At 67.6% G+C, this 54,649-nt stretch carries 53 protein-coding genes, 1 tRNA gene, 1 pseudogene and 1 riboswitch (1 of these 56 cut by a window edge); of the genes and pseudogenes, 31 read left to right on the forward strand and 24 right to left on the reverse strand.

The features are described 5' to 3' along the window. Window positions 1–258 precede the first annotated feature (258 nt). On the forward strand, window positions 259–759 hold the full coding sequence (locus ACFOM8_RS15605) for a pyridoxamine 5-phosphate oxidase (RefSeq protein WP_377762907.1): 501 nt from the start codon (window positions 259–261) through the stop codon (window positions 757–759). Window positions 760–795: 36 nt separating this feature from the next. Here ACFOM8_RS15605 and ACFOM8_RS15610 read toward each other — a convergent pair whose 3' ends face one another. The 4 genes from ACFOM8_RS15610 to queA all read right to left on the reverse strand — a co-directional run bounded on the left by ACFOM8_RS15610 (window position 796) and on the right by queA (window position 7,049). Then, window positions 796–3,090: a glycosyl hydrolase family 28-related protein gene (locus ACFOM8_RS15610; protein WP_377762909.1), complete on the reverse strand. Its 2,295-nt coding sequence runs from the start codon at window positions 3,088–3,090 to the stop codon at window positions 796–798. 109 nt (window positions 3,091–3,199) lie between these two features. Then, the gene (gene lpdA / locus ACFOM8_RS15615; RefSeq protein ID WP_377762910.1) at window positions 3,200–4,591 is read right to left on the reverse strand and encodes a dihydrolipoyl dehydrogenase; all 1,392 of its coding nucleotides are present in this window, start codon (window positions 4,589–4,591) and stop codon (window positions 3,200–3,202) included. Between the two features lie 68 nt (window positions 4,592–4,659). Continuing rightward, window positions 4,660–5,922: an MFS transporter gene (locus tag ACFOM8_RS15620; RefSeq protein WP_377762912.1), complete on the reverse strand. Its 1,263-nt coding sequence runs from the start codon at window positions 5,920–5,922 to the stop codon at window positions 4,660–4,662. A gap of 80 nt (window positions 5,923–6,002) precedes the next feature. Beyond that, the gene (gene queA, locus ACFOM8_RS15625; RefSeq protein ID WP_377762913.1) at window positions 6,003–7,049 is read right to left on the reverse strand and encodes a tRNA preQ1(34) S-adenosylmethionine ribosyltransferase-isomerase QueA; all 1,047 of its coding nucleotides are present in this window, start codon (window positions 7,047–7,049) and stop codon (window positions 6,003–6,005) included. Window positions 7,050–7,167: 118 nt separating this feature from the next. On the opposite strand from queA, the gene ACFOM8_RS15630 reads away from it, so the two are divergent. Both ACFOM8_RS15630 and bfr read left to right on the forward strand, forming a co-directional pair. Beyond that, the gene (locus ACFOM8_RS15630; RefSeq protein ID WP_377763013.1) at window positions 7,168–7,461 is read left to right on the forward strand and encodes a (2Fe-2S)-binding protein; all 294 of its coding nucleotides are present in this window, start codon (window positions 7,168–7,170) and stop codon (window positions 7,459–7,461) included. Next, on the forward strand, window positions 7,409–7,894 hold the full coding sequence (bfr, locus tag ACFOM8_RS15635) for a bacterioferritin (protein ID WP_377762915.1): 486 nt from the start codon (window positions 7,409–7,411) through the stop codon (window positions 7,892–7,894). The genes ACFOM8_RS15630 and bfr overlap by 53 nt, the downstream gene beginning before the upstream one ends. A 75-nt stretch (window positions 7,895–7,969) precedes the next feature. On the opposite strand, the gene ACFOM8_RS15640 is transcribed toward bfr, so the two are convergent. Further along, complete coding sequence (locus ACFOM8_RS15640; protein WP_377762917.1) at window positions 7,970–8,644, reverse strand: HAD-IA family hydrolase; 675 nt, start codon at window positions 8,642–8,644, stop codon at window positions 7,970–7,972. Window positions 8,645–8,761: 117 nt separating this feature from the next. On the opposite strand from ACFOM8_RS15640, the gene glmU reads away from it, so the two are divergent. Both glmU and glmS read left to right on the forward strand, forming a co-directional pair. Next, complete coding sequence (gene glmU / locus ACFOM8_RS15645) at window positions 8,762–10,105, forward strand: bifunctional UDP-N-acetylglucosamine diphosphorylase/glucosamine-1-phosphate N-acetyltransferase GlmU (RefSeq protein WP_377762918.1); 1,344 nt, start codon at window positions 8,762–8,764, stop codon at window positions 10,103–10,105. Next, the gene (gene glmS, locus ACFOM8_RS15650) at window positions 10,105–11,922 is read left to right on the forward strand and encodes a glutamine--fructose-6-phosphate transaminase (isomerizing) (RefSeq protein ID WP_377762920.1); all 1,818 of its coding nucleotides are present in this window, start codon (window positions 10,105–10,107) and stop codon (window positions 11,920–11,922) included. Before glmU ends, glmS begins: the two co-directional genes overlap by 1 nt. A gap of 273 nt (window positions 11,923–12,195) precedes the next feature. Here the strand turns inward: glmS and ACFOM8_RS15655 are convergent, their stop codons facing one another. From ACFOM8_RS15655 to ACFOM8_RS15680, 6 genes are all read right to left on the reverse strand, one after another. After that, entirely contained in the window at window positions 12,196–12,669 is a 474-nt protein-coding gene (locus tag ACFOM8_RS15655) for a 6,7-dimethyl-8-ribityllumazine synthase (RefSeq protein WP_377762921.1), read from the reverse strand. A gap of 74 nt (window positions 12,670–12,743) precedes the next feature. After that, window positions 12,744–12,875, reverse strand: a riboswitch (FMN riboswitch). A 38-nt stretch (window positions 12,876–12,913) separates the two neighbouring features. Then, window positions 12,914–15,862 (reverse strand): hybrid sensor histidine kinase/response regulator, encoded by a 2,949-nt coding sequence (locus ACFOM8_RS15660; RefSeq protein ID WP_377762923.1) that lies wholly within the window; start codon window positions 15,860–15,862, stop codon window positions 12,914–12,916. Between the two features lie 119 nt (window positions 15,863–15,981). Continuing rightward, window positions 15,982–16,839, reverse strand: a complete 858-nt coding sequence (locus ACFOM8_RS15665; protein ID WP_377762924.1) for an ATP-binding protein — start codon at window positions 16,837–16,839, stop codon at window positions 15,982–15,984. Next, on the reverse strand, window positions 16,836–17,684 hold the full coding sequence (gene tatC, locus ACFOM8_RS15670) for a twin-arginine translocase subunit TatC (RefSeq protein ID WP_377762926.1): 849 nt from the start codon (window positions 17,682–17,684) through the stop codon (window positions 16,836–16,838). Before tatC ends, ACFOM8_RS15665 begins: the two co-directional genes overlap by 4 nt. After that, window positions 17,685–18,158: a Sec-independent protein translocase protein TatB gene (gene tatB / locus ACFOM8_RS15675; protein ID WP_377762927.1), complete on the reverse strand. Its 474-nt coding sequence runs from the start codon at window positions 18,156–18,158 to the stop codon at window positions 17,685–17,687. A gap of 28 nt (window positions 18,159–18,186) precedes the next feature. After that, window positions 18,187–18,450 carry a twin-arginine translocase TatA/TatE family subunit gene (locus ACFOM8_RS15680; protein WP_377762929.1) on the reverse strand — a complete coding sequence of 88 codons (264 nt, stop codon included), beginning with the start codon at window positions 18,448–18,450 and terminating at the stop codon, window positions 18,187–18,189. Window positions 18,451–18,653: 203 nt separating this feature from the next. Between ACFOM8_RS15680 and ACFOM8_RS15685 the strand changes: the two genes are divergently transcribed. Both ACFOM8_RS15685 and ACFOM8_RS15690 read left to right on the forward strand, forming a co-directional pair. After that, window positions 18,654–19,274, forward strand: a complete 621-nt coding sequence (locus ACFOM8_RS15685; protein WP_377762931.1) for a MarC family protein — start codon at window positions 18,654–18,656, stop codon at window positions 19,272–19,274. Next, complete coding sequence (locus tag ACFOM8_RS15690; RefSeq protein ID WP_377762932.1) at window positions 19,271–19,840, forward strand: retropepsin-like aspartic protease family protein; 570 nt, start codon at window positions 19,271–19,273, stop codon at window positions 19,838–19,840. Before ACFOM8_RS15685 ends, ACFOM8_RS15690 begins: the two co-directional genes overlap by 4 nt. Before the next feature lie 176 nt (window positions 19,841–20,016). Here ACFOM8_RS15690 and ACFOM8_RS15695 read toward each other — a convergent pair whose 3' ends face one another. Then, window positions 20,017–21,435: an alkaline phosphatase D family protein gene (locus ACFOM8_RS15695; protein ID WP_377762934.1), complete on the reverse strand. Its 1,419-nt coding sequence runs from the start codon at window positions 21,433–21,435 to the stop codon at window positions 20,017–20,019. A gap of 71 nt (window positions 21,436–21,506) precedes the next feature. Then, window positions 21,507–22,748: an AGE family epimerase/isomerase gene (locus ACFOM8_RS15700; protein WP_377762935.1), complete on the reverse strand. Its 1,242-nt coding sequence runs from the start codon at window positions 22,746–22,748 to the stop codon at window positions 21,507–21,509. Window positions 22,749–22,990: 242 nt separating this feature from the next. Between ACFOM8_RS15700 and ACFOM8_RS15705 the strand changes: the two genes are divergently transcribed. Genes ACFOM8_RS15705 through ACFOM8_RS15715 form a run of 3 tightly spaced genes read left to right on the forward strand, consistent with a single transcriptional unit; the run spans window position 22,991 to window position 25,397 of the window. Next, on the forward strand, window positions 22,991–23,992 hold the full coding sequence (locus ACFOM8_RS15705; protein ID WP_377762937.1) for a TerC family protein: 1,002 nt from the start codon (window positions 22,991–22,993) through the stop codon (window positions 23,990–23,992). Next, window positions 23,989–24,126, forward strand: a complete 138-nt coding sequence (locus ACFOM8_RS15710) for a hypothetical protein (RefSeq protein WP_377762938.1) — start codon at window positions 23,989–23,991, stop codon at window positions 24,124–24,126. The genes ACFOM8_RS15705 and ACFOM8_RS15710 overlap by 4 nt, the downstream gene beginning before the upstream one ends. Further along, window positions 24,126–25,397 (forward strand): hemolysin family protein, encoded by a 1,272-nt coding sequence (locus ACFOM8_RS15715; protein ID WP_377762939.1) that lies wholly within the window; start codon window positions 24,126–24,128, stop codon window positions 25,395–25,397. Before ACFOM8_RS15710 ends, ACFOM8_RS15715 begins: the two co-directional genes overlap by 1 nt. 3 nt (window positions 25,398–25,400) lie before the next feature. Here the strand turns inward: ACFOM8_RS15715 and ACFOM8_RS15720 are convergent, their stop codons facing one another. After that, entirely contained in the window at window positions 25,401–26,684 is a 1,284-nt protein-coding gene (locus tag ACFOM8_RS15720) for a solute carrier family 23 protein (RefSeq protein ID WP_377762941.1), read from the reverse strand. A gap of 129 nt (window positions 26,685–26,813) precedes the next feature. Between ACFOM8_RS15720 and ACFOM8_RS15725 the strand changes: the two genes are divergently transcribed. Both ACFOM8_RS15725 and ACFOM8_RS15730 read left to right on the forward strand, forming a co-directional pair. Then, a complete protein-coding gene (locus tag ACFOM8_RS15725) occupies window positions 26,814–28,013 on the forward strand; it encodes an acyl-CoA dehydrogenase (RefSeq protein ID WP_377762942.1) in 1,200 nt (399 codons plus the stop codon). Then, entirely contained in the window at window positions 28,006–29,151 is a 1,146-nt protein-coding gene (locus ACFOM8_RS15730) for a CaiB/BaiF CoA transferase family protein (protein WP_377762943.1), read from the forward strand. The genes ACFOM8_RS15725 and ACFOM8_RS15730 overlap by 8 nt, the downstream gene beginning before the upstream one ends. A 51-nt stretch (window positions 29,152–29,202) precedes the next feature. Here the strand turns inward: ACFOM8_RS15730 and ACFOM8_RS15735 are convergent, their stop codons facing one another. Beyond that, a complete protein-coding gene (locus tag ACFOM8_RS15735; RefSeq protein WP_377762945.1) occupies window positions 29,203–29,949 on the reverse strand; it encodes a Bax inhibitor-1/YccA family protein in 747 nt (248 codons plus the stop codon). A gap of 114 nt (window positions 29,950–30,063) precedes the next feature. Then, on the reverse strand, window positions 30,064–31,017 hold the full coding sequence (locus tag ACFOM8_RS15740) for an NADPH:quinone oxidoreductase family protein (RefSeq protein WP_377762946.1): 954 nt from the start codon (window positions 31,015–31,017) through the stop codon (window positions 30,064–30,066). A 178-nt stretch (window positions 31,018–31,195) separates the two neighbouring features. Here ACFOM8_RS15740 and ACFOM8_RS15745 point away from each other — a divergent pair, with 178 nt between their 5' ends. The 6 genes and pseudogenes from ACFOM8_RS15745 to ACFOM8_RS15770 all read left to right on the forward strand — a co-directional run. Then, entirely contained in the window at window positions 31,196–31,555 is a 360-nt protein-coding gene (locus ACFOM8_RS15745) for a helix-turn-helix domain-containing protein (protein ID WP_377762948.1), read from the forward strand. Between the two features lie 131 nt (window positions 31,556–31,686). After that, the gene (locus ACFOM8_RS15750; RefSeq protein ID WP_377762949.1) at window positions 31,687–32,475 is read left to right on the forward strand and encodes an inositol monophosphatase family protein; all 789 of its coding nucleotides are present in this window, start codon (window positions 31,687–31,689) and stop codon (window positions 32,473–32,475) included. Further along, on the forward strand, window positions 32,472–33,860 hold the full coding sequence (gene mgtE / locus ACFOM8_RS15755) for a magnesium transporter (RefSeq protein ID WP_377762950.1): 1,389 nt from the start codon (window positions 32,472–32,474) through the stop codon (window positions 33,858–33,860). The genes ACFOM8_RS15750 and mgtE overlap by 4 nt, the downstream gene beginning before the upstream one ends. Then, a complete protein-coding gene (locus ACFOM8_RS15760; RefSeq protein WP_377762951.1) occupies window positions 33,857–34,402 on the forward strand; it encodes a 5-formyltetrahydrofolate cyclo-ligase in 546 nt (181 codons plus the stop codon). Before mgtE ends, ACFOM8_RS15760 begins: the two co-directional genes overlap by 4 nt. Before the next feature lie 453 nt (window positions 34,403–34,855). Further along, the gene (locus ACFOM8_RS15765) at window positions 34,856–38,443 is read left to right on the forward strand and encodes a vitamin B12-dependent ribonucleotide reductase (protein WP_377762953.1); all 3,588 of its coding nucleotides are present in this window, start codon (window positions 34,856–34,858) and stop codon (window positions 38,441–38,443) included. Window positions 38,444–38,704: 261 nt separating this feature from the next. Further along, window positions 38,705–39,061: pseudogene (locus tag ACFOM8_RS15770) on the forward strand (IS3 family transposase); the annotation flags it as partial. A 417-nt stretch (window positions 39,062–39,478) separates the two neighbouring features. On the opposite strand, the gene ACFOM8_RS15775 reads toward ACFOM8_RS15770, so the two are convergent. Further along, a tRNA-Glu gene (locus ACFOM8_RS15775) sits at window positions 39,479–39,553 on the reverse strand. A gap of 197 nt (window positions 39,554–39,750) precedes the next feature. Between ACFOM8_RS15775 and gatC the strand changes: the two genes are divergently transcribed. The 4 genes from gatC to ACFOM8_RS15795 are packed head-to-tail and all read left to right on the forward strand — an operon-like array spanning window position 39,751 to window position 42,581. Beyond that, window positions 39,751–40,038, forward strand: coding sequence for an Asp-tRNA(Asn)/Glu-tRNA(Gln) amidotransferase subunit GatC (gene gatC / locus ACFOM8_RS15780; protein WP_377762954.1), 288 nt, complete (start codon window positions 39,751–39,753; stop codon window positions 40,036–40,038). Next, entirely contained in the window at window positions 40,035–41,516 is a 1,482-nt protein-coding gene (gene gatA, locus ACFOM8_RS15785; protein ID WP_377762955.1) for an Asp-tRNA(Asn)/Glu-tRNA(Gln) amidotransferase subunit GatA, read from the forward strand. The genes gatC and gatA overlap by 4 nt, the downstream gene beginning before the upstream one ends. A gap of 31 nt (window positions 41,517–41,547) precedes the next feature. Beyond that, complete coding sequence (locus ACFOM8_RS15790; RefSeq protein WP_377762956.1) at window positions 41,548–41,931, forward strand: hypothetical protein; 384 nt, start codon at window positions 41,548–41,550, stop codon at window positions 41,929–41,931. After that, window positions 41,928–42,581, forward strand: coding sequence for an N-acetylmuramoyl-L-alanine amidase (locus tag ACFOM8_RS15795; RefSeq protein ID WP_377762958.1), 654 nt, complete (start codon window positions 41,928–41,930; stop codon window positions 42,579–42,581). Before ACFOM8_RS15790 ends, ACFOM8_RS15795 begins: the two co-directional genes overlap by 4 nt. Here the strand turns inward: ACFOM8_RS15795 and ACFOM8_RS15800 are convergent. Beyond that, window positions 42,554–42,973, reverse strand: coding sequence for an acyl-CoA thioesterase (locus ACFOM8_RS15800; protein WP_377762960.1), 420 nt, complete (start codon window positions 42,971–42,973; stop codon window positions 42,554–42,556). The two genes, ACFOM8_RS15795 and ACFOM8_RS15800, sit on opposite strands and share 28 nt — an antisense overlap. A gap of 199 nt (window positions 42,974–43,172) precedes the next feature. Between ACFOM8_RS15800 and ACFOM8_RS15805 the strand changes: the two genes are divergently transcribed. Genes ACFOM8_RS15805 through ACFOM8_RS15835 form a run of 7 tightly spaced genes read left to right on the forward strand, consistent with a single transcriptional unit; the run spans window position 43,173 to window position 49,044 of the window. After that, window positions 43,173–45,449 carry a bifunctional salicylyl-CoA 5-hydroxylase/oxidoreductase gene (locus ACFOM8_RS15805; protein WP_377762961.1) on the forward strand — a complete coding sequence of 759 codons (2,277 nt, stop codon included), beginning with the start codon at window positions 43,173–43,175 and terminating at the stop codon, window positions 45,447–45,449. Next, on the forward strand, window positions 45,446–46,171 hold the full coding sequence (locus ACFOM8_RS15810) for an SDR family NAD(P)-dependent oxidoreductase (protein ID WP_377762963.1): 726 nt from the start codon (window positions 45,446–45,448) through the stop codon (window positions 46,169–46,171). Before ACFOM8_RS15805 ends, ACFOM8_RS15810 begins: the two co-directional genes overlap by 4 nt. Beyond that, entirely contained in the window at window positions 46,168–46,593 is a 426-nt protein-coding gene (locus ACFOM8_RS15815) for a RidA family protein (protein ID WP_377762964.1), read from the forward strand. Before ACFOM8_RS15810 ends, ACFOM8_RS15815 begins: the two co-directional genes overlap by 4 nt. Beyond that, a complete protein-coding gene (locus ACFOM8_RS15820) occupies window positions 46,586–46,960 on the forward strand; it encodes a hotdog domain-containing protein (protein WP_377762965.1) in 375 nt (124 codons plus the stop codon). Before ACFOM8_RS15815 ends, ACFOM8_RS15820 begins: the two co-directional genes overlap by 8 nt. A gap of 26 nt (window positions 46,961–46,986) precedes the next feature. Then, entirely contained in the window at window positions 46,987–47,409 is a 423-nt protein-coding gene (locus tag ACFOM8_RS15825) for a cupin domain-containing protein (protein ID WP_377762967.1), read from the forward strand. Window positions 47,410–47,419: 10 nt separating this feature from the next. After that, window positions 47,420–48,259, forward strand: a complete 840-nt coding sequence (locus ACFOM8_RS15830) for a fumarylacetoacetate hydrolase family protein (RefSeq protein WP_377762968.1) — start codon at window positions 47,420–47,422, stop codon at window positions 48,257–48,259. Then, window positions 48,256–49,044, forward strand: coding sequence for an SDR family NAD(P)-dependent oxidoreductase (locus ACFOM8_RS15835; protein ID WP_377762969.1), 789 nt, complete (start codon window positions 48,256–48,258; stop codon window positions 49,042–49,044). The genes ACFOM8_RS15830 and ACFOM8_RS15835 overlap by 4 nt, the downstream gene beginning before the upstream one ends. 16 nt (window positions 49,045–49,060) lie before the next feature. Here ACFOM8_RS15835 and ACFOM8_RS15840 read toward each other — a convergent pair whose 3' ends face one another. Next, a complete protein-coding gene (locus ACFOM8_RS15840) occupies window positions 49,061–49,543 on the reverse strand; it encodes a MarR family winged helix-turn-helix transcriptional regulator (RefSeq protein ID WP_377762970.1) in 483 nt (160 codons plus the stop codon). A gap of 158 nt (window positions 49,544–49,701) precedes the next feature. Between ACFOM8_RS15840 and ACFOM8_RS15845 the strand changes: the two genes are divergently transcribed. Both ACFOM8_RS15845 and ACFOM8_RS15850 read left to right on the forward strand, forming a co-directional pair. Further along, on the forward strand, window positions 49,702–50,493 hold the full coding sequence (locus ACFOM8_RS15845) for an ABC transporter substrate-binding protein (RefSeq protein ID WP_377762972.1): 792 nt from the start codon (window positions 49,702–49,704) through the stop codon (window positions 50,491–50,493). Window positions 50,494–50,519: 26 nt separating this feature from the next. Further along, window positions 50,520–51,194, forward strand: coding sequence for an amino acid ABC transporter permease (locus tag ACFOM8_RS15850; protein ID WP_377762973.1), 675 nt, complete (start codon window positions 50,520–50,522; stop codon window positions 51,192–51,194). Here ACFOM8_RS15850 and ACFOM8_RS15855 read toward each other — a convergent pair. The 5 genes in view from ACFOM8_RS15855 to ACFOM8_RS15875 are tightly spaced (each overlapping or abutting the next) and all read right to left on the reverse strand, a layout consistent with a single transcriptional unit that may run on beyond the window. Beyond that, window positions 51,191–51,571, reverse strand: coding sequence for an FCD domain-containing protein (locus ACFOM8_RS15855; RefSeq protein WP_377762975.1), 381 nt, complete (start codon window positions 51,569–51,571; stop codon window positions 51,191–51,193). The two genes, ACFOM8_RS15850 and ACFOM8_RS15855, sit on opposite strands and share 4 nt — an antisense overlap. Then, the gene (locus ACFOM8_RS15860; RefSeq protein ID WP_377762976.1) at window positions 51,568–51,762 is read right to left on the reverse strand and encodes a hypothetical protein; all 195 of its coding nucleotides are present in this window, start codon (window positions 51,760–51,762) and stop codon (window positions 51,568–51,570) included. Before ACFOM8_RS15860 ends, ACFOM8_RS15855 begins: the two co-directional genes overlap by 4 nt. After that, window positions 51,762–52,868, reverse strand: coding sequence for an aminotransferase class V-fold PLP-dependent enzyme (locus ACFOM8_RS15865; RefSeq protein ID WP_377762978.1), 1,107 nt, complete (start codon window positions 52,866–52,868; stop codon window positions 51,762–51,764). Before ACFOM8_RS15865 ends, ACFOM8_RS15860 begins: the two co-directional genes overlap by 1 nt. After that, window positions 52,868–54,259, reverse strand: a complete 1,392-nt coding sequence (locus ACFOM8_RS15870) for a M20/M25/M40 family metallo-hydrolase (protein ID WP_377762979.1) — start codon at window positions 54,257–54,259, stop codon at window positions 52,868–52,870. The genes ACFOM8_RS15865 and ACFOM8_RS15870 overlap by 1 nt, the downstream gene beginning before the upstream one ends. Beyond that, window positions 54,256–54,649, reverse strand: the 3' portion of a protein-coding gene (locus tag ACFOM8_RS15875) for an oligopeptide/dipeptide ABC transporter ATP-binding protein (protein WP_377762981.1). The gene runs 209 nt beyond the window's last position; 394 of the gene's 603 nt are visible here — the last part of the coding sequence; its start codon lies off the right edge, out of view; the stop codon is at window positions 54,256–54,258. The genes ACFOM8_RS15870 and ACFOM8_RS15875 overlap by 4 nt, the downstream gene beginning before the upstream one ends.

Consider the following 54,649-nt stretch of genomic DNA (forward strand, 5'->3'; position numbering starts at 1 on the left):
GGCTCATCGTCCCCTCCTGGCCCCGCCGCCGCAACCCGCCCTGACCCGCCCCGCCCGCCACGCCGCCGCCCGGCAGCAGCCCGGCAGCGGCCCGCAGGCGCGCTCGGTCCTCGAAAACGATGTTAATCACATTCCAGATTTTCTGTTAAGTGCTTTTTTAAAAACAATAATCTTGAAAACAAATTCACGATTTTCGATGCGGAAATGTAAATTATTCACAAGCTTGCCAAGACCGCGCCGGAACGGCAGCCTTTGCGCATGAACAGGGATCCGATCCGCGCCGCCGATGACGAGGCCCGCCAGCGCGCGCGCCGGATGCTGGCCGCGATGCGCCATGCGGTGTTGGCGGTCAACGACCCGGACACCGGCCACCCGCATCTGTCGAAGATCGCCTGCCAGATCGGCCCGGACGGCGCGCCCCTGGCGCTGCTGTCGGGGCTGGCGGTCCACAGCCGGGCGCTGGCCGCCGATCCGCGCGGGGCGCTGCTGGTGGAAACGCAGAACGGCCGCGGCGACCCGATGATCTGGCCGCGCCTGTCCCTGCGGATCGTGGCCCGGGCGATCGACGATCCCGGCGGGCTGCGCGACCGCTGGCTTGGCGCGCATCCCAAGGCGGCGGTCTTCATCGACCTGCCCGATTTCCGGTTCTGGCGGCTGACGCCGCAAGCGGCGTTCCTGAACGCAGGGTTCGGCGCGGCGTTCCGGTTGACGCCGGCCGATCTTGGCGCCGATCCTGGCGCCGATCCTGTCCTTACATGAAGAAACGCCGCGACAAGGCCGCGGCGGTTTGGCGCCTTATTGCGGGCGGTCCATCCGGGCATAGACGGACACCTTGCCCTTGACCCCCGAGGGCCAGTTCAGCCGGATCTGACGCCTGGTGGTGCCGATCTCGGTCTGGACCCAGGGGGCGGCATCCACGCGCGTTCCGGCGGCATCGACGATGGCCGATTCCGCGATCACCGACTGGACCGACTTGGCCCATCCCTTGAAGGGCAGCCCCTCGATCACCGGAAGCGTCCAGCTGGCCGCGGCCGAAGCCTGGTTGTGCTGCAACATCAGCGGGTTCGCGACATAGCTGTTGATCCCGTTGAAGGTGTTCCCCTCGAATTGCAGGTTGCGCATGTTGTTGTAGTTCAGATCCGCGATCGAGGTATCGACCCGCTCGATCCGGTCGACATTGCCGTAAAGCGCCTTGAAGACGTTGCTGGTGACCGTCAGCCCGTGGATGAAGTGGCCGGTGCCATGGGGCTTGACCGTCAGCCAGGTGAACCAGGCGGCGGTGTTGGAACACAGGCAGGTGTTGCCGGTGACCGTCAGCCCGCCAAAGCTGAACTCGGACCCGGTGAAGTTCGGCTCGGCGCTGTGTTCGTTGGTCCACTCGATCGAGGCGTTGTCGATGTAGTTGCCGGTCACCGTGGTCTGCACGTTGGGTTGGGTCAGCACCAGTCCGGCATAGCGCAGCCCTTCGCCCGAACCGTCGCCCTGAAACCAGTGGTTGCCCGAGATGATGTGCCCGCCGCCGTCGGCCACCATGAAATGCGCGAACCGGACGAAACGGTTGTCGCGGATCTTCACGTCGTTGGCGTTGACGTTGATGGCGATGGTGGTCCGCTGCTGGGCGGGCAGGTCCATCTCGCTTGACAGGAACTGGCAGCGGTCCACCAGCAGATCCTGGCAGCCCCGGCCGATGGACGTGATGCCGCGGTCCTTGGGCTTGGTCACGTAGCAGTCGCGCAGCGCGATCATCTCGCCCTTGGGGGGCAGCATGATGCCGCTGGCCACCCCCTCGCAGTTCAGGTCCAGATCGACGAAGTTCAGCCGCGAGATCTGCTCGACGCCGGAAAAGTCGAACAGATAGCGATACCGTTCAAAGGTATAGCTGCGCGTTCCGGCCCCGCCGTAAAGGGGCTGCGACAGGGTCAGGGTCTTGGCCGCGACATCCTTGGCGTTCACGTAAACCTCGCGGCCCACCCCGTTGCCGATGACGCGGCTGCCGATCTCGATGGCGGCGACATTGGCGACGCCCGACAGCCGCAGCGGCTGCGCGGGGTCGTAGGTGGCCGTGCTGGTCCATTTGCCGTCGTCCCAGGCGGTGCCCGCCTTGGCGCTGATGCTGCCGTTGCAGATCACGCGGCGGTTGGAGAACCCCGTCAGGTCCGGCGCGAGCCTGCCCACGACCAGCGGCTCCTCCAGATCGACGCGGCGGCCGCACAGGTCCAGCGAAACATGGTCGGTATAGCCGAACAGGGCCTGAAGCGCCTTCTTCATGCCCAGCGTCTCGCTGCCGAAGGCATCGGCGTAGGTGGGAAAGTTGTAGCTTTGCAGAAACGAGACGCTGGTGGCGTCGGGCGTACGGATCGTTCCCTTGAAGCGGACCTTGCTGTTCAGCCCCAGGTCGCCGCTGATGAAGAACGTCCCCTCGGGCACCAAGATCCAGCCGCCCTTGGCCGCCTGGTCGGCCGCGACAAAGGCCGCGCGGTCGTTGGTGACGTTGTCGCCCCTGGCGCCATAGTCGCGCACGTCCACCCAGTCGATCAGCGAGGGGATGAAGGCCGATGTCACGTCCTCGATGCGCACCGATTCTATGCGGAAGGCACCGCCGTTGGCGCCGACCAGATCCAGCCCGAAATGGCCATACACCGGCGCGGTGCCCCAGGCCATGTCCACGCCCGGCCGGGATCCGACGCCGACAATGGCGCTGATTTCCATCGCCTCGCCATAGGCGGTCAGGGGCACGGCGGGGCCGACCTCGACCAGGCCGTCCACATGGGCGCGCGACCCGTTGCCCGCCCAGCCGGCGATGCGCGCGGAACACAGCGCGCCCGCCACCGCCTTGACGCGGGCCGAGACGCGCAGATAGACGCCGGGGATCATCGGCGTCTCGCCCATGAAGCGGATGCTGGTGGTGGTCTGCTGCTTCATCACCTCGAGGCAGGTGCCGAAATCCTGGTCCGCCGGAACCAGCGCGCCATTGTCGGCCGAGGCCCAGGTGGCGCTGCCCGGCGTCCCGTTCGTCATGGACCAGGCGTTCAGCCCGCCCCGGAAAGCGGGCGGCATCAGCAAAAGCCCGTTGGTGATCGCGATGTTCATGACCTATCTCCTTCAGCCGCGGCAGGCGCATGGGTGAAGGGATAGTTACCAGACGGTTAACGCGGCCTTGACGGGGCGGGCGTTGCAGCCCGGCCCCGCGCAACGGCCGTCAGAAATGGATCGCCCGGCCATAGGCGTCCAGAACCGCCTCGTGCATCATCTCGGACAGGGTGGGATGGGGGAACACCGTTTCCATCAGATCCTGTTCGGTGGTTTCCAGCTGCCGCCCGACGACATAGCCCTGGATCAGTTCGGTGACTTCCGCGCCGACCATGTGCGCGCCCAGCAGCTCGCCCGTCTTGGCGTCGAAGACGGTCTTGATCATGCCTTCGGGCTCGCCCAGGGCGATGGCCTTGCCGTTGCCCACGAAGGGGAAGCGGCCCACCTTGACCTCGTGGCCCAGTTCCTTGGCCTTGGCCTCGGTCAGGCCCACGCTTGCCACCTGCGGGTGGCAATAGGTGCAGCCCGCGATGGAGGAAGGCTTGACCGGATGCGGATGCCCGCCCGCGATAAGTTCGGCCACCATCACGCCCTCGTGGCTGGCCTTGTGCGCAAGCCAGGGCGCGCCCGCCACGTCGCCGATGGCATACAGCCCCTCGACCCCCGTGCGGCAGTATTCGTCGGTCAGGACATGGGTGCGGTCCACTTTCACGCCCAGGTCTTCCAGCCCCAGGTTCTCGACATTGCCGACGATACCCACGGCAGAGATCACGGTGTCGAAATCCTGCGTCTCGGTCTTGCCGCCGGTCTCGATATGGGCGGTCACGGTCGCGCCCTTGCGGTCCAGCTTCCTGACCGTGGCCTTTTCCAGGATCTTCATGCCCTGCTTGACGAACTGCTTCTTGGCGAAGGCGCTGATCTCGGCATCCTCGACCGGCAAAACGCGGTCCATCACCTCGACCACGGTGGTATCGGCGCCCAGCGTGTTGAAGAAGCTAGCGAATTCGATGCCGATGGCGCCCGACCCGATCACCAGCAGCTTCTTGGGCATGTGCGGCGGCACCAGCGCGTGCTTGTAGTTCCAGACCAGCTTGCCGTCCGGCTCCAGCCCCGGCAGTTCGCGGGCGCGGGCGCCGGTCGCCAGGACGATGGACTTGGCGGTGACTTCCTCGGTCCCCTTGTCGGTCTTGACGCTGATCTTGCCGGGCGCCACCAGCCGCGCCTCGCCCATGATGGTGGTGACCTTGTTCTTCTTGAACAGATGCCCGATGCCGCCGGTCAGCTGCTTGGCCACGCCGCGCGACCGGGCCACGACCTTTTCCAGGTCGAAGCCGATCCCTTCGGCGGACAGCCCGAAATCCTTGGCGCGGTGCATCAGGTGGAACACCTCGGCCGAACGCAGCAGCGCCTTGGTGGGGATGCAGCCCCAGTTGAGGCAGATGCCGCCCAGGTGCTCGCGCTCGACGCAGGCCACCTTCAGGCCCAGCTGAGCGCCCCGGATCGCGGCGACATAGCCGCCTGGCCCGGCGCCAATCACCACCATGTCGAAATTCTGGGCCATAGGCTTCCCCCGTCAGATCACGATAGTTCAGCGTTAAACCAATCGTGGAGGGGGGACAAGCAGCCCGGTCACGCGGCGCCGGAAGACTGCCGAAGGGCCGGATCGGATTGCTTGTCGTCCAGCGCGGCCTCGACCGCGATGGTTGTGGCATTGGGGGTGATGACGGCGAAATTGCCCTGCTCGTCCGGGGTCAGCGCCCGGCGGCGAGTGGTGCGCCAGGCGGCATAGGCGGTCAGCATCGCCAGCAGCACGGACATGTAGACCCAGAAGCCGTCGGGGCCGACAAGCTCCATCAGCCAGCCGGTGATGACCGGCCCGCCCATGGATCCGATGCCATAGATGAACAACAGCCCGGCCGAGGCCGCCGCCATGTCCGCCTGGTCCAAGTAGTCGTTGGTATAGGCCAGCAGCAGCGCGTAGATCGGGTTGGCGATGCCGCCCATCAGCGCGCCGGCGACCACCAGCCCCAGGGTGCCCGGCTGCACGGCAATGGCGGCGATGCCCGTCAGCGCCCCCACGGCGGCCAGCATCAGCACCAGCTTGCGCCGGTCGTAGCGGTCGGAAATCCAGCCGATCGGATATTGCAGCACCAGCCCGCCCGCATAGCTGGCCGCCACGAACAGCGAGATCTGCGCGACCGACAGCCCGACGGTCGCCCCCCAGACCGACGACATGCCCGACAGCACCGCGAAAACCCCTCCCATCAGGAAGATCCCCACGCAGCCCAGCGGCGAGGCGCGGTAAAGCTGGCGGAAGGTCATGCGCTTGATCGTCTGGAACTGGGGGGCGGGACGCGCGGACAGCAGGATCGGCATAAAGGCGAAGGACACCAGCACGGAGGCCACGATGAACAGCGTGTATCCGCCCGGATCGCTGGTGTTCAGCAGCGCCTGCGCCGCCACGATCCCCAGCAGCTGCACGATCATGTAGGCCGACAGCGTCTGGCCCCGGTTCTCGTTGGTGGATCCCGCGTTCAGCCAGCTTTCGGACGCGATATAGACCCCGCAGAAGCAGAAGCCGATCACGCAGCGCAGGGCCGTCCACCAGATCCAGTTCGGCTCCACCGAATACAGCACCAGCACCGACGAGATCATCGAGCCGAGCGCCGCGAAGACCCGCACATGGCCCACGTTCTTGATCAGGCCGGGCACCGTCAGGCTGCCCAGCAGAAAGCCCGCAAAATAGCCCGACATGACCACCGACATCTGCAAGGTCGGAATGCCTTCCAGCCCGCCCCGGATGCCCAGCAGCGTTCCCTGCATCCCGTTGCCGACCATCAGCAGCAGGATGCCCAGGAACAGCGGCCATGTCGTTCGCAGCACGGAAAGCATCGGAAGTCCCGTTCCAGAGAGTCGCGGTCCGCCGCCATCTGTGGCCCATCTGGCGGAAAGGGGCCACCCGTAAAGCGACCCTACGGGATCAACAGCGACGCATCGCCATAGCTGAAGAAGCGGTATCCCGTCCGAACCGCATGGGCATAGATCTTTCTGATCCTGTCCTGCCCCATCAGCGCCGAAACCAGCATCAGCAGCGTCGATTTCGGCAGGTGGAAATTGGTCATCAGACCGTCCGTCACCCGGAAGCGGTAGCCGGGATAGATGAAGATGTCGGTTGTTCCCTCGAAGGGGCGGACCGTGCCGTCGGCCTCGGCGGCCGATTCGATCAGCCGCAGCGCGGTGGTGCCGACCGGGATCACGCGGCGGCCTTCGGCCTTGGCGCGGTTGAGGGCGGCGGCGGCATCCGCGCCGACCTCGCCCCATTCGGCATGCATCCGGTGGGTTGTCACGTCCTCGACCTTGACCGGAAGAAAGGTGCCCGCGCCGACATGCAGGGTGACATGGACGAACTCGACCCCCTTGGCCGCCAGCCGGTCCAGCAGCGCGGCGTCGAAATGCAGGCTGGCGGTGGGCGCGGCGACGGCGCCCTGGCGGGCGGCCCAGACGGTCTGGTAATCCTGCCGATCCTGGTCGTCGGGCGCGCGCAGGGCGGCGATATAGGGCGGCAGCGGCATCGCGCCCACCTTCTGCAACGCCGCATCGAAGGCGTCGCCCTGGGCGTCGAAGCGCAGGCGCAGTTCGCCGTCCCCGATGTCGGCCACGGCGGCGGACAGGGCCTCGCCGAAGCGGATCACCTCGCCCGCGCGCAGCTTGCGCAAGGGTTTCGCCAGCGCTCGCCAGCCGTCGGCGGCGGGTTCCAGCAGCGTCACCTCGATCCGCGCCACGGCCTCGCCCTGCGGCGTCCGGCGGCTGCGCGTGCCGGTCAGCCGCGCCGGAATGACCTTGGTGTCGTTCAGAACCAGCACATCGCCCGGGCGCAGGATCTCGGGCAGGTCGCCGACGCGCCGGTCGTCCATCCCGGCCCCCTGGGCCAGCAGCAGCCGCGCCGCCGTGCGGGGGCGCGCCGGGCGCGTGGCGATCAGTTCCGGGGGAAGGTCGAAATCGAAATCGGACAGCTTCATGGGCGCCGCTTCTGCGCCCCCCGCGCCCCTGCGTCAAGCCGCAGCGGTCACCAAGCAAAAAAGTCAGCTTTACATTTCCGACAGAATCGCTAACTTTCCTTGGAACAGGAGCTTCGTGATGATTGTCTGCCACTGCACGCAAATCTCGGATCATGAGATCAAGGCGGCCATCGACTGGATGAGAACGGCGGACCCCCAGACGATCATCACGCCGGGAAAGATCTATCACGCGCTCGGCAAGCGCGCCGATTGCGGCGGATGCATGCCGCTCTTTCTGGACACCATGCGTCACTGCGATAATCTGGGTGTGGCCCCGCCGATTTTGCGGGCAAAATCAGATATCGCAAAGGACACCCACCATGAAGGGCGACGCAAAGGTCATCGACTATCTCAACGCGGCGCTGCGGTCTGAACTGACCGCCGTCAGCCAGTACTGGCTGCATTACCGTTTGCAGGAAGATTGGGGCTTCGGCCATATCGCCGAGAAGTCGCGCGCCGAGTCCATCGAGGAGATGCACCACGCCGACCGGCTGATCAAGCGAATCATCTTCCTGGAAGGCCATCCGAACCTTCAGAAGCTGGATCCGCTGCGCATCGGTCAGACCCTGCGCGAAACCCTGGATGCCGACCTGGCCGCCGAATACGACGCCCGCACCCTGTATCTGGAAGCGCGGGAATACTGCTCCAGCATCAACGACCAGGTGTCCAAGGCGCTGTTCGACGATCTGATCGAGGACGAGGAAGGCCATATCGACTTCCTGGAAACCCAGATCCAGCTTTACGAGACGATCGGCGCCCAGAACTATGGCCAGCTGAACGCCAAGCCCGCGGACAAGGCGGAATAAGGCGGACCGGCATTCGGCGGACACGCGCGCGGGGGCATCGGAAACGGCGCAGGCCTGAATGCCGCTTGGCCCCGCTTATCCCAGCCAGCGCCGCGCCAGATCGGGCAGTTCGTCGAAATGCCCGATCAGCGCGTCCGGCGCGAGGCGGGAAATCGCCTCGCCCTCGGGACCGAAGGACACCAGCGCCACCCTGACCCCCGCCGCCGCCGCCGTCTTGCGGTCGGTTTCGGTATCGCCCACCAGAAACGACGCGGGCACGCTGCCCCCCGCCCGTTCGACCGCCGCGCGGTAGGGACGCGGATCGGGCTTTCGGACCGGCAGCGTGTCCGCCGCGATCACCGACGCGAAGCGGTCCCGCACGCCAAGGGCGTGCAGCAGCGTTTCGGCCAGGCCGCCCGGCTTGTTGGTGCAGACGGCCAGGACGTGCCCGTCCGCCCGGAGGCGGTCCAGCACCGCCTCGACCCCGGGATAAAGCTTCGTGTGAACGGCGATGTTGTCGCCGTAATGGTCCAGCAGGCGGGGATAATCCTCGTCCTCGGCCCCCGGCGGCAGCAGCAGGTCCGCGCCCATCCGCCCGTAGCCCGCCCGCAGCATGGCCCGCCCGCCGTGAAACGCCGTCAGCGCGTCGGCGACCGGGTCCAGCGCGACCTCGATCCCGCGCGCCCGGAAGCAGGCGTTCGCCGCCGCGATCAGGTCGGCCGAGGTGTCGGCCAGCGTGCCGTCCAGATCGAAGACCACCGTTCCCGCCATGCGCCGCTTTCCTCCGTAACGATCCGACACCAAAGGTGAATGCGCCGGGCCTTCCCTGCGCGCCTTGTCCCGATTAGAACGCCCGGCAACGAATTGGAACAGATGCTGGGGACAGACATGGCAGAGAAGCCGGTGGCGATCGTGGTTCTGGCGGCCGGTCAGGGCAGCCGCATGCAGTCGGACCTGCCCAAGGTGCTGCACCGGCTGGGCGGGATGCCGCTGGTCGGACATGCGCTGGCCGTCGCTCGCACGCTGGAGCCCGAACAGGTGATCGTGGTCGCGGGCCATGGCGCCGACCTGGTGGCCAAGGCCGTGGGCAGGATCGACCCGGACGCGCGCATCGTGCTGCAACCCGAACAGCTTGGCACCGGCCACGCCGTCCGCCAGGCCCTGCCCGAGCTTGAGGGCTTCGAGGGCAAGGTGGTCGTTCTTTACGGCGACACCCCCTTTATCAGCGAGGACACGCTGGCCGCGCTGGCCGCCCATCCCGCGGATCTGGTTGTTCTGGGCTTCGAGGCCGAGGATCCCGGCCGCTACGGCCGTCTGATCGTCACCGACCGGGGATTAGAGCGGATCGTCGAATACAAGGATGCCGATGCGGCGGTGCGGGGTATCGCCTTGTGCAACAGCGGCGTCATGGCGCTGGACGCGGCGCTGCTGCGGCAGTTGATCGTGCGGCTGACCAACCAGAACGCGTCGGGCGAATACTACCTGACCGACCTCGTGGCGCTGGCCCGCGCCGAAGGCCGCAGCACCGATGTCGTCACCTGCGACGAGGCGGAAACCCTGGGCATCAACACCCGGACCGAACTGGCCGGGGCCGAGGCCGCCTTTCAGGACCGCGCCCGCCGGCGGGCGCTGGAGAACGGCGTGACGCTGAGCGATCCCTCGACCGTCTGGTTCGCGCTGGACACGGCCATCGGGCGCGATGCGGTGATCGGCCCCAACGTCGTTTTCGGCCCCGGCGTCACGGTGGAATCGGGGGCCGAGATCCTGCCCTTCTGCCACCTGGAGGGCTGCCATGTCTCGTCCGGCGCCACCGTCGGGCCGTTCGCCCGCCTGCGCCCCGGCGCGGAACTGGGAGGCGACGTGCATGTCGGCAACTTCGTGGAAATCAAGAACGCCGTGCTGGACGAAGGCGTGAAGGTCGGCCACCTGACCTATCTGGGCGACGCCCATGTGGGCGAACACAGCAACATCGGCGCGGGCACCGTGACCTGCAACTATGACGGCGTGATGAAGCACCGGACCGAGATCGGCGCCCGCGCCTTTATCGGCAGCGACACGATGCTGGTCGCCCCCGTGCGCGTGGGCCATGACGCCATGACCGGATCGGGTTCCGTGATCACCGCCGACGTGCCCGACGGCGCCCTGGCCCTGGGGCGCGCCCGGCAGGCGAACAAGCCCGGCCTCGCCACCCGCCTGATGGCCGCCCTGCGCGCGAAGAAGGAGGCCCGCTGATGTGCGGCATCATCGGAATCCTGGGCTCTCACGAGGTTTCGCCCCAACTGGTCGATGCGCTGCGGCGGCTGGAATACCGCGGCTACGACAGCGCCGGGGTCGCCACCGTTGACGCCCGGGGGCGGCTGGACCGGCGCCGCGCCGTGGGCAAGCTGGTCAACCTGTCCGACCGGCTGGTCCACGACCCCCTGCCCGGCCATATCGGCATCGGCCACACCCGCTGGGCCACCCACGGCGCCGCGACCGAGGCGAACGCCCATCCCCACCAGTCCGGCCCCGTGGCCGTCGTTCACAACGGCATCATCGAGAATTTCCGCGAACTGCGCGACGAGCTGGCGTCCCTCGGCATCCAGCCGCAGTCGCAAACCGACACCGAAACCGTGGCGCTGTGGACCGCCCATCACATGAACGCGGGCGCATCGCCCCTCGAGGCCGCGCGCAGCACGCTGGCGCGCCTGCGGGGCGCCTTTGCCCTGGCCTTTCTGTTCGACGGAGAGCAAGACCTGATGATCGCCGCCCGCAAGGGCAGCCCGCTGGCCATCGGCCATGGCAGCGGCGAAATGTTCCTGGGATCGGACGCCGTGGCGCTGGCGCCCTTTACCGACCGCATCACCTATCTGGAGGACGGCGACCACGCCGTCCTGACCCGCGCGGGGGCGCGGATCTTCGATGCGGCGGGCAACCAGACCAACCGGATCGAGGCCCGCATCGACACGGGCGCCACGGCCATCGACAAAGGCGGCTATCGCCACTTCATGGCCAAGGAGATCGCCGAACAGCCCGTGGTGATCGGCGACGTGCTGACCCACTATGTCAAGGACGGCCGGATCGTGCTGCCCGAGGGGCTGGACTTCCGGGACGTGGACCGCATCAGCCTGGTCGGCTGCGGCACCGCGCATCTGGCGGGCCATGTCGCGAAATACTGGTTCGAGCAACTGGCGGGCCTGCCCTGCGACATCGACGTGGCGTCCGAGTTCCGCTATCGCGAGCCGCCGTTGTCGCCCCGAAGCTGGTTCATCGCCGTCAGCCAGTCCGGCGAGACCGCCGACACGCTGGCCGCGCTGCATTACGCCAAGGATCACGTCGCCCGCACCGTGGGGCTGGTGAATGTCGGCACCTCGGCCATCGCGCGCGATTCCGACATCGCCCTGCCCACCCGCGCGGGAATCGAGGTCAGCGTGGCCTCCTCCAAGGCCTTCACCTGCCAGTTGACGGTTCTGGCGATCCTGGCGCTGAAGGCCGCCCGCGACCGGGGCCGCATCGACGACGCGGTTCTGGCCGCGCATCTGGCGGACCTGCGCAGCGTTCCCGGCCTGATGCAGCAGGTGCTGAATCTGTCCGACGACTGCCGCGCGCTGTCGGAATGGCTGTCGCAGGCCCGCGACGTGCTGTTTCTGGGCCGGGGCGCGCTGTATCCCGTGGCGCTGGAAGGCGCGCTGAAGCTGAAGGAGCTGAGCTATATCCACGCCGAGGGCTATGCCTCGGGGGAACTCAAGCACGGCCCCATCGCGCTGATCGACCGCGACGTGCCGGTGGTCGTGCTGGCGCCCCACGACGCGCTGTTCGAAAAGACCGTGTCGAACATGCAGGAGGTGATGGCCCGCCACGGCCCGATCCTGCTGCTGTCGGACGAGGCCGGGCTTTCGGCGGCCGGCCACGGGGTGCAGGCCACGCTGCGGATGCCCTCGGGCGGGGGGGTGTTCCAGCCGATCCTGTATGCGATCCCGATGCAGTATCTGGCCTATCACACGGCGGTCGCCAAGGGCACCGACGTGGACCAGCCCCGCAACCTGGCGAAATCGGTGACGGTGGAATAACGGATCCGCGCCCTGCCGGGCGGGACCGGATACGGCGCCGCCCGACCCCCGGAAGGCGCGCACCCGCCAGATGGCGGAACGCGCCCTGGAAAAGGTCCGACGGTTCCTTGCCGGCGACAACCGGACAACGGCCCCGGCGTGGCGGCGGGCGCAGGCCGTCCCCGCAAGGCCCGGCGGCAGGAACGGCACCCGGCGCGACGCGTCGCAAGGGCCATGGCCTTCGCCGATCGCATGACGGAAGGCGCGCGGGACAGGCCCGCGCCTTTTTCGCCCTTATGCCACGTCGGCGCGGCCTTCGCCGGCGATGCGGGCCTCAAGCTCCAGCATCTGGTGGACGGCATTCGCGGCCTCGGCGCCCTTTTTGACGAAGTGGTCGCGGTAAAAGCCCGTCAGCAGCTCGGTTTCCTGATAGTTGTGCGGCGTCAGCGAGACCGAGAAGCAGGGCACGCCGGTTTCCAGCCCGACATTCATCAAGCCGGTCACGACGGCGGTGGCGACGAAATCGTGGCGGTAGATGCCGCCGTCCACCACCAGTGCGGCGGCGACCACGGCGTCGAATCGGCCGGTCTGGGCCAGCTTTTTCGCCAGCAGCGGCATCTCGAAGGCGCCAGGCACGTCATAGGCCACGACTTCGGCGCCGGGAATCAGGCGCCGCTGTTCGGCCAGGAAACCATCGTGGGCGCGGTCCACGACATCGGAATGCCAGCGGGCCTTGATGAAGGCGATACGGGGGGTCTTATGGGTCATCTTTCAGGAACCTTACGTTGACTTGCGTATGGTCCCAGGACACGAGCCATGACCGTGCCATGGGACGGCGCGGCCACGGTTCTCTTTCATCCAGACTATACTGTCGGCCCCGGAGTTCCACCGGATCTGCTGACCCCACCGTTGCCGATGGGCGCTCGCGGGCTGTGACCGCCGGTGGGGAATTGCACCCCGCCCTGAGAACGGCCCCTGGATAGCACAGGACACCCCCGCCGCCAAGAGGGCCTCAGCCGATGCGGGCCAGCGCCTCCTGCACCGCGGCGCGCAACTGGTCCTCGCCGTAGGGCTTGCACAACAGGACGGTTTGCGCGGGGCAGCCCGCTGGCAGGTGGCTGTCGCCCGTGGCATAAACCACCGCCAGCCCCGGCTGGACCTCGACCGCGCGCTGCGCCAGGTCGTTGCCGTTCATGTCGGGCAGGCCAAGGTCGGTCAGCAGCAGGTCGAAGCCCTGGCCCTTCAGGCGCTCCAGCGCGGGGGCGGCCTTGCCGGCCTGGGCGACGGAATGGCCCATCTCCTCCAGCATGATGGCGGTGTCGGCGCGGATCAGGGCGTTGTCTTCGACCAGCAGGATCGACACGGGCCGTTCGTGGGCGGGCGCGGGTTCGGGTGCGGGTTGCGCCGCGCGCAGGGCCTCGGCCGCCTTGCGGGCCTGCTGGGCGTTGGCGATGACGTGGCGCAACCGGCGCGCCAGGGCCTCGCGCGGATAGGGTTTCGACAAAAGCTCCACCCCCGGATCCAGCCGACCGCCATGGACAATGGAATTCTCGGTATAGCCCGAGGTGAACAGCACCCCGAGCCCCGGCAGGATCTCTTGCGCGCGGCGGGCCATCTCGCGGCTGGACAGGGTGCCGGGCATCACCACGTCGGTGAACAGCACGTCGATATGCAGCCCGCTTTCCACCACCGCCAGCCCCGCCTGCGCGTCCCGCGCGGTCAGCACCCTGTAGCCTAGCGAACCCAGCAGATCGACCACGGTGGTGCGCACGGCCTCGTCGTCCTCGACCACCAGAACGGTTTCGGTTCCGCCGGTGATGGGACCGTCATATTGCGGCGCGTCGCTTTCCTCCTCGCTGTCAGAGCGGGGCAGATAGATGCGCACGGTCGTTCCCTCGCCCGGCTCGCTGTAGACGGAGACATGGCCGCCCGACTGCTTCACGAACCCGTACACCATCGACATGCCCAGTCCCGTGCCGCGTCCCTCGGGCTTGGTGGAATAGAACGGATCGAAGATCCGCTCCAGCACGTCGGGCGCCATCCCGCAGCCGGTATCGGTCACGGCCAGCATCACGTAATCCCCCGCCGCGACATCGCCCGCGGCCTCGGCATAGGTGGCGTCAAGCTGGGCATTGCTCATCTCGATGGTCAGGCGTCCGGGGCCGTCCATGGCGTCGCGCGCGTTGATCGCCAGGTTCAGCAGCGCGCTTTCCAGCTGCGCCCGGTCCACGCAGATGTTCCACAGGTTCGAGGGCACGATCACCTCGACCTCGATCGCCTCGCCCAGCGAGCGGCGCAGCAACTCGTCCATCTCGTTCACCAGCCGGTTGGGCTGGATGACCCGAGGCTCCAGCGGCTGGCGGCGTCCGAAGGCCAGAAGCTGGCTGGCAAGCTTGGCCCCGCGGGCCACGGCGGACAGCGCGTTCTCGACCCGCTGGCCCGCCTTGTCGTTGCCCTCGACATCCTTCGACAGCATCTGAAGATTGCCCGCGATCACCTGGAGAAGATTGTTGAAATCATGCGCCACGCCGCCGGTCAACTGGCCCATGGACTCCATCTTCTGGGCCCGGTGCAGCGCCTGTTCGGTGGTGCGGTGACGCTCGATCTCGTCGCGGACGCGCGCTTCCAGCGTTTCGTTGAGCTGGCGCAGCTGGTCCTCGGCCCGCTGCCGGTGGGTGATCTGGCGCTGCAAGTCCTCGGCCTGGGCCTGCAACTGCGCCTCGCCCATGCGTTGCTCGGTTACGTCGGTATGGACGCCCACCCATTCGGTGACGGCCCCTTCGGCGTTCAGCGTCGGCACGGCGCGGATCGCGAAGATCCGGTATTCGCCGTCCGCGCAGCGCACCCGGTGTTCCCATTCGAAGGTGGAGCGGGCGTCCAGCGCCCGCTGCCAGGCCTCGATGGTTTCGGCGCGGTCGTCGGGATGAACCGCCTCGGACCAGCCATAATCCTGATAGTCGTCGAATTCCTGCCCGGTCAGGGCCGCCCATCCGCGCTGTTCGCCCACCATGCGGCCATCGGCGCTGTTGGTCCACAGGATGCTGTGGATCGCGTCCACGGCAGCACGAAAGCGGTCGTTGCTTTCGCGCAGCTGGAATTCGGTCTTCTTGCGGTCCTCGATGTCGATCAGGATCATGTAAACGCCGTCGATCCGCCCGTCGCCCGACTTGCGCGGCAGGCAGCGCATCTCGAAGCTGCGGGGGCGGTCGCCGGGCAGGCGGACCATGGCATCGACATTCACCGTCTCGCCCGCAAGGGCTTGGTTCAGCATGTCTTGCGGCAGGGCGCCCTGATCGGGGCCGAGGATGTCCGAAATCCGCTGGCCGATCACCTGTTCGCGCTTGACCCCGAACACGTCCAGAAAGCACTGGTTGGCAAAGCGGAACACCAGCGAGCGATCCAGAAAGCCCACCAGGATCGGCAGCGCGTCGGACAGGTGGTAAAGCTCGGCCCGGCTTTCGGCCAGGGCCTCTCGCGCGCGGACGGTGCCGGTGATTTCCAGGACGGTGCACAGGACGCCATCGACCCGGGCGCCGTCCTCGTCGTAGATCGGCGCGTAGAACAGGTCGAAAACCACATGCTCCGGTGTGCCGTTGCGGTTCAGAACCAGAGGCTGTTCGCGAAAGGCCTGCACCTCGCCCCGCAGGCCGCTTTCCAGGATCCGGCGGTTCCAGTCCCAGATCTCGGGCCAGACGGCGGGCACGGTGCCGCCAAGCGCGCGCGGATGATAGTTTCCCGCGATCTCGGCATAGCCGTCGTTGTAGATCATCACGTGATCCGGCCCCCACATCAGAACCTGCGGGATCGGAGAGTTGACCAGCGAATTGACCTTGATCCGCAGATGCCGGGGCCATGTCTCGACCGGGCCAAGCGAGGTCTGCGACCAGTCGAACCTGCGCACCAGCTCGCCGCAAACGCCGCCGCCGACGGGCCACGAACGGGAAAGCTGTTCAGTCGTCATGTCGCACCGATGGTCAGAAAGGAATCGCCGGAACCTAGGCATGGATCAGGCAAGCCGCAAGGCGCGACGTGGGGTGCATTCTTTTAAATCGCATGGCGCGAAAGGCCCCGGTCCGGCGCCTAGACCGCGATTCCGTGACGCCCCGCCAGGTCGGTGAAGAACTGCCAGGCCACCCGGCCCGACCGGCCGCCGCGCGTGGCCTGCCATTCGATCGCCTCGGCCCGCAGTGCGTCGTCGCCGATGGCAAGGCCATAAGCGTCGCAATAGCCGCGCACCATCGCCAGGTATTCGTCCTGCGAACAGGGGTGAAAGCCCAGCCACAGCCCGAAGCGGTCGGACAGGGACACCTTTTCCTCGACCGCCTCGCCCGGGTGGATGGCGGTGGCGCGTTCGTTGTCGATCATGTCGCGCGGCATCAGATGGCGGCGGTTCGACGTGGCATAAAGGATCACGTTCGCGGGCCGCCCGCTGATGCCCCCGTCCAGCACGGCCTTGAGCGACTTGTACTGCGTGTCGTCGTGGCTGAAGGACAGGTCGTCGGAAAACAGCAGGAACCGCTTGTCCGCCGCGCGGCCCAAGATCGCCAGCAGCCGCGCCACCGATCCAAGGTCGTCGCGGGCGATCTCCACCAGAACCAGCGGCAGGCCCTGGGCCACGGCTTCGGCATGGACGGCCTTGACCAGGGACGACTTGCCCATCCCCCGCGCGCCCCACAGCAGCGCGTTGTTGGCGCCAAAGCCGCGCGCGAATTGCAGCGTGTTGTCCAGCAGGATCCGCTTGGCCCGGTCGATGCCGATCAGCTGCACCAGATCGACGCGGCTGACCGTTTCGACCGGCTCCAGCCGGTCGGGATCGGGGTGCCAGACATAGGCCGCCGCTTCGGCGAAGCTGGCCGCGGCAACGGGCGGCGGGGCCAGGCGCTCCAGCGCGGCGGCGATGCGGGCCAGGGCGTCGGTATCGGACAGGTCGCGCATCATTCGCCGTCGTCCAGCAGTCCTTCGGCGCGCAGCTCGGCGTCGCGCTTTTTCTCGATGCGCCGCACGATCTGGATCGAGATCTCGTAAAGCCCGTAGATGACCGAGAACAGCACAAGCTGGCTGCCCACGTCGGGCGGCGTCAGGCAGGCCGCCAGCACCAGGATGATGACGATGGCATAGCGGCGCGTGCTGGCCAGCGTCTCGGCCGAGACCAGCCCCGCCCGGCCCATCAGCGCCAGCGCGACCGGAAGCTGGAAGGACAGCCCGAAGGCCAGGATGAAGCGCGTGGTCAGGTTCAGGTATTCGCTGACCGAGCCCTGGAACACGATTCCCGCCAGATGCGAGGCCCCCTGCGCCGTGTCGGGATCGTCCGGCAGCGCCAGCGGCCCCTGCTGGAAACCCAGAAAGAACGTGAACACCATCGGCAGGATGACGTAATAGGCGAAGGCCGCGCCAAGCGCGAACATCACGGGCGAGGCGACGAGAAAGGGCAGGAAGGCCCGCTTTTCGCTGCGGTAAAGGCCCGGGGCGACAAAGCGCCACAGCTGGTATCCGATCACCGGAAAGGCCAGCATGAAGCCCCCGAAAAAGGAAATGCGGATGGCGACGGTGAAGCCTTCCTGCAACTTCAGCAGGATCAGGCCGCATTCCTGGCCGCGGTCCTGCAACGCCGCGCAGATCGGCTGGGTCAGGAAGTTGTAGATCGGGTTCCAGACCACATAGCACAGGATCATCGCCACCACGAAGGCCAGCGCGGACCAGATGATCCGGGTCCGCAACTCCTTCAGGTGCTCGATCAGCGGGGCCGAGCTGTCGTCCAGCTCGTCGAGGTCTTGCGATGCCACTTAGCGGTCCTTCATGTCCGAACGGCGGACCCCGGCGATGCGGCGGGAACTGTCGGCGGCCGCCGCGGGGTCGTTCGCCGCCTGCAATGCGGCAGGCGCGGGGGGCGCGTCAACGGGCCGGGTATCCGCAGGGGCCGCAGGCGCGGCCGGGTCGGGCATGGCGCGCGCGGTTCTGTCCAGGCTGGCCTTGGGATCCCATTGCTCGAACCGCGTGGCGGCGCGGTCCAGCGCGTCCAGACCCAGGGATTTCTTCGAGGTCAGGGACTTCAGATCCCTCAGATCCTTCGACACGTCGCCGATGCCGCTGCCCTTGGCGGCATCCTCCATGGCGGTGGTGAATTCGCGCGCCATGGAGCGCGCCCGCGCCGTGATCCGGCCCAGGGTATGAAACAGCTTCGGCAAATCCTCGGGGCCGATGACAACCAGCGCGACAACGCCGATCAGCAGCAGTTCGCTCCACCCGACATCCAGCATTCAGGACCCCCCTGCCCGGTTTTCGGGATCAGACGCGGGGTTCGCTCGAGGGGGTCACGTCGCGCGCCTCGGTTCCCGGAACGGGCTGAACGGGCTGGATCGGCTGGACCGGCTTGTCGAGAGCGGCGTTGCGTTCGGCGTTCGACTCGGACGTGCCGTCGTTCAGCCCCTTTTTGAAGGCGGTGATGCCCTTGCCGAATTCGCCCATCAGCGAGGAAACCTTGCCGCGGCCGAACAGGACCAGGACCACGATGGCGATGACGAGCAGTGCCATGGGGGACGGTGCGTGCATTCCAGTTCTCCAGTTCCAGAGTCAGGCCAATGACCTGGGATAAGCCAATCTGCGGAATATAGGCCCTTGGCCGCCGCAGCGAAACCCCAACTGCCACGATTCGCGGCCCTCGTCATCAATCTGCGACAAACTGACGGTATTTTGACAAGGCTGCCCCCGGCCGCCCGGCTTGGCAGAGCCGGGCGTGCAGGCCATAAGGCGGCATGGACCTGTCGCCCTATGTCACCGCCTTTGTCACGCTGTTCGTGGTGATCGACCCGATCGGGCTGGCGCCGGTGTTTATCGCCCTGACCCCCGGCATGTCCGCCGCGCAGCGCCGCCGCATCGGCTTTCGCGCGCTGGTGATCGCCGCGGTCCTGATGATGATCTTCGGACTGGCGGGCGAATCGATCCTGGCCGCCATCGGCATCTCGATTTCCGCCTTTCGCATCGCGGGCGGGTTGCTGCTGTTTCTGACCGCGCTCGACATGCTGTTCGAACGCCGCACCCAGCGGCGCGAGCATCAGGGCGAGGGCGATCCCCCGGACCACGATCCGTCGGTCTTTCCGCTGGCCATGCCGCTGCTGGCCGGGCCGGGCGCGCTTGCCACGATGATCCTGCTGACGGGCGAGGCGCCGGGCATCGGCCACATGGTCATGGTGAACGGGATGATGCTGTCGGTGCTGGTGATCGCCATGGCGCTGTTCGTGATCGCCACCCCCCTGGCCAACGCGCTTGGGCGGACCGGCGTGATGGTGGTCACCCGCCTGCTGGGGATGCTGCTGGCCGCGCTGTCGGTCCAGTTCGTCATCGACGGGCTGAAGGGATCGGGGCTGTTCCCGTGACCGGCGACGACACGATGCAACTGGTCTATTACGGCGTGCTGCTGCTGGTGATCGGCGGCGCGATGGTGTTCGAGCTTGCCGGCCGGGGCGGCCGGGCCCTGCGCCAGATCATGCTGTGGGTGGTCATCTTCGCGGGCGCCGCGCTGGCCGCCGACTGGTGGCTTCAGGGCAACGCCCCGCGCCAGCAGGTGCTGGACGGCGGCCGGATCGAGATCCCGGTGGGCCGCGACGGCCATTTCCACCTGACCGCCCTTGTGAACGGGCAGGAGGTGCGCTTCATGGTCGATACCGGCGCGTCCTCGATCGCGCTTGGCCCGGCCGACGCGCGCCGCGTGGGTCTGGACCCGGATGACCTGGCCTATGTCGGAACCGCCGTCACCGCGAACGGCCGGGTGCAGACCGCCCCCGTGACCATCGACGAAATCGCCATCGGCGACATCGTGGACCGCAACGTCCGGGCCTACGTGATCGGCCCGGAACTGGACGGGTCGCTGCTGGGCATGTCCTATCTGCGCACCTTCGCCCGGGTGAGTTTCGAAGGCGATCTGCTGATCCTGGAGCGGTGAGACCCGGGCGAAAAACAGGGGGGTGAAGCCCCGTCCTGCGGCTGAACGGGCGGAAAAAAAGGGAATGCGGCAAGCATTTTCCCCTTTCCCGCGTGCGGCCGCGCCGTTGGCGACGGTTCAGCCCCGCGAGCACGCCCGGCGGTTCGGACGGAAATGGCGCTGCGCGGTTCTCGCGATCAGTCCAGGTCCAGCGGCGGCGTCGGCCCGCTGTCCTCGAGATGCCAGACCGCCTGCCAGCGCCCGGCCTTCCGGTCCAGCGTCAGGTAGTTCCGTTCCGCCGCATAGCGGTGCCGCTGGCCGGGCAGCGGCTTGATGCGGATCGGATGGCCCGGCAGCGGCGCCTCGCCCAGGCCCGCGAACAGCCCGAGCGCGCGGGCATAGGCCTTGGGCGGCGCGCGGTGCGAGATGCCCGAGGCGACAAGCTGGTGGATCCGTGCGGCCTCCGGCCCCATCTCGGCCCGGGTCGCCAGGTGGATCTCTCCCGACAGGACCGTAAGGGGGGCGGTCTCGCGCATCCGCAGCACCTGCCCCAGCATCCGCCGCCATTCGTCGCGATGCGCGTGGCTTTGCCATTGGTCCCGCAGGTCGTCCTCGTAATGCTGCATCCGGGGGATGGCCATCATCAGCGATTCCAGCAGCGACAGCCGAGGCCCCAGCAGCGGCACGCTGGACACCATGAAGACGTGATCGCCGCCGGGCCGCATGGCCTCGACCGCGGTCCAGCCGCCCGGTCCCATCACCCGATGGCGGTTCCGTTCGGACCGCAGGTCGGGCGCCCACAGCGTGACGCCCGGCAGGTCGCGCCGCCAGCCCAGGTTGCGGCCCGCGGGATCCAGGAACAGCGCGGGCACGTCCGCCTCGGTCGCGCCGTGCTGGAACAGCAGATACATCCGCCGCGCCACGGCGAACAGCGTCCGGCCCACCGCCGACATGGTGCGGCTTTCGGGCAGCGACCCCCAGCCGTCGCAGATGTCATGATCGTCCCACACCGACAGCGAAGGCACGGAGGCGAACAGATCCGCGCAGCCTTCGGCCGCCAGCACCATCGTGTAGCGTTCGGCGAAGCGCCGTTCCAGATGCCGGGCCAAATCCTCCAGATCCCCGGCCGAGGGGTCGGCCGGGACATGCTTCGGCCAGTCCTGGGACAGGGGATGGCCGCGCGTCGCCTCGTCCGCATAGATCTGGTCGCCGCCTTGCAGCAGCAGGGCAAAGGGCGCGCGGGCATGGTCGGCCTGCAACCGCGCCCACATCCGGTTGCGCTCGGCGGAATCGCGCTCCAGGTCGCCGTTCTCCTCGCCATTGCAGGACACGAAGGCCATACGGATGTCGCCGTCCAGCCGGGTGGCCACGGGATGGGCGCGGTTCTCCAGACGGTAGCCGGGTTCGCCCGCGGCCAGGGTGAAGTCGTGGCGCCAGACGGACAGTCCCGCGACACGGGCCAGAAGCACCGGCGGGACGGCGCCGCGCTGCGTCTCGACCGCGCCGGGCGCTCCGGTCCCGTCGGGGCGGACGGTGATCGCGGCAAGGTGCAGACCAGCGCCGTCGCAGCCCCGAAAATGCAGGATCGGACCCGCGAAACCCTGTTTTTCCGTCATGATCCCGTTCGCGCCCTTTCTGTTCCGGTGGGACGCTAGATAGGCGCTTCAACCCCGATTGCATCCCCGAATCAGGATCCTAGCGGCTTTGTGTGGATCAATGCCCGCCCGGGATGCGACAGCCCCGGCACCAGGGGGAAAAGATCCGCCTGCAAGGCATGGTAGATGTCGGGCTTGCCCTGGAACTGGCCGGTGGCGGGGCGGTCGTCCGGGCCAAGTTCGGGAAACCAGCCGCCATGGTCGTGGTCGATCAGCCGGGCATCCGCAAAGCGCCACAAGCGCCGGTACCAGGTCTCGTCTTCTGGCCGGGGATCCAGCTTGATCAGGGCGGCCAGGGCGCCGATGGCTTCGGTCACGGGCCACCAGTAGCGGTCGGGCCGGGCCACGCGCCCGCCGCCGTCCAGCGTATAGGCCAGCCCGCCCCGGGGCAGCCAGGCATCCGCAAGCGCGGTTTCCACCAGCAGCCGCGCCTGGCGGGGCGCCTGCGGATCGGACCTGCCCGCCAGATCCCAATATTGCAGCAGCAGACGCGCCATCTCGAAGGAATGGCCCGGGGTGGTGCCCGCCGGGCGGAACATCGGATTGCCCTCGTAGTCCGGGTCGGGCCGCCAGCCGGCATCGTAATGTTCCGGGATCCGCCAGCCGTTCGCCGCCGCCTGTCCGGCAATGAAGAACCCGAGGATCCGGCCCGCCCGGCGCAGGCATTCGCCGTCGCCGGTGGCCTCATGGGCGGCCAGCAGCGCCTCGACCCCGTGCATGTTGGCGTTCATGCCGCGATAGGCGGAAAAGACCTGCCAGTCGCGGGTGAACTCGTCGCGGAACAGTCCGGCGGCTTCGTCCCAGAAGCGATCCTCCAGCACCTGGGCGGCATCGGCCAGCAGCCGGTCGGCATCGGGATGGCCCGCCATCCTGGCGCTGGAAGCCGCCAGCAGCACAAAAACGTGGCCGTAGGCCAGCTTCGTGCCGTCCGCCACCGCGCCGTCCCGCAGCGACCAGACATAGCCGCCATGCCGCGCGTCGCGATGCCCGCGCCACAGCAGGTCCATTCCCCGGTCGATGATCCCCGCCCGGTCCGCCCGCCCCGCCAGCTGCCCGAGCGCATAGGAATGGACCAGCCGCGTCGTCACGTGCAGTTCCAGCGGCCCGGACACCGGCTGGCCCGTCCGATCCAGCGTCCGCAATCCCCGATCCCCGGCGCTTGCATCGAAAAGCTCCAGCGCGCGCCGGGCATCGCGGACCAGGAAACGGCGATGCGCCGGATCCTCCAGCCAATGGCCCCCGTTCGCGCCCCCCAGATCCGTCCGTTCCATCATGCCCCTCGCTGGTCTGACTGGAGAAAGTGCCGATACCGCGCCCGATCCGCAATCTTTTTGCCGCCGCCCCCTTGCATCCCGGCCCACGATTCGCCACGTCAGGCCTCAGCGGGACCGGGCCCCTCTGACGGCAATCCATGCCGTGATGTCGGAACCGCATCGAGCGTGCCTCGATGCAAAGCGGCCCTGATCTATGTGAAGCTCTTGGCATCGATGCACATTTAGTAACGATGAGGGCAAACGTGGAACTGCTTTTTCTCTTATTCCTGGGCAAGCCGCTGTGGATGTGGCTGCTGTTCGTGGCGATCGTGATCGCGCTTCTGGTCTTCGACCTGGGCGTGCTGCACAAGGACGACAACGAGATCGGCGTGGCCGAAAGCCTCAAGCTGTCGGCCATGTATCTGACAATGGGCGTGCTGTTTTCGGGATTTGTCTGGTGGCAGATCGGGGCCGAGGAAAGCAAGCTCTACCTGACGGCCTTTGTGGTCGAAAAAACCCTGGCGATGGACAACGTCTTTGTTATCGCCATGATCTTCACCTATTTCGCGATCCCGCCGAAGTACCAGCACCGGGTGCTGTTCTGGGGCATCCTGGGCGTGATCGTGCTGCGCGGCCTGATGATCGGCCTGGGCGCGACGCTGGTCAGCCAGTATTCCTGGATCCTGTATGTCTTCGCGCTGTTCCTGATCTTCACCGGCGTCAAGATGATGATGGTGGGCGACAAGCCCCTGGACATTTCCCAGAACCCCGTGCTGCGTTTCATGAAGCGCCGCATGAACGTGACCGAGGAGATCCACGGCCACGATTTCTGGGTGAAGAAGCCTCACCCCGCCACGGGCAGAATGGCGTGGTTCGCCACGCCGCTGTTCCTGGCCCTGGTGATGGTCGAGATCGTGGACGTGATCTTCGCCGTGGATTCGGTGCCTGCCGTCTTCGCGATCACGGCGGATCCGTTCATCGTCTATACGTCGAACATCTTCGCCATCCTGGGCCTGCGGGCGCTGTATTTCGCACTGGCGGCGATCATCCACCGCTTCCATTATCTGAAATACGCGCTGTCGGTGCTGCTGATCTTCATCGGGTCCAAGGTCTTCGTGGCCGACCTGCTGGGATGGGAAAAGTTCCCCGCCTCGTGGTCGCTGGGGATCACCTTCGCGATCCTGGGTGCCGGCGTGGTCTATTCCCTGTGGAAAACCAGGGGCGACCAGCCGGAACCGCAGATCGCCCAAGCGCCCAACGAATGACGCAAACGCTGGACAAGGCGCCCGCCGTGGCGCCTTGTTCCGATTCTGTCCCGCAGGCGGCCTTCATGCCTTTGCACCGGCGCGCGCTTCGTGCAGACTGTGAACAGCCCGACCTGCTGAACAAAGTGAACTGATGCTTCTGGAAATTCTCGTCGTCCTGCTGCTGACGATGTTCAACGGCGTCCTGGCGATGTCGGAACTGGCCATCGTCTCGGCCCGGCCCGCGCGGCTCAAGGTCATGGCGGCCGAAGGCAGCCGCGGCGCGCAGACCGCCCTGGAGCTGGGGGCGGAACCGGGGCGGTTCCTGTCCAGCGTGCAGATCGGCATCACCCTGGTCGGCGTGCTGTCCGGCGCCTTTTCGGGCGCCACCCTGGGCACGCGCCTGTCGGCGGCGCTGATGGAAAGCGGCCTGTCCCCCGCCCTGGCCCAGACGCTGGGCGTCGGCGGCGTGGTGGTGCTGATCACCTATCTGTCGCTGATCATCGGCGAGCTGGTGCCCAAGCAGATCGCGCTCCGCTCGCCCGAGGGGGTCGCCGTCCGGATTTCCCCGCTGATCCTGTTCATCTCGCGCATCGCCGCGCCCATCGTCTGGATCCTGGACAAGTCGGGCAACATCGTTCTGCGGCTTCTGGGCCAGTCGGGCGAATCCGAACGCGGCATCTCGGACGAGGAAATCCGCGTGATGCTGTCCGAGGCCCGCAGCGCCGGCGTGATCGAGCCTGCGGAAACGGAAATGATCGCCGGCGTCATGCGCATCGCCGACCGGTCCGCGCGCGGGCTGATGACCCCCCGGCACGAGGTCGAAACCGTTGACGTGACCGATGCCGCCGCCGACGTGCTGCAACGGTTCCGCGACAGCCGCCGATCGCGCCTGCTGGTCCGCGAAGGCTCGGACAACGACATCATCGGCGTGATCACCCTGCGGGATCTCTTGTCCGAGGACGTGACCGACCTGCGCCCCCTGGTGCAGGAGGTGCCGGTGGTCCGCGAAGGCCTGCCCGCGCTGAACGTAATCGAGGAGCTGAAGGCCAGCCCGGCGCATATGCTGCTGGTCTACGACGAATACGGCCATTTCGAGGGCGTGATCACCGCCATGGACCTGCTGGAGGCGATCGCGGGCGATTTCCCCGAACCGGGCGACGACGAGCCCAAGGCCGTGCAGCGCGAGGACGGCAGCTGGCTGGTCGCGGGCTGGATGCCCGCCGACGAGTTTGCCGAGATGATCGGCATCAGCCTGCCCGAGGATCGGGATTATCAGTCGGTCGCGGGCCTGGTTCTGGACCGCGCGGGCGTTCTGCCCGACATCGGCGCGCAGATCACGCTGGCGAACTGGCGGATCGAGGTCGTGGATCTCGACGGGCGCCGGATCGACAAGCTGCTGGTGTCGCAGCTTGCCGAGGCCTAGGGGTCAGGCGCGCCGGCCGCGCCCGATGCCCAGAAGCTGATAAAGCACCAGGGCGGCCAGGGTAGACGTGCCGATCCCGCCCAGGGCGAAGCCGCCGATGGTGACGGTGAAATCGCCCGCCCCCAGGATCAGCGCCACGCCCACGGTGAACAGGTTGCGCGGGTCGGCGAAATCGACCCGGTTGTCCACCCAGATCCGCGCCATGGCCGATGCGATCAGGCCGAAGACCGACACGGCCAGCCCCGCCAGAACCGGCGCGGGAATGGTTTGCAGGATCGCGCCGAACTTGGGCGACAGGCCCAGAAGAATGGCGATGGCGGCGGCGACAGGGAAGATCAGCGTCGAGTAAACCCGCGTCATCGCCATGACGCCGATGTTCTCGGCATAGGTCGTGACGCCGGTTCCGCCCCCTGCCCCGGCGATCATGGTGGCAAGCCCGTCGCCCAGAAAGCCGCGCCCGATATAGCGGTCCATGTTCTGCCCGGTGATCGCGCCAAGCGCCTTGATGTGGCCCAGGTTCTCGGCCACCAGAACAACGGCGACGGGGGCGATCATGCCGGTGGCGGTCCAGTCGAACTGCGGCGCGGTGAAGTTCGGGATGCCGAACCATGCCGCCTGCCCCACGCGGGAAAAGTCGATGCCGGGCACGATTCCCGCGCCGTTGCCGAAGACCAGCACCAGCCCGTAACCGAAGGCCAGCGCCACCAACACCGCGATCCGCCGCGTGGCGCGGGCGCCATAGGCCGACACCGCCGCCATGCACAACACCGTCGCCAGGGCGATGGCCAGATGCGCCATGCCGCCCTTCAACTGCCCCACGGCCACGGGCGCAAGGTTCAGCCCGATGGACACGCCGATGGCTCCGGTAACGGCGGGCGGCATCAGCCGTTCGACCCATCCGGTCCCGGCGGCCATCACCGCCAGCCCGATCAGCGCATAAACCAGCCCCGCCGCGATGATCCCGCCAAGCGCCACGCCGATGTTCGGATTGGTCCCGCCGCCCGCAAATCCGGTCGCGGCCATCACCACCGCGATAAAGGCGAAGGACGATCCCAGATAGCTGGGCACCCGTCCGCCGGTGATGACGAAGAACAAGAGCGTGCCGATGCCGGAAAAGAACACCGCGACGTTCGGGTCGAAGCCCATGATCAAGGGCGCCAGGATCGTCGATCCCGACATGGCCAGCAGGTGCTGCAAGCTCATGGGAATGGCCGCGGCCCAGGGAAGCTTCTCGTCAGGAAGAACCGTGGCGCCGGTGGCCGGGCGCCAAAGGGGAAAATAGCCCATCGTCTCTCTCGGGATAGTGATTCTGGCGGCAGGCTTAGCCGATCGGCGCGTCCGGACCAATTGCCTGCGATTTGGACTTTCGGGATCGCTTCGACTGCCGCTAATGTCACCGCGACCAAGGAGGAGCAGATGTCCACCAAATCCCACAAGGGCGCGGCCTTCGACTGGGCCGACCCGTTTCTGCTGAACGACCAGTTGACCGAGGAAGAACGGATGATCCGCGACGCTGCTGCGGCATTCGCCGCCGAACGGCTGGCCCCGCGCGTCACCGACGCCTACCTCAACGAGACCACCGACCCGGAGATCTTCCGCGAAATGGGCGCGGCGGGCCTTTTGGGCGTGACGGTGGACGACGCCTATGGCGGCGTCGGCGCGTCCTACGTGGCCTATGGCCTGGTCGCGCGGGAAATCGAGCGGATCGACAGCGGCTATCGCTCCATGGCCTCGGTCCAGTCCTCGCTGGTGATGTTCCCCATCGAGGCTTACGGCAGCGAGGAACAGAAGCGGCGCTATCTGCCGAAGCTGGCAACCGGGGAATTCATTGGCTGCTTCGGGCTGACCGAACCGGATGCGGGATCGGACCCGGCCGGCATGAAGACCCGCGCCCGCAAAACCGATGGCGGTTATGTGCTGAACGGCGCGAAGATGTGGATCTCGAACAGCCCCATCGCCGACGTGTTCGTGGTCTGGGCGAAATCCGACGCCCATGGCGGCAAGGTGCGCGGCTTCGTGCTGGACAAGGGCACCCCCGGCCTGTCCGCCCCGAAGATCCAGGGCAAGCTGAGCTTGCGCGCCTCGGTCACGGGGGAAATCGTGATGGAGGACGTGGAGGTCGGCGAGGACGCCCTGCTGCCCGGCATCGAGGGGATGGGCGGGCCGTTCGGCTGCCTCAACCGCGCGCGTTACGGCATTTCCTGGGGCGCGATGGGGGCTGCGGAGGACTGCTGGTTCCGGGCGCGGCAATACGGCCTGGACCGCCACCAGTTCGGCCGTCCCCTGGCCGCGACGCAGCTGTTCCAGAAAAAGCTGGCCGACATGCAGACCGAGATCGCCCTGGGCTTGCAGGCGTCCCTGCGGGTCGGGCGGCTGTTCGACGAAGGCCGCTGGGCGCCGGAAATGATTTCCATGGTCAAGCGCAACAACTGCGGCAAGGCGCTGGAGATCGCGCGCGCCGCCCGCGACATGCACGGCGGCAACGGCATCTCCAGCGAATACCACGTGATCCGCCATGCGCAGAACCTGGAAACCGTGAACACCTACGAAGGCACGCATGACGTTCACGCGCTGATCCTGGGCCGCGCGCAGACGGGGCACCAAGCCTTTGGCTGAGCCGCCGCTGAAGGGCCTGCGGGTGGTCGAACTGGCCCGCATCCTTGCCGGGCCGTGGATCGGGCAGACCCTGGCCGATCTGGGGGCCGAGGTGATCAAGGTCGAGGCGCCCGAGGGCGACGACACCCGCCGCTGGGGCCCGCCCTTCATCGACCGGCCCCGCGCGGACGGCACCACCGAACGGGTCGCCGCCTATTTCCACGCGGCCAACCGGGGCAAGACTTCCGTGGTCTGCGACTTCAACGACCCGGCCGATCTGGACCGGCTGCGCGGGCTGATCGACGGGGCCGATGTGGTGATCGAGAACTTCAAGGTCGGCGGGCTGGCCCGCTTCGGGCTGGACTACGCCACGCTGTCGGCGCGCAATCCCCGGCTGGTCTATGCCTCGATCACCGGATTTGGCCAGGACGGGCCGCGCGCCAGCCAGCCGGGGTATGATTTCCTGATCCAGGGCATGTCGGGGATCATGGACCTGACGGGCAGCCCGGACGGCGAGCCGCAAAAGGTCGGCGTGGCCTGGATCGACATCTTCACCGGGCTTTACGGGGTGATCGCGGTGCAGGCGGCGTTGGCGGACCGGGCACGGTCCGGGCGCGGGCAGCATCTGGACCTGTCGCTGCTGGACTGCGGCGTGGCGGTGCTGGCCAACCAGGCCACGAACTTCCTGCTGGGCGGCACGGTGCCGCACCGCCTGGGCAACGCCCATCCCAACATCGTGCCCTATCAGCTGTTCCCGGCATCCGACGGCCACCTGATCGTCGCCTGCGGCAACGACCGGCAGTTCGCGGCGCTGTGCCGGGTGCTGGACCTGCCCGATCTGCCGACCGACCCCGACTTCGCCACCAATCCCGCCCGCGTGGCCCATCGCGACCGGCTGGCGCCTCTGCTGGCGGCGGCGACCGGTCGACGGACCCGCGCCGACCTGATCGCCGCGATGGAAGCCGCGGGCGTCCCCGCCGGTCCCGTCAACGACGTGGCCGAGGCGCTGGCCGAACCCCAAGTGAAGGCGCGGGGCCTGCGGATCGCGCCCGAGGGCATTGCCGGCCTGCGCACGCCGATCCGCTTTGGCCGCAGCACGCTGGCCCACGACTGCGCCGCCCCGGCGTTGGGCGAGGGCGAGTGGGGTTTCTCGCAATGAAAAACCCCCGCCGGTCGGGCGGGGGTCGATGCTGTCAGGCTGCGGCGCCGGTCACTCGCGGTTGCCCAGGAATTGCAGCAGGAACATGAACAGGTTCAGGAAGTCCAGGTACAGCTGCAAGGCGCCCATGATGGCGGTCTTGCCCAGGAAGTCCCGGTCCGATCCGGCCAGTTGCAGATAGGTGTTCTTGATGTTCTGCGTGTCATAGGCGGTCAGGCCCGCGAAGATCAGCACGCCCAGCACCGAGATCGCGAACTGCATCCCCGAGGATTGCAGGAAGATGTTCACGATGGACGCCACGATCAGGCCGATCACGCCCATGATCAGGAAGCTGCCCCAACCCGAGATGTCCTTCTTCGTGGTATAGCCCCACAGCGACAGGCCCGCAAAGGCGATGGCCGTCACCAGAAAGGTCTGCACGATCGAGGTGCCGGTATAGACCAGGAAGATCGAGGAGATCGACAGGCCCATCAGCGCCGCGAAGCCATAGAACAGCATCGTGGCGGCCGACACGGACAGCCGGTTCAGCGCCGCGCCGAAGGCGAACACCACCAGCAGCGGCGCGAACATGATCACCCATTTCAGGGGCGAGGCATAGATCGCCGTGCCAAGCTGGGTCAGCTGGCCCGAGGCATCCACGGCGGCGGCGCTGATGCCGTAGGCTGCGACGGCGGTTACACCCATGCCGACCGCCATCAGCCCATAAACCTTGTTCATGTAGGCCCGCAGCCCTTCGTCGATCACCGCCTGGCGGGCGCCGACGCTCTGCGTGGTGCGGTAAGTGTTGTAATCTGCCATCAATCTCTCCCTATGAGACAGGCCGGCATTTGCCGGTTATGGCCCCAATATTGGCACGATACGGCCGCGATTCAATGTTGTTGAGGGGCAGACCCCCACAGTTTTACGCAGATGTTACAAGGTCACAACGATCTTGCCGACCGACCTGCGGCTGCGCAGCAGATCAAAGGCCTCGGCGATCCGGTCCAGGGGCATCGCCTTGCCCACAACGGGCGCAAGCCGACCGTCCCCGAACAGCCGGAACAAGGCCGCCATGCTGTCCGCCACCGCCTGCGGATCCAGCCTGGCATGGCCGCCCCAGTAAAAGCCGTGAATGGCGATGTTCTTGACCAGGGCGTGGTTCAGCGGCAGCACCGGCGGCTTGCCCCCTGCAAAGCCGATAACCAGAAAGCGCCCGCCCGGATTGAGCGCGCGGAACGCCGCCTCTCCGGCGCCGTCGCCAACGGCGTCGTAAACGACATCGACGCCCTGATCGCGCAGCGCGGCCTTCAGGTCGGGGCAGTCGGCGCTGTCGATCACGCGCTCGGCGCCCGCCGCCCGCACCACCTCCAGCCGGTCCCGCCCCCGGGCCACGCCGATGACGCGGGCGCCCAAAGCCCGCCCGATCTCGACCGCGGTCAGGCCGACGCCGCCCGCGGCGCCCAGAACGGCCAGGGTTTCGCCCGCGCGCAACCCCGCGCGTCCCGCCAAGGCCAGGTGGCTGGTGCCATAGGCGATCTGGAAACCCGCGGCCTGCTCGAAGCTCATGCCCGGCGGCAGGGGCGTGCAGGCGGCAACCGGAACGGCGACCCGTTCGGCCATGGTCCCGGCGGCCAGAACCGCCACGCGGTCGCCCGGGCGAAACCCGCTGCCCTCGGGCGCGGCCAAGACCTCGCCCGCGCCCTCCAGCCCGGGGACGAAGGGCGGATCCTGGCGTTCCTGATATTCGCCCCGGGCCTTCAGAAGATCCGCGAAGTTCAGGGCCGCCGCCCGCATCCGCAGCAGAACCTCCCCCGGTCCGGCCCTCGGCGCCGGGGCCTCGCGCAGGACGGGATCGCCGCCAAGCCGTTCCACCAGAGCGATTCGCATGCCCCGGCCTTCCTCCGACGCGGATGTTTTCCCCAAGTCACTCATTCCCTTATCAGATGCCTGCTTCGCCTTGGATGACCTGTCTTTTTGGTCAGAACAACCTCCGTTAACCAGGTTAACACTCGAAAATTGAGAAAGGTTAAGGTAGTGCTTCCTTAGATTGCACAAGGTGGTAACGATGAAACACGGTGTTGATGTTCATGTTGGCAAACGTATCCGGCATCGCCGCTGGATGATCGGAATGACCCAACAGCAGCTGGCCGACAAGGTCGGCATCAAGTTCCAGCAAATCCAGAAGTACGAAACGGGGATGAACCGCGTTTCGGCGTCCCGGCTGTGGGACATCGCGCGGGCGGTGGACGTGCCGGTCTCCTTCTTCTTTGAAGGACTGCACGAAAGCGACACCCCCGAGGAGGTCGCGGGCGACATCCTGGCCGACAAGGAGGCGCTGCAACTGGTGCGCGCCTATTACACCATGCCGGTCGCGCAGCGCCGCCAGATCTTCGAACTGGCCCGCGTGCTGTCCGACGCCGCCTGATCCGGTTCCGGCGCGGGACGTGTTCCTGTTCCGCGCCCGGCCCGGCCCCGGCTGTCAAATCCTTCCGCCGCCACTGGCAGGACGAACCCGTTCGGGTTAGTCCTTGCGGCGAACGGACCAAGGGGGCAGCCATGCAGGACGCGCAGGACATCATCAATGCGGCGCACCGGATGGCCGATGCCGCCCGCGCGGCCATCCTGCCCTTTTTCCGCACCGGCCTTGCCGCCGACAACAAGTGGCAAACGGGCTTCGACCCCGTGACCGAGGCCGACCGCGCCGCCGAGCGCGCCATGCGCGACGCGCTGGCCCGGCTGCGCCCCGACGACGCCGTCCTGGGCGAGGAATACGGCGCGACCCAAGGTTCCAGCGGGCTGACCTGGATCCTGGATCCCATCGACGGCACCCGTGCCTTTCTGTGCGGGGCCGCCAGCTGGGGGGTGCTGATCGGGCTGTCGGACGGGCGGGACGTTGTTTATGGCCTGATCGACCAGCCCTATACGCGCGAACGGTTCGAAGGCGGCCTGGGCCGGGCGCGGCTGGTCACGGACGGGGGCGAACGCCCCCTGGCGGTGCGCCAGGTCGATCTGCCGCAAGCGACGCTGCTGACGACCTATCCCGAGGTGGGAACCGAGAACGAAGCCGCCGCCTTCCGCCGGGTGTCGCGGCAGGTGCGGCTGACGCGCTATGGCCTGGACTGCTATGCCTATGCGCTGCTGGCCCTGGGCCAGGTGGATCTGGTGATCGAGGCGGGGCTGCAACCCTATGACATCGCCGGGCCGCTGGCCGTGGTCCGGGCGGCGGGCGGCATCGTCACCGACTGGCAGGGCGGGCCCGCGCAGGGCGGCGGGCAGGTGATCGCCGCGGCGTCGCCCGACCTGCACCGGGCCGCCCTCGACCTGCTGAACGGGGGGACCGCATGACCGACCAGATCCCCGCCCCCGACGATCAGTCCCAGGAAGACGACTTCCAGCCCCGGCGCGCGCTGCTGGACGGGATCGACGCGGCCATCGCCGCGGGCGACGCGGCGCAGCTGAACCGGCTGCTGGAGCCGATGCACGGCGCCGACATCGCCGACATCATCGAGCGGCTGGACCCGGCCAGCCGGCGCGCCTTTCTGACCCTTTATTCCGGCGAGATCGACGGCGAAATCCTGTCCGAGATCGACGAGGCGATCCGCGACGAAGTGATCGAGCAGCTGCCCCCCGAGGTCGTGGCCGAGGCCGTCCGCGAGATGGACAGCGACGATGTCGTGGATCTGGTCGAGGACATGGACGAGCCCGAGCGCGCCGAGATCCTCGCCGCGCTGGACGCGACCGACCGCGCCGCCGTTCAGCAGTCCCTGGCCTATCCCGAATATTCCGCCGGCCGCCTGATGCAGTCCGAGGTCGTGACCGCCCCCGAGCACTGGACCGTGGGCGAGGCCGTGGCCTTTCTGCAATCCGAGGAATGGCTGCCCGAGCAGTTCTATCATATCGTTCTGGTCGATCCGCGACGCCATCCGCGGGGCTACGTGACGCTGGGCCGGTTGCTGGCGTCCTCTCATGCCACCCCCCTGCGCGACATCACCGAAGACAGCTTCCGCACCATCAGCGCCTTTGCCGACGAAGGCGACGTGGCCTATGTCTTCAACCAGTATCACCTGATCTCGGCCCCCGTGGTGGACCGCGACGACCGGCTGGTCGGCATCATCACCATCGACGACGCCATGGCCGTCCTGGACCAGGAGCACGAGGAGGACATCCTGCGCCTGGCGGGCGTGGGCGATGAAAGCCATGTGTCCGACGGCCCCCTGGCGACCGCGCGGCAGCGGCTGCCCTGGCTTGTCGTCAACCTGTTCACGGCCTCGCTGTCGGCCATCGTGATCTCTCGGTTCGAGGCGACCATCGCCGCGCTGGTGGCCCTGGCGGCGCTGATGCCCATCGTCGCATCGACCGGGGGGATCGCGGGAACGCAATCGCTGGCGGTGGCGGTGCGCGCCCTGGCCACGCGCGAGCTGGGCCGCACCAACGCGCGGCGCGTCGTCCGGCGGGAACTGGTGGCGGGGCTGCTGAACGGCCTCTGCCTGGCGCTGATCCTGGGGGTGGCGGGCACGCTGATCTTCGGCGATGTCCGGCTGGGGCTGGTTCTGGGGGCGGCGATGATCGTCAACCAGATCGTCGCGGCCCTGGGCGGGGTGCTGGTGCCGCTGACCCTGAACAAGCTGGGGCTTGATCCGGCGCTCGCCTCGGGCACCTTTGTGACGACGATGACCGACGTGATGGGCTTTTTCGCCTTTCTGGGACTGGCTTCGGTGGTGCTGCTGTGAGCGGCGCGGACAAGGCTGCCCTGCGCGCCCGCGCGCTTGCCGCCCGCGCCCGGGGCGGCGACCAGAACGCCCTGACCCGCCACCTGACCGCCGCCCTGGCGCCGCATCGGGGCAAGGTGCTGTCCGGCTATTGGCCGATGCGGGGCGAAGCCGATCCCCGCCCCGCGATGGAGGCCCATGACGGACCGCTCTGCCTGCCGGTGGTGCCGGGCCGCGCCGTGCCCCTGGTGTTTCGCCGGTGGCGGGGCGAGCCTCTGGTGCCCGGCCCCTTCGGCACCCTCCACCCCGCCGATTCGCAGCCGGTGCTGGTGCCCCAGATCCTGATCGTGCCGCTGGCGGGGTTCGACAGGCAGGGGAATCGCATCGGCTATGGCGGGGGTTATTACGACCGCACCTTGCAATTGCTGCGCGAAACGGTGCCCGTGACCGCCATCGGCCTGGCCTTCGCCGTCCAGGAGCTGCCCGAAATCCCCGCCGAACCCTTCGATCAGCCGCTGGATGTGATCGTCACCGACCGCGGACCGGTCCACCCCCAAGGCTGATCGCCGGCGTTTGTGGCAGTTTTGCATCAGCTGTGCAAAAGCGGCGGAAGACCCCGGGACAAACCTGTGGATAACCCCGGGATGGCCGCGCCCAACTGCCCAGGCCGCAAGACAAAATCCGGCCCCCTGCCCTGTTGAAGACCCCGGCCGGGCCGATCCTGTGAACGAATCTGCCGGGCCTTCGCGGCACCCTCTGTCAACGGAGTTTTGGGCTTTCTTCGACAAATAAAACGGTTGAACCGCGCCTTGATCGGGATCAATCTTGTGGCCTGAGGCGTTGCCCATACCAGATGTGGTGGCAGTGAAACGACCACCACCAAGCATCGCCGCTTCTGGAACCGAACCCGGCCGGGCCTTTCGCCCGGGCCTCTTGCCTTGCGCAAGGGGGCGGCTGTCCGCCGCGTGGCGCAGGTCGCGGAACACAAGGGACGACGAAAGGAAAGGGCAACGGGCATGAAGATCGAACGGCGTTTCACCACCCCCGCCGGGGGCGCCTATGGCGACATCGTCTTCACGACGACCACCAGCGAAATCCGCAATCCCGACGGCACGATCGTCTTCCGCAACGACCGGGTGGAGGTTCCCCAGGGCTGGAGCCAGGTCGCCAGCGACGTGATCGCCCAGAAGTATTTCCGCAAGGCGGGCATCCCCGCGGCCTTGAAGCGCGTCAAGGAAAAGGGCGTGCCCGAATTCCTGTGGCGCAGCGTGCCCGACGAGGCGGCCCTGGCGGCCCTGCCCGAGGACCGGCGCTTCGGCGGCGAAACCAGCGCGCGGCAGGTCTTTGACCGGCTGGCCGGGGCCTGGACCTACTGGGGTTGGAAAGGCGGGTATTTTTCCAAAGAAGAAGACGCCCGCGCTTATCACGACGAGATGCGCTTCATGCTGGCCCGGCAGATGGCCGCGCCGAACAGCCCCCAATGGTTCAACACCGGGCTGCATTGGGCCTATGGCATCGACGGCCCGAGCCAAGGGCATTTCTATGTGGACTTCAGGACCGGCAAGCTGGTCAAGTCCGACAGCGCCTATGAACATCCCCAGCCGCACGCCTGCTTCATCCAGTCGGTCAGCGACGACCTGGTGAACGAAGGCGGCATCATGGACCTGTGGGTCCGCGAGGCGCGGCTGTTCAAGTACGGCTCGGGCACCGGCACCAACTTTTCCTCGCTTCGCGGCGAGGGGGAACGGCTGTCGGGCGGCGGCAAGTCCTCGGGCCTGATGGGCTTCCTGAAGATCGGCGACCGGGCGGCGGGCGCGATCAAGTCGGGCGGCACCACCCGCCGCGCGGCCAAGATGGTGATCTGCGACATGGATCACCCCGACATCGAGGCCTTCATCAACTGGAAGGTCATCGAGGAACAGAAGGTGGCCTCTCTTGTCGCCGGCTCCAAGGCGCACGAGGCGCGGCTGAACGACATCTTCGCGGCCATCCGTGCGGGCGACGGCGAAACGGATCCCGCGCGGAACGACGGGCTGCGGGCGGCGATCCGCGCGGCCAAGCGCGCGATGATCCCGGAAACCTATGTCAACCGCGTGCTGCAATACGCGCGCCAGGGCTTCGACAGCATCGAGTTCCCGACCTATGACACCGACTGGGATTCGGAAGCCTATGTCAGCGTCTCGGGGCAGAACTCGAACAACTCGGTCCGGGTGACGGACGCCTTTCTGCAAGCCGTGCGCGACGATGCCCCGTGGGAGCTGCTGCGCCGCACCGACGGCGCGGTGGCCAAGACCGTCTCGGCGCGCGACTTGTGGAATCAGGTCGGCCACGCCGCCTGGGCCTGCGCCGATCCCGGCATCCAGTTCCACGACACGGTGAACGCCTGGCACACCTGCCCCGCCAACGGGCCGATCCGCGGGTCGAACCCGTGCAGCGAATACATGTTCCTGGACGACACGGCCTGCAACCTGGCCTCGATGAACCTGCTGACCTTCTTCGCCGACGGCCGCTTCGACGCCGACGCCTATGTCCACGCCACCCGGCTGTGGACCGTGACGCTGGAAATCAGCGTGCTGATGGCGCAGTTCCCGTCGAAGGAGATCGCCCAGAAAAGCTACGACTTCCGCACCCTGGGCCTGGGCTATGCCAATATCGGCGGGCTGCTGATGAACATGGGCCTGGGCTACGACAGCGACGGGGGCCGGGCGCTGTGCGGCGCGCTGACGGCGGTGATGACGGGCGTGGCCTACGCAACCTCGGCGGAAATGGCCGCGGAACTGGGGGCCTTTCCCGGCTATGCGCGGAACGCCAAGCACATGCTGCGGGTCATCCGCAACCACCGTGCGGCGGCCCATGGCACCGGCGCCTATCAGGGGATCAACGTCGCCCCGGTGGAGCTTGACGCCGACAACTGCCCCGACGCGCGCCTTGTCGCCATCGCGCGCCAGGCCTGGGACGAGGCCCTTGCCCTGGGCGAGGATCACGGTTTCCGCAATGCCCAGACAACGGTGATCGCACCCACCGGCACCATCGGCCTGGTGATGGATTGCGACACCACCGGGATCGAGCCTGACTTCGCCCTGGTCAAGTTCAAGAAGCTGGCGGGCGGCGGTTATTTCAAGATCATCAACCAGTCGGTCCCGGCCGCCTTGGCGGTGCTGGGCTATGCCCCCGCGCGGATCCAGGAAATCGTGGCCCATGCCGTGGGCCATGCGACCTTGGGCAACTGCCCCGGCATCAACCACACCGCGCTTGCGGGCCACGGCTTCGGCCTGGCCGAGATCGAGAAGATCGAGGCGGCGCTGGCCACGGCCTTCGACATCCGCTTCGTCTTCAACCAGTGGACCCTGGGCGAGGATTTCTGCAAGGGCACCCTGGGCATTCCCGCCGACAAGCTGGCCGATCCTTCCTTCGACCTGCTGCGCCACCTGGGCTTCACCCGCGCCCAGATCGACGCCGCCAACGACCATGTCTGCGGCACCATGACCCTGGAAGGCGCGCCGCATCTGCGGGCGGAACACCTGCCCGTGTTCGACTGCGCCAATGCCTGCGGCAAGCGAGGAACGCGTTATCTGTCGGTCGAAAGCCACATCCGCATGATGGCGGCGGCGCAGTCCTTTATCTCGGGCGCGATCTCCAAGACGATCAACATGCCCAACAGCGCCACCATCGCGGACGCGCTGGCGGCCTACGAGCTGTCCTGGTCGCTGGGCATCAAGGCCAACGCGCTGTATCGCGACGGGTCGAAACTGTCCCAGCCGCTGGCGTCGGCCCTGGTCGAGGATGACGAGGAGGCCGAGGAGATCCTCGCCACCGGCAGTCCGCAGGAAAAGGCCGCCGTGATCGCCGAGAAGATCGTCGAGAAGATCATCGTCAAGGAGGCCGTGCGCAGCCACCGCGAGAAACTGCCGCAGCGCCGCAAGGGCTATACCCAGAAGGCGGTCGTCGGCGGGCACAAGGTTTATGTCCGCACCGGCGAATACGACGACGGCAAGCTGGGCGAGATCTTCATCGACATGCACAAGGAAGGCGCGGGCTTCCGGGCGATGATGAACAACTTCGCCATCGCCGTGTCCGTGGGCCTGCAATACGGCGTGCCGCTGGAGGAGTTCGTGGACGCCTTCACCTTCACCCGCTTCGAGCCGGCGGGCATGGTGCAGGGCAACGACAGCATCAAGAACGCGACCTCGATCCTGGACTATGTTTTCCGCGAACTGGCGGTGTCCTATCTGGACCGCACCGACCTGGCGCATGTGAAGCCCGAAGGCGCCCGCTTCGACGACATGGGCGGCGGAGAGCGCGAGGGTCTGAACGTCGCCCCCGTCAGCGAAGGGGCCGAGCTGAAGTCCCTGACCATGCTGAAGCAGATCAGCAGCGCGGGTTATCTGCGCAAGCGCCTGCCCCAGGATCTGATGGTCTTGCAGACGGGCGTGTCGGCGACGGCGATCCTGTCCGCGGAACCTGCCGCGATGGACCTGCGCATGAAGGCCCGGATGCAGGGCTACGAAGGCGATCCCTGCGGCGAATGCGGGAACTACACGCTGGTGCGGAACGGCACCTGCATGAAGTGCAACACCTGCGGCGGGACAAGCGGGTGCAGTTGAAGGCCGCAAGTCGACAACTCCGCCGTTTCACGGCAAGGCGGCGGAGCTTTTATCGATAGAAGGATATTGCTTCATTCATCCCCGGCAGCTTGGCGGCGCTCCGCGTCCGAACCGGTCGAAAGCCTTCTTTGCTGCATCTTTTTCGTTTCCGTGTTCCTCCACGCTTCCGGGCAAGTGAGCCCGCCGCGATGAGCGCATCGGGTACAGATGATAGGGATCGTAAGGAGATGGGGAACCGAGGCTGAGGCGCCTGCCGGCACAGATGTCATGCCCGACAACATCGTGCAGAAAGGTCTGCTGGGAAAGCCCTGGCAACGCCGAAAGCGGGCCGGGACGCGGTGCTCACGCCGATGAAGGCATCTTGTGCCGCCGAGCCTGCGTCCTGGTCGGATTCGATCCGAAGACGAAGCCGCGCAGGCATCCCCCCGGCAACCCGGAGATCCGCAAGGCCTTGCGGGAGGTCGCGTCTGCGGGTCGCCGGTTCGGCTATTGGCGCATCGGGCTGCTGCTCGACCGCAGGGGCATGCTGATGAACCCGAAAAGCCGTATCGGCTTTACCGCGAGAAAGGGCTGTCGGTCAGGCTGGCAGCACGTCGGCGAAAAGGACGGCGTCGCGCGGATCGCCTGCAAGCGGGCCAAGGCCTTTGCTGCCGCCGATCTGCCCATTCTGCCGGAAATGGCGAAGGGCCGCTTGTTGCCGACCACCCAGGACGCGCCGCCTGTCGGATACAAACCCGAAACCCTCGGCAACTGGTTTCGCGGCCTTTGCGCCAAGGCAGAGGTTCCCGGCTTGCTGCACGGACTGCGGAAAGCAGGTGCGACCCGACTGGGTGATGCTGGCGGGTCGCATGGGCGGATCGCTTCCTTTCTGGCGCACTAGGACACCAAGCAGGCCGGCACCTACCCAGAGAGGTTGAGCCGTTCAAAACTGGCGGATAGCGCATTCGCCAGGCTGCAAACCGTGTCCAACCTTTCTGCCTCACTGGCCAGAAAGATCGCTAAGCGTCAGGAATACCAGCATTTCGGCATGAAAAATGGCAGCCCGTAGGGGAGTCGAACCCCTCTTTTCAGGTTGAAAACCTGACGTCCTAACCGATAGACGAACGGGCCACTTTTCGCCGCTGCCGGTCATCACCGGCGGCGTGGGGCGGTGTTTAGGCAAAGCCGCGGGGGGGCGCAAGGGGAAAAATCCGCCCGTCGGACAAATTTTTCTACGCCAAGCGAAAGCACCCCCGGGACCGGGGTCCGCGCCCTTCTTGCAGGGGCGCGCCGGGGGTTGTAGACCCCGGCCAACGAAAGGAAACGCCATGTCGATCACCGAGGATCAGGCCCGCAAGGTCGCCCATCTGGCGCGCATCGCGGTCGACGATGCCGCTCTGCCGGCGCTTGCCCGCGAACTGAACGGCATCCTGCATTTCATGGAACAGCTGAACGAAGTGGACGTGACCGGCGTCGAGCCGATGACCGGCGTCACGCCCATGCGCCTCAAGCGGCGCGAGGATGTCGTGACCACCGGCGGGATGGCCGACAAGATCCTGTCCAACGCCCCCGACGCGCGCGAGGGCTTTTTTGCCGTCCCGAAGGTGGTGGAATGAGCGACCTGAACACTCTGACCATCGCGGACGCCCGCGATGCCCTGCACAAGGGCGAAACGACCGCCGTGGAACTGACCGAAGCCTGCCTGGCGGCCATCGAACGGGCGGGCGCGCTGAACGCCTTTGTCCACAAGACCCCCGATGCGGCGCGCGCCATGGCCCGGGCCGCCGATGCCCGCATCAAGGCCGGGGACGCCGCCCCGCTGACAGGCATTCCCCTGGGCATCAAGGACGTGTTCTGCGTGAAGGGCGTGCCGTCCCAGGCCGCCAGCCGGATCCTGGAAGGCTTCCGCCCGGAATACGAATCGACCGTGACGCAGAACCTGTGGAACGCGGGCGCGGTCATGCTGGGCAAGCTGAACCAGGACGAATTCGCCATGGGCTCGGCCAATGAATCCAGCTGCTATGGTCCGGCGGTGAACCCCTGGAAGGTCGATGACCGGCCCTTGACGCCGGGCGGCAGCTCGGGCGGGTCGGCGGCGGCGGTGGCGGCGGACCTGTGCCTGGCCGCGACGGGAACGGACACCGGCGGGTCCATCCGCCAGCCCGCGGCCTTTACCGGCATCGTGGGGCTGAAACCCACCTATGGCCGGGTCAGCCGCTGGGGGGTGATCGCCTATGCGTCCTCGCTGGACCAGGCCGGGCCGATGACCAAGACCGTGCGCGATGCGGCGATCATGCTGGGCGCCATGGCATCCGTCGATCCGCAGGATTCGACCAGCGCCGATGTGGCCGTTCCCGACTATGAAGCCGGGCTTTCCGGCGACATCCGCGGCAAGCGCATCGGCATTCCGCGCGAATACCGCGTCGAAGGGATGCCCCCGGAGATCGACGCCCTGTGGCGCGAGGGCGCCGAAATGCTGCGCGACGCAGGCGCCGAGATCGTGGACATCAGCCTGCCGCACACGAAATACGCGCTGCCCGCCTATTACGTGATCGCCCCGGCCGAGGCGTCGTCGAACCTCGCCCGCTATGACGGGGTGCGCTATGGCCGCCGCGCCAAGCTGGGCCAGGGCGACGGCATCACCGAGATGTACGAAAAGACCCGCGCCGAGGGTTTCGGCCACGAGGTGCAGCGCCGCGTGATGATCGGCACCTATGTGCTGTCGGCGGGCTTCTATGACGCCTATTACAACCGCGCCCGCAAGGTCCGCGCGCTGATCAAGCGCGATTTCGACATGGCCTTCGCCGACGGCATCGACGCGATCCTGGCGCCCACCACGCCGTCCGCGGCCTTTGGCCTGGGGGCCATGGACAGCGGCGATCCGGTGCGGATGTATCTGAACGATGTCTTCACCGTCACGCTGAACCTGGCGGGCCTGCCCGGCATCGCGGTTCCCGTGGGGCAGGACAAGCAGGGCCTGCCCCTGGGCCTGCAACTGTTCGGGCGTCCCTTCGAGGAAGGCGATCTGCTGAACCACGCGCTTGTTCTTGAACGCGCGGCGGGATTTGTGGCAAAGCCCCATCGCTGGTGGTAGGGTCGTCCCGGTGGCATATCCAGGAGGCACGATGCGCGGCTGTCTGATCCTTTCGGTGCTGGCGCTTGCCGGCTGCGGCGAACATCTGGGCTGGAACCCGAACTACAATTTCGGCCCGACCCGCTACGGCCAATACCGCGCCGCGCGGGAAGCCGCCCTGGTGACGGATGCCGAATCGCCGAAAACCATTCCCGTGGCGCGGCCCTTCTATGCCCCCACCGGCGCCGAGATCGCCGGACGCAGCCCGGTGCCGATCCCGCCCACCATGGGCGTGGACCGCGTGCGGGTGGTCAGAAAGGTCCAGACCGTCCCCGCGCGGCCCGTCGCGGTTCAGGGTGTGCTGGTCCGGGATCGGAACGCGCCGGTCGTGATCGTGCCGCCCTCCATGCGCGCAGGCGACCAGCCGCCGCTGTGACCGGGGGCTTTCCCAGTCCCAACCATGGCGACCGCCGGGGCCAGCGCCCCGAACTGGTCGTTTTGCATTACACCGGCATGGCCGACACCGCCGAGGCGCGCGCGCGCTTGTGCGATCCCGGGGCCGAGGTCAGCGCCCATTGGCTGATCCACGAGGATGGCCGCGCCGACGCCCTGGTTCCCGAGGATCGCCGCGCCTGGCACGCCGGCGCGGGGTCGTGGCAGGGGCGCGAAGACGTGAATTCCCGCTCCATCGGGATCGAGATCGCCAATCCCGGCGACCGCCCCTTTCCGGCCCGGCAGATGGATGCAGTGGCGGAACTGCTGCGCGGCATCATGGCGCGCTGGCGGATCGGCCCCGGCGGAGTGATCGGCCATTCGGACATGGCCCCCGGCCGCAAGATCGACCCCGGCCCCCGCTTCGACTGGCAGCGCCTGGCCCGCGAGGGGCTGGCGCTGGCCGGAGGCACGGGCGCGGATGCGCCGCTCGGGGCCAGCCTGACCCGCATCGGCTATCCCGCCGCGGACCCGGCCATCCGCCTTGCCGCGTTCCGGCTGCGTTTCCGCCCCTGGGCCCGAGGCCCCGAGACCGAGGCCGACCGGCGCACCGCCGCCTTTGTGGCCTATTCGGCGGGGACCGGCTCCAGGTAGCGTTCCAGGCCCGCGCGGATGTCGTCGGGCCAGGGGGTGGACTTGTGGTTGTCCAGCGAGGTCAGCACGATCTTTTGCCGGATCGTCCAGATCACGTCGGGGCCGACCGTCACAACTGTTTCCAGATCCAGCGAGGACCGGCCCACCTTGCGCACATGGACGTTGAAGGTCAGCACGTCGCCGTAAACGGCGGGCTTGGTGAACAGGATGTTCATGGACAGCGTGGGCAGGCCCAGCTTGCGCTCGAACATGATCTCTTTCCAGGTGACGCCGAAGGAGGCGAACATGGCCTCGTTCACGTCCACCAGCATCGACAGATAGGCGGGGTGATAGGCAATCCCGGTCAGGTCGCAGTCGCCAAAGCGCAGGGGCTTGGAAAGGGTAAAGGGCATGACACGGTCCTTTGCGGGCGGCTGCAACAGGCGCAGGCGATGTTTGATTTATGCTTGAAGCATATCGGTCTGTCCGCTCCTGTCAACAACGGCATCTGAATGGCACCGATCGCAAGAATGTTGTTGACAGACTCGCGGCTATTTCATTTTATATATAAAATATATGATGGCAGCCGCATCCGCACAAGGAAGCCTGGACATGAAAATCGCCGTTCTTGGGGCTGGTCCCGCAGGCCTTTATTTCGCGATCTCGATGAAGCTGCGCGATGCCGGCCACGACATCACCGTTTACGAACGCAACCGCCCCGACGACACCTTCGGCTGGGGCGTGGTGCTGTCGGACGAGACGATGAACAACTTCGCCGGCAACGATCCCGTCAGCGAGGCGATGATCCGCGACAGCTTCGCCTATTGGGACGACGTGAAGGTCGTGCGGGGCGTGGAGGCGATGACCTCGGGCGGGCACGGCTTCGCGGGCATCGGGCGGATGAAGCTGCTGCTGCTTTTGCAACGGCGCGCCCGCGAGCTGGGGGTGGCGCTGCGCTTCCAGACCGAACTGGACGGGGCCGCCATCGAAAACCTGCGCGCCTCGCACGATCTGGTGGTGGCCGCCGACGGGCTGAACTCGCGCACCCGCCAGATCTATGCGGACCGCTTCGGCGCGCAGATCGACATGCGGCGCAACCATTTCGTCTGGCTGGGCACCCGGCAGAAATTCGACGACGCCTTTACCTTCATCTTCGAAAAGACCGAACACGGCTGGATCTGGGCGCACGCCTATCAGTTCGACGCCGACACCGCGACCTTTATCGTCGAATGCGGGCCGGAAACCTTTGACGCCTTCGGTTTCGCCAGCCTGAGCCAGGCCGACAGCATGGCGCTGTGCGAGAAGATCTTCGCCCGCCACCTGGGCGGCCACAGCCTGATGTCGAACGCCAACCACATCCGCGGTTCCGCCTGGATCCGCTTTCCGCGCGTCACCTGCGAGAACTGGCATTTCGACAACGTGGTCCTGCTGGGCGACGCGGCGGCCACGGCGCATTTCTCGATCGGCTCGGGGTCCAAGCTGGGCATGGAAAGCGCCATCGCGCTGGCCGACGAACTGAACGCGGGCAAGCCGCTGGACCGGGCGCTGGCCGATTACCAGACGGCGCGGCAATTGCAGGTGCTGCGCGTCACCTCGGCCGCGCGCAATTCGACCGAGTGGTTCGAGGCGGTCGAGCGTTACCTGGATCTGGACCTGACCCAGTTCACCTATTCGCTGCTGACCCGCAGCCAGCGCATCGGGCACGAGAACCTGCGCCTGCGCGACCCGGAATGGTTGGGTCAGGCCGAGGCCTGGTTCCAGGCCAAGGCGGGCAACCAGTCCACGCGCCGCCCGATGTTCGCGCCCTTCCAGTTGCGCGGCATGCGGCTGGAAAACCGCGTCGTTGTCTCGCCCATGGCGCAATACAAGGCCGTGGACGGCCATCCGACCGACTGGCATTTCGTCCATTACGCCGAACGCGCCAAGGGCGGCGCAGGCCTGGTCTTCACCGAGATGCTGTGCGTGTCCCCCGAAGGCCGGATCACGCCGGGCTGCCCCTGCATCGGCCCGGACCAGGAAGCCGCCTGGAAGCGCCTGACCGATTTCGTTCATGCCGAAACGGACGCGAAGATCTGCGCCCAGATCGGCCATGCGGGGCGCAAGGGCTCGACCCGTCTGGCCTGGGACGGCATTGACAAGCCGCTGGCCGAGGGCAACTGGCCGCTGATGGCGGCATCCGCCCTGCCCTATCTGCCGGAAAGCCAGACGCCCAAGGCGATGGACCGGGCCGACATGGACGCCGTGAAGGCGCAGTTCGTCGAGGCGGTGGAAACCGCCGAGCGCGCGGGCTTCGACATGGTGGAAATGCACGCGGCCCACGGCTATCTGCTGGCGTCCTTCATCTCGCCCGTCACCAACCGGCGGACGGACGACCATGGCGGCAGCCTGGAAAACCGCTTGCGCTATCCGCTGGAGGTGTTTGCCGCCATGCGCGCCGCCTGGCCGCAGGGCAAGCCGATGACGGTGCGGATCTCGGCCCATGACTGGGTGGACGGCGGCGTGACCCCGACCGAGGCGGTGCAGGTCGCCCGCGCCTTTCATCAGGCGGGGGCGGATGCGATCAACGTGTCCTCGGGCCAGACCGACAAGGCCGAACAGCCTGTCTATGGCCGCATGTTCCAGGCGCCCTTCAGCGACCGCATCCGCAACGACCTGGGCGTGCCGACCCTGGTCGCGGGCAACATCTACGAGGCCGATCACGTCAACTCGATCCTGATGGCGGGGCGCGCGGATCTGGTGCTGCTGGCCCGGCCGCATCTGGCCGATCCCTACTGGACGCTGCACGCGGCGGTCGGTCTGGGCGATACCGAACAGGTCTGGCCCGCGCCCTACGAAGGCGGGCGGCGGCAGGCCAACACCCTGGCCGAACGCGCAAGGGCCGTGGCATGACGCTGGCGGGCCGCAGGGCGCTGGTCACGGGCGGCGGCTCGGGCGCGGGCGCGGTCATCGCGCGCAGGCTGGCGGACGCGGGCGCAAAGGTCACGGTCTGCGGGCGGCGTTCCATCGACCCGGCCCCGGGCATCCGCGCGCAGGTCTGCGACATCACCGATGAGCGCGCGGTGCAGGCGCTGTTCGCGACGGGGCCCTTCGACATCGTGGTGGCGAATGCCGGGGCGTCCGACAGCGCCCCCCTGACCCGCACGACGCTGGACCAGTTCCGCGCGATGATCGACGTGAACCTGACCGGCAGTTTCCTGACCATCCGCGAAGCCCTGCGGACCATGGGGGGCGATTGGGGCCGGGTGATCGCCATCGCCTCGACCGCCAGCCTGAAAGGCTACGCCTATGTCGCGCCCTATGCGGCGGCCAAGCACGGCGTCCTGGGGCTGGTGCGGTCGGCGGCGCTGGAGGTGGCCAGGAAGGGCATCACCGTCAACGCGGTCTGCCCCGGCTTCCTGGACACCGACATGACCCGGCGGTCCATCGACACCATCGTCGCCACGACCGGGCGCACCCCCGAGCAGGCGCGCGCTTCGCTGGCCGCGACCAACCCCATGGGACGCCTGGTCCCGCCCGCCGACGTGGCCGAGGCGGTGCTGTGGCTTTGCGCGCCCGGATCGTCGATGGTCACGGGCCAGGCCATTTCCATTTCCGGCGGAGAAACGTCATGAACCTGCAAAATTCCCCCACCTCTCCGCATTCCTTTCTGAACCCCGAAGGCTGGGTTCCCACGAAAGGCTATGCCAACGGCGTGATGGCCGAAGGCAAGGTGATCTTCACCGGCGGGCTGATCGGCTGGAACGGCCAGCAGCGGTTCGAACACGACGATCTGGTCGGCCAGTTCGAGCAAACGCTGCGAAACATCGTGGCCGTGCTGGACGCGGCGGGCGCACGGCCCCAACATCTGGTGCGCCTGACCTGGTATGTCACCGACAAGGCCGAATACCTGGGCAACCTCAAGGAGATCGGCGCCGCCTATCGCCGCGTGATCGGCCGCCATTTCCCGGCCATGGCCGTGGTGCAGGTCGTGGCCCTGATGGAGGACGCCGCCAAGGTCGAGATCGAGGCCACGGCGGTGATCCCCCATGGCTGACTGGCCCGCGCCCGACAACCGCCCGGTCATCCTGACCGTCGCCCGGCCTTCTGACGCGGCGATGGGCAGCACCGTTTTCGGCGGCTGGATCATGGCGCAGTTCGACCATGCCGCAGGCCGCGCGGGACGCGCCGTGGCGGGCGCCTGCCTGATCCGCGCGGTGCAGGAGATGGTGTTTCACGCGCCCCTGACGGTCGGCTCGGACTTCGCCGTCTTTGCGCGCGAGGCGGGGCGCGGGCGCACCTCGTTCACGCTGGAATTGGCGGGCGTCGCGGACCCGGACGGGGACCGCACCCCCATCGCCACCGCACGCTTCGTCATGGTGGCCATCGACGCGGCGGGCAGCCCCCGCGCGCTGGCCGCCTGACCTTCGCAAACCAAGGGAGAGAGAACATGGAAAAGGTCGTCCCCGTCGTCACCCGCGCCAGCGAGCTTGGCGGACAGACCGCGCAGTCCGGCGATTGCGTGCGCAAGTCGGGCGTCAGCCCGCAGCACACCCCGGCCACCAAGATCTGGTTCGGGCGGGTTTCCAACGAACCCGGCCACCGCTCGCCCCCGCACCACCACGAGCATTGCGAAACGGGCGGCTATGTCCTTAAGGGCCACGGGCGCATCTATTTCGGCGACGACTATCAGGAGTTCATCGACATGTACGAAGGCGATTTCGTCTTTGTGCCGCCCTTCATGAAGCATGTCGAGGTGAACATGTCCACCACGGACGAGCTGGTCTGGCTGACCTGCCGCACGCCCGACAACCTGGTCACGAACTTCGACGACGTGCCCGACGAGCAGCTTCAAGGCTATCGCCGCGCCTGAGGACCGATCCATGAAACTTCTCCGTTACGGCGCCCGCGGCGCCGAAAAGCCCGGCTTGATGGATGCCGAAGGCCGGATCCGCGACCTGTCGGCCTATGTTCCCGACATCGGGGGCGATGCGCTGGCGCCCAATGCCCTGGCCCGGCTGGCCACGCTGGACCCGGACGACCTGCCGCCGGTCCGGCCCGAACGCCTCGGCCCGCCGGTCGCGGGGGTGGGCAAGTTCCTTTGCGTGGGGCTCAACTATGCCGACCACGCGCGCGAAACAGGCAAGGAACCGCCCGCCGAGCCCGTTCTGTTCGCCAAGGCCGTCAGCGCCATCTGCGGGCCGAACGACGACGTGCAGATCCCGCGCGGATCGGACCGCACCGACTGGGAGGTCGAGCTGGGCATCGTCATCGGCAGCCGCGCGAAATACGTGGACGAGGCGCAGGCGCTGCATCACGTCGCGGGTTATCTTCTGGTCAACGATGTCAGCGAGCGCCGCTTCCAGTCCGAACGCGGCGGCCAATGGACCAAGGGCAAAAGCCACGACACCTTCGGCCCGATCGGCCCCTGGCTGGTCACCAAGGACGAGATCGCGGATGTCCAGGCACTGGATCTGTGGCTGGACGTGGACGGGCAGCGCCGCCAGACCGGCAACACCCGCACCATGATCTTCGGCGTGGCGCATCTGGTCAGCTACATCAGCCAGTTCATGACGCTGCTGCCCGGCGACATCATCGCCACCGGCACGCCGCCGGGCGTCGGTCTGGGCATGAAGCCGCCGACCTTCCTGCGCGAAGGCCAGGTCGTCACCCTGGGCGCGGCGGGCCTGGGCGAACAGCGTCAGCGGATGGTGCAGGCATGAACGCGCAAGACAAGCTGCGGGCCATGTCCGACCTGTCCGGCAAGACCGCCATCGTCACCGGCGGCGGTCGCGGCCAGGGCGCCGTTCATGCCGAACTGCTGGCCGCCGCCGGTGCCCATGTCCTGATCTGCGACGTGCTGGAGGCCGAGGGCGAGGCGCTGGCCGCAAGGCTGGGCGACACGGCGCGCTTCCTGCGCCTGGACGTGACGGATGCCGAGGCCTGGGACGGCGCGGTCAGGACGGCCCGCGACTGGACCGGGCGGCTGGACGTGCTGGTCAACAACGCGGGCATCATCAACCGCAAGATCATCCGCGACATGACGCCCGACGAATGGCGCCGCGTGATCGACGTGAACCTGACCGGCGCCTTTTTGGGCATCCGGGCCGCCGCGCCCGCGATGGGCCAAGGCGCCAGCATCGTCAACATTGCGTCGAACAGCGCGTTTTCGGGCCATTACGACCCGGCCTATACCGCCAGCAAATGGGCGCTGCGCGGCCTGACGCGGACGGCGGCGATGGAATACGCGCAGGCGGGCATCCGCGTGAACGCCATCTGCCCCGGCCTGATCGTCACGGATCTGAACCGCGACTCGCCCCATCTGGGGCCGATGATCGGCATCACGCCCATGGCCCGGGCGGGCGAGGCCGACGAGGTCGCGCAACTGGTGCTGTTCCTGGCGTCGGAGGCATCGGGCTTCATCACCGGCGAGGATTTCGTGATCGATGGCGGCTTCACCGCCGGCGCCGCCTATCGCCGCGTCGCCAGCGAGACGGGAATCCTGTAACCGCAAAGGCCCGCCGTCAGCGGCGGGCCTTGTGCCGGATGTCCAGCATGATCGAGATGCCGCGCGCCGCATCCGCCTCGGTCACGCCGGCGAAAAGCTCGTTGATCCATTCCAGGTGGCGGGCCGTCATCTCTCGCATCAGCTGCGCGCCCCTTTCGCTGATGCGGACGCGGAAGGCGCGGCGGTCGCTTTCCATCGTTTCGCGTTCGGCCAGCCCGTCGGCCACCAGCCGGTCCACGATCCCGGTGACGTTGCCGTTCGACACCATCAGCTGCTGCGACAGCTCCGTCATGCGCAGCCCCTCGGGCGCGGCCAGCAGCGCGGCCAGCACGTCGAAGCGCGGCAGCGTCATGTCGTATCCCTGCCGCAACCGCTCGCGGAGGTCGTTTTCCACATAACGGACCGCCTTCAGCATTTGCAGCCACAGCCGCAGGCGCTGCCGCGCCGAGGCCGTGTCGGCCTGCGCGTAAGGGGCCGTGTCCATGCCGTCCGGTTCCACCTGCCTGCCCCTCCGAAAGACTGATCCGCCAATGTTTGATCAAAAAATCATTTTGAACTCAAAATAATTCTTGAACAGTTGCGGGAATATGTCAACCTGCGGGCAAGGCGGCCGGGACCGATCACCTCAAGACCGCTTGCAGCAAGGGAAAAGCCACCATGAAGATCACCCGCATTCTGGGCGCTGCCGCAGGCATGGCCCTGGCGCTGACCGCCGCCGCCTTCGCGCAGGAGCCGCTGAAGGTCGGCGCCTATCCCGCAAACCCGCCCTGGGAAGCCAAGACCGAGTCCGGCAGCTTCGAAGGTTTCGAGGTCGACATCGTCAACGAGATCGCCAAGCGCATGGGCACCACGGCTGAAATCAGCGGCATGGACTTCAAGGCGCTGTTCGTGGCGACCGCCTCGCGGCGGGCCGATGCCGTCATCTCCTCGCTGACGATCACCGATGAACGGTTGGGCAGCCAGTCCTTCACGCAGCCCTATTTCCAGGGCGCGCTTGGCATCGGCGTGCGGCAGGATTCGGACCTGACCGGCCCCGAGGGGCTGAAGGACAAGACGGTCGGCACGGTCGCCACGTCCTTTGGCGAGGGATGGCTGCGCGACAACGCCGCCCTGGGATTTGCGGGCGTGAAAAGCTATGACAGCACCGCGAACATGCTGACCGACCTTCAGAACGGCCGGATCGACGCGGCGGTCAACGACATCGTGGGGATGCGCTATGCCTTCACGCAGATGCCGGGCCTGAAGGTCGGGGCCGAGGTCGTCACGGGCGAGCAGTTCGCCATGATGATGCCAAAGGGATCCGAGAAGCTGGAGCAGGTGAACGGGATCATCTCGGAGATGAAGACCGACGGGACCATGGCGGCGCTGCACGAGAAATGGCTGGGCGTGGCCCCCGCCCCGAACAGCTTCACCGTGACGCCGATGCCGGTTCCCACGGCGGCCCGGTGACGCCCGGCTGATCCGGCGACGGCCCGATGAACGCGCTCGACATCTTCTTCAATCTCGACGTGCTGGCGCGCGCCTTCCCGATCCTGCTGCGCGGGCTTGGGATGACGCTGCTGCTGGGCGCGGTGGCGATCGTCGCGGGCACCCTGCTTGGCATCGGCCTTGCCCTGACGCGGCTGTTCGCGGCCCGGCCCCTGCGGCTGCTGGCCACGGGCTATATCGACGTGATGCGGGCCATGCCGGTGCTGGTTGTGCTGATCCTGATCTATTACGCGCTGCCCTTCGCGGGGGTGGTGCTGTCGTCCTTCGCCGCCGCCGCCATCGCCTTGTCGCTGGTTCTCGGCGCCTACACGGCCGAGGTGATGCGCGCGGGCATCCAGGCCGTCCCCAAGGGCCAGTTCGAGGCGTCGAGCGCGCTTGGCCTGGGCTTCTGGCGGATGATGCAAAAGGTGATCCTGCCGCAGGCCATGCGCATCGTCATCCCGCCCCATGCGTCGAACTGCGTGTCGATCATCAAGGACACCTCGCTGGCCTCGGTTGTGGCCATGTCGGACCTGCTGAAGCAGGCGACCGACGCGCAGGCGCTGTTCGCAAACCCCACGCCGCTGCTGGGAGCGGCGCTGATCTATGTCGCGATCCTGTGGCCGCTGGTGCGCCTGACCGGCTGGCTGGAGACGCGGTTCGCGCGCGCCTATGCCCGCTAGACCGCGGACAGGAACGTCGCCATCCCGTCGCCCATCGCCCCGATGTCGTTCATCATCGCCGCCCGCGCCGCCGCCCCGTCGCGCGCCTCAAGCGCGGCGACGATGTGGCCGTGGCTGCGCGCATAGCTGAGCGTCACGTCGGCCCTCAGCATGTCTCGCCTTTTTTCCGACAGGAAGCGCGTGTCGGGACCGGATCGCAGCCACGGGTTCTCGATCTGCTTCAGCAGGATCGTGTCGCGGGCGGCGCGGCAGACGGTGAAGTGGACCTTCTTGTTCCCGGCCAGCCTGTCCTCGACCCGGCCGTCCAGCAGCGCGGACCGGTGGCGTTGCAAGATGCCGCGCAGGGCCGCCAGTTCCGCCGCGCCGCCTTGGATCACCTTTCGGGCCTTGAACAGCTGGTCATGCCCCGCCGCGCCGAGCGCGGGCAGCGCGTGGCCGAGTTCCACTTGCCCTCGACCGGCGCGCCTTCGTCGGTCAGGCGGTGCCGCGCCTCGCGCACCGGAAGCAGGCCGTGGACCTCGCCCGCCATGGTGCGGCGCGACAGGATCGGCCTCGGATGCGGCATCATCACGCCACGCCCCTGGCCCCGGCCAAGGCCAACACCGCCAGCAGCCGGTCGCAGTCGCCGGCGGTCGTCACCGCGCCGGGCGACAGGCGCAGGGTGGCGCCGCGCTGATCGGCGAAGATCCCCTGCCCGCGCAGCGCATCGACCAGGCCCGGCCGCGGCAGGTCGATCATCACGCTGCCGCCCCGCGCCGCATCGTCAAGCGGAGACACGATGCGCAGGCCCAGGTCGCGCGCGCCGTCCAGCAGCAGGCCGGTCAGGCGGCGGTTGTGGTCGGCCAGGGCCTCGACGCCGGTGGACAGAACGAAATCCAGTCCCGGCTTGCTGGCGATGGCGGGCAGCACGTTCGGCGTGCCGTTGTCGAAGCGCCGGGCGTCGGGCGCAAAGGCGAAGGCGTCCAGAGCCCAGGAAAAGGGGTCCGCCTGGCTCCACCAGCCGCGGAATTCGGGGGAACAGTCTGCCAGCAGATCCGGCATGACCTGCAACACCCCCGCCCCCGGCACGCCGCACAGCCATTTCAGCGACGACCCGACCGTGAAATCCGCCTGCGCGGCATAGGGCCGGATGCCCACGCCCTGCGTCACGTCCACGCCGACCAGGCTGCCCATGCGGCGCCCGTGGTCGATCAGCCGGTGGAGGTCGCAGCGGTGCGAGGCGGTGGAGGTCACCCAGGTCAGCAGCGCCAGCCGCACATCGCGCCCCCACGCGGCCAGCATGTCGTCGTCGGCGACATAGGCCCGGCCCCCGGTCGGCGCGACGGTGTGCAGCGCGAAGCCCATGCGGCGGCCCAATTCCGCCAGAAGGAAATGCAGGCTGGGAAAGCAGTCCTGCGCGACAAGGACCGTGCCGCCCGAAAGCCGCGCCTCGGGCAGGCCGCGCATCAGGGTGTAAAGCGCCGCCGTCACGCTTTCGGCCAGGGTCAGCGTGCCTTCCGGCGCGCCGATCAGGCGCGTCCAGGCGGCGATGAAGGCGGCCCGGCGGGCCATGGCGTCCGGCCATTGCCCGTCGTCCTCGGCGCACCAGCGGGCGGTGAAATCCGCCAGCGCCGCGTCCACCGCCGCCTGCTTGCCGGGAAAGGCGCCGATGGAGTGATACAGGAAGTAGCCCATCACCGATGCCCCAGATCCCAGAAGATGCCCGCCATGACCGCCAGCCCTTCGCGCACGATGCTGACGGGCAGGTGTTCGTCGGCGCCGTGCTGGCCGCAGCCGGGATAGGAATGGGGCACCCAGATGGTCGGCAGGCGAAGGGTGTCGGTAAAGATGGCGTTGGGCAGCGACCCGCCCAGGTTCGGCAGGATCACCGGCGGCTTGCCCAGGGTGCGGTCCATCGACGCCGCCACGAAGCGCACCCATTCGTTGTCCAGCGCCGACCGGCTGGCCGGAAAGGCCGCGTCCGTCGCGGGGACGATCTTCACGCGCTGCAACCCGGCGGCGGCCAGCCTGCGCCGCACGGCGGGCAGGACGGCGTCGGTGTCCACGCCCACCGGGTGGCGCAGTTGCAGCCGCGCCCTGGCCCAGGGCGGGATGGCGTAAAGGGGCTTGGCGATGTTGCCGACCTCGATCTCCATCACCTCCAGCGTGGACCAGCCGTAAACGCGCTCGGCGGGGGTCAGGCCGGGGGCGCCCCACCAGGCGTCCAGGTCCGGGTCGCCGGGCGCCGTCTCGATGGTGCAGCGCGACAGCGCCTCGCGCACGTCGGGTGGGATGGTGCCGGGGGTCAGTTCGGGAACCAGGCATTCGCCGGTCGGCCCGATCAGCGCGGCGATGGCATGGGCCAGCTCGACCCCGGGATTGGCCAGCAAGCCGCCCCAGTTGCCGGAATGGTGGTATCCTTCGCGGGCCACGGCCTCCAGGTGGATGTTCATGGCGCCGCGCGCGCCCAGGAAGATCGTCGGCTGGTTCAAGCCGATGCGCGGCCCGTCCGAGGCGATCAGCATGTCGGCGGCGAAGGCGCGGGCTTCATCCGCGACCAGTTCGGCCAGGGCGGGCGATCCGTGTTCCTCGCCCATCTCCATCAGCACCTTGAGGTTGAAGCCCAGGCGGCCGTTGACGGCCAGGACCGCCTCGACGGCGGCGAGGTTGATGGAATGCTGGCCCTTGTTGTCGGCGGTGCCGCGGCCGTACCAGCGGCCGTCGCGTTCCGTCATTCGAAAGGGCGACAAGCCCGGCGACCATTTTTCCGGCACGCCCGTCACCACGTCGCCATGGCCGTACATCAGCACCGTGGGCAGCGCCGGATCCTCGATCCGGGTCGCCAGCAGGAAGGCGCCGGGGGCCGCGTCGCGGCGGAAGTGCCGCCGGGCAAAGCCCAGGCGGTCGAAGACCGGATCCAGTTCCTCGTCGATATAGCGTTGCAGATCGGGCTTGTGCGCCTCTTCGCGCGACACGGTGGGCATCGCCACGCGCCGGGCCAGATCGGCCTCGAAGCGTCCCGAGTCCAGCACGTCCAGCGCGGCGGCAATGGCGGCGTCGCGGGTCGGGGCAAGGTCAAGGCTCATGCGGCACCTTTCAACGGTTCTTCGGCCAGATGGCGAGCGGCGCCGCCAAAGGCGACATCCGCGGGATGGGGACGGACCCGCGAACACAGGTCGAAGGCGCGCGGGCAGCGGGGCTGAAAGGGACAGCCGGGCGGGATCGCCAGCGGGTTCGGAAAGGCGGCGCCCAGGCCGATGTCGGGCAGGCCTTGGCCCGGCGCGACGGTCAGCGCCGGATCCAGCAGCGCGCGGGTATAGGGGTGGCGGGGCGCGGCGAAGACCTGCGCCGCGCCGCCCAGTTCGACCACCCGGCCCAGATACATCGCCGCCACCTGATCGACCAGGTGTTCGACCACCGACAGGTTGCCCAAGATGAACACGTGGGTCGGCCCCAGTTCCCGTTTCAGATCCATC

It is taken from the genome of Paracoccus angustae, from assembly GCF_042648745.1.
In the GTDB taxonomy this organism is placed as follows: Bacteria; Pseudomonadota; Alphaproteobacteria; order Rhodobacterales; family Rhodobacteraceae; genus Paracoccus; species Paracoccus angustae.

Coding starts and splice junctions, on each gene's coding strand:
- ACFOM8_RS15605 (WP_377762907.1), top strand. CDS start 259: ATGAACAGGGATCCGATCCGCGCCGCCGATGACGAGGCCCGCCAGCGC.
- ACFOM8_RS15610 (WP_377762909.1), bottom strand. CDS start 3,090: ATGAACATCGCGATCACCAACGGGCTTTTGCTGATGCCGCCCGCTTTC.
- lpdA (WP_377762910.1), bottom strand. CDS start 4,591: ATGGCCCAGAATTTCGACATGGTGGTGATTGGCGCCGGGCCAGGCGGC.
- ACFOM8_RS15620 (WP_377762912.1), bottom strand. CDS start 5,922: ATGCTTTCCGTGCTGCGAACGACATGGCCGCTGTTCCTGGGCATCCTG.
- queA (WP_377762913.1), bottom strand. CDS start 7,049: ATGAAGCTGTCCGATTTCGATTTCGACCTTCCCCCGGAACTGATCGCC.
- ACFOM8_RS15630 (WP_377763013.1), top strand. CDS start 7,168: ATGATTGTCTGCCACTGCACGCAAATCTCGGATCATGAGATCAAGGCG.
- bfr (WP_377762915.1), top strand. CDS start 7,409: ATGAAGGGCGACGCAAAGGTCATCGACTATCTCAACGCGGCGCTGCGG.
- ACFOM8_RS15640 (WP_377762917.1), bottom strand. CDS start 8,644: ATGGCGGGAACGGTGGTCTTCGATCTGGACGGCACGCTGGCCGACACC.
- glmU (WP_377762918.1), top strand. CDS start 8,762: ATGGCAGAGAAGCCGGTGGCGATCGTGGTTCTGGCGGCCGGTCAGGGC.
- glmS (WP_377762920.1), top strand. CDS start 10,105: ATGTGCGGCATCATCGGAATCCTGGGCTCTCACGAGGTTTCGCCCCAA.
- ACFOM8_RS15655 (WP_377762921.1), bottom strand. CDS start 12,669: ATGACCCATAAGACCCCCCGTATCGCCTTCATCAAGGCCCGCTGGCAT.
- ACFOM8_RS15660 (WP_377762923.1), bottom strand. CDS start 15,862: ATGACGACTGAACAGCTTTCCCGTTCGTGGCCCGTCGGCGGCGGCGTT.
- ACFOM8_RS15665 (WP_377762924.1), bottom strand. CDS start 16,839: ATGATGCGCGACCTGTCCGATACCGACGCCCTGGCCCGCATCGCCGCC.
- tatB (WP_377762927.1), bottom strand. CDS start 18,158: ATGCTGGATGTCGGGTGGAGCGAACTGCTGCTGATCGGCGTTGTCGCG.
- ACFOM8_RS15680 (WP_377762929.1), bottom strand. CDS start 18,450: ATGCACGCACCGTCCCCCATGGCACTGCTCGTCATCGCCATCGTGGTC.
- ACFOM8_RS15685 (WP_377762931.1), top strand. CDS start 18,654: ATGGACCTGTCGCCCTATGTCACCGCCTTTGTCACGCTGTTCGTGGTG.
- ACFOM8_RS15695 (WP_377762934.1), bottom strand. CDS start 21,435: ATGACGGAAAAACAGGGTTTCGCGGGTCCGATCCTGCATTTTCGGGGC.
- ACFOM8_RS15700 (WP_377762935.1), bottom strand. CDS start 22,748: ATGATGGAACGGACGGATCTGGGGGGCGCGAACGGGGGCCATTGGCTG.
- ACFOM8_RS15710 (WP_377762938.1), top strand. CDS start 23,989: ATGACGCAAACGCTGGACAAGGCGCCCGCCGTGGCGCCTTGTTCCGAT.
- ACFOM8_RS15715 (WP_377762939.1), top strand. CDS start 24,126: ATGCTTCTGGAAATTCTCGTCGTCCTGCTGCTGACGATGTTCAACGGC.
- ACFOM8_RS15720 (WP_377762941.1), bottom strand. CDS start 26,684: ATGGGCTATTTTCCCCTTTGGCGCCCGGCCACCGGCGCCACGGTTCTT.
- ACFOM8_RS15725 (WP_377762942.1), top strand. CDS start 26,814: ATGTCCACCAAATCCCACAAGGGCGCGGCCTTCGACTGGGCCGACCCG.
- ACFOM8_RS15735 (WP_377762945.1), bottom strand. CDS start 29,949: ATGGCAGATTACAACACTTACCGCACCACGCAGAGCGTCGGCGCCCGC.
- ACFOM8_RS15740 (WP_377762946.1), bottom strand. CDS start 31,017: ATGCGAATCGCTCTGGTGGAACGGCTTGGCGGCGATCCCGTCCTGCGC.
- ACFOM8_RS15745 (WP_377762948.1), top strand. CDS start 31,196: ATGAAACACGGTGTTGATGTTCATGTTGGCAAACGTATCCGGCATCGC.
- ACFOM8_RS15750 (WP_377762949.1), top strand. CDS start 31,687: ATGCAGGACGCGCAGGACATCATCAATGCGGCGCACCGGATGGCCGAT.
- mgtE (WP_377762950.1), top strand. CDS start 32,472: ATGACCGACCAGATCCCCGCCCCCGACGATCAGTCCCAGGAAGACGAC.
- ACFOM8_RS15765 (WP_377762953.1), top strand. CDS start 34,856: ATGAAGATCGAACGGCGTTTCACCACCCCCGCCGGGGGCGCCTATGGC.
- gatC (WP_377762954.1), top strand. CDS start 39,751: ATGTCGATCACCGAGGATCAGGCCCGCAAGGTCGCCCATCTGGCGCGC.
- gatA (WP_377762955.1), top strand. CDS start 40,035: ATGAGCGACCTGAACACTCTGACCATCGCGGACGCCCGCGATGCCCTG.
- ACFOM8_RS15790 (WP_377762956.1), top strand. CDS start 41,548: ATGCGCGGCTGTCTGATCCTTTCGGTGCTGGCGCTTGCCGGCTGCGGC.
- ACFOM8_RS15800 (WP_377762960.1), bottom strand. CDS start 42,973: ATGCCCTTTACCCTTTCCAAGCCCCTGCGCTTTGGCGACTGCGACCTG.
- ACFOM8_RS15805 (WP_377762961.1), top strand. CDS start 43,173: ATGAAAATCGCCGTTCTTGGGGCTGGTCCCGCAGGCCTTTATTTCGCG.
- ACFOM8_RS15810 (WP_377762963.1), top strand. CDS start 45,446: ATGACGCTGGCGGGCCGCAGGGCGCTGGTCACGGGCGGCGGCTCGGGC.
- ACFOM8_RS15815 (WP_377762964.1), top strand. CDS start 46,168: ATGAACCTGCAAAATTCCCCCACCTCTCCGCATTCCTTTCTGAACCCC.
- ACFOM8_RS15820 (WP_377762965.1), top strand. CDS start 46,586: ATGGCTGACTGGCCCGCGCCCGACAACCGCCCGGTCATCCTGACCGTC.
- ACFOM8_RS15825 (WP_377762967.1), top strand. CDS start 46,987: ATGGAAAAGGTCGTCCCCGTCGTCACCCGCGCCAGCGAGCTTGGCGGA.
- ACFOM8_RS15830 (WP_377762968.1), top strand. CDS start 47,420: ATGAAACTTCTCCGTTACGGCGCCCGCGGCGCCGAAAAGCCCGGCTTG.
- ACFOM8_RS15835 (WP_377762969.1), top strand. CDS start 48,256: ATGAACGCGCAAGACAAGCTGCGGGCCATGTCCGACCTGTCCGGCAAG.
- ACFOM8_RS15845 (WP_377762972.1), top strand. CDS start 49,702: ATGAAGATCACCCGCATTCTGGGCGCTGCCGCAGGCATGGCCCTGGCG.
- ACFOM8_RS15850 (WP_377762973.1), top strand. CDS start 50,520: ATGAACGCGCTCGACATCTTCTTCAATCTCGACGTGCTGGCGCGCGCC.
- ACFOM8_RS15860 (WP_377762976.1), bottom strand. CDS start 51,762: ATGATGCCGCATCCGAGGCCGATCCTGTCGCGCCGCACCATGGCGGGC.
- ACFOM8_RS15865 (WP_377762978.1), bottom strand. CDS start 52,868: ATGGGCTACTTCCTGTATCACTCCATCGGCGCCTTTCCCGGCAAGCAG.
- ACFOM8_RS15870 (WP_377762979.1), bottom strand. CDS start 54,259: ATGAGCCTTGACCTTGCCCCGACCCGCGACGCCGCCATTGCCGCCGCG.